General features: G+C 39.9%; 27 protein-coding genes and 1 pseudogene (1 of these 28 cut by a window edge). 15 read left to right on the top strand and 13 right to left on the bottom strand.

Translation table 11 applies throughout. The features are described from left to right. Positions 1-108: pseudogene (locus tag H6G74_RS31910) on the top strand (IS982 family transposase); the annotation flags it as partial. Between the two features lie 205 nt (positions 109-313). Here H6G74_RS31910 and H6G74_RS15255 read toward each other — a convergent pair. Beyond that, positions 314-1,132 carry a DUF928 domain-containing protein gene (locus H6G74_RS15255; protein ID WP_190968479.1) on the bottom strand — a complete coding sequence of 273 codons (819 nt, stop codon included), beginning with the start codon at positions 1,130-1,132 and terminating at the stop codon, positions 314-316. 383 nt (positions 1,133-1,515) lie between these two features. On the opposite strand from H6G74_RS15255, the gene H6G74_RS15250 reads away from it, so the two are divergent. The 3 genes from H6G74_RS15250 (at position 1,516) to H6G74_RS15240 (ending at position 4,616) form a co-directional block, all read left to right on the top strand. Continuing rightward, the gene (locus tag H6G74_RS15250; RefSeq protein WP_190968478.1) at positions 1,516-3,222 is read left to right on the top strand and encodes a CHASE2 domain-containing protein; all 1,707 of its coding nucleotides are present in this window, start codon (positions 1,516-1,518) and stop codon (positions 3,220-3,222) included. A gap of 5 nt (positions 3,223-3,227) precedes the next feature. Continuing rightward, the gene (locus tag H6G74_RS15245; RefSeq protein ID WP_190968477.1) at positions 3,228-3,524 is read left to right on the top strand and encodes an ArsR family transcriptional regulator; all 297 of its coding nucleotides are present in this window, start codon (positions 3,228-3,230) and stop codon (positions 3,522-3,524) included. 330 nt (positions 3,525-3,854) lie between these two features. Continuing rightward, positions 3,855-4,616, top strand: coding sequence for a MinD/ParA family ATP-binding protein (locus H6G74_RS15240; protein WP_190968476.1), 762 nt, complete (start codon positions 3,855-3,857; stop codon positions 4,614-4,616). A 163-nt stretch (positions 4,617-4,779) separates the two neighbouring features. Here H6G74_RS15240 and H6G74_RS15235 read toward each other — a convergent pair whose 3' ends face one another. Together H6G74_RS15235 and H6G74_RS15230 are read right to left on the bottom strand one after the other, a co-directional pair. Then, positions 4,780-8,259: a CHAT domain-containing protein gene (locus tag H6G74_RS15235; RefSeq protein ID WP_242051238.1), complete on the bottom strand. Its 3,480-nt coding sequence runs from the start codon at positions 8,257-8,259 to the stop codon at positions 4,780-4,782. Positions 8,260-8,728: 469 nt separating this feature from the next. After that, entirely contained in the window at positions 8,729-13,387 is a 4,659-nt protein-coding gene (locus H6G74_RS15230; protein WP_190968475.1) for a CHAT domain-containing protein, read from the bottom strand. A gap of 251 nt (positions 13,388-13,638) precedes the next feature. Between H6G74_RS15230 and H6G74_RS15225 the strand changes: the two genes are divergently transcribed. Continuing rightward, positions 13,639-15,399 (top strand): tetratricopeptide repeat protein, encoded by a 1,761-nt coding sequence (locus H6G74_RS15225; protein ID WP_190968474.1) that lies wholly within the window; start codon positions 13,639-13,641, stop codon positions 15,397-15,399. A 112-nt stretch (positions 15,400-15,511) separates the two neighbouring features. Here the strand turns inward: H6G74_RS15225 and H6G74_RS15220 are convergent, their stop codons facing one another. Together H6G74_RS15220 and H6G74_RS15215 are read right to left on the bottom strand one after the other, a co-directional pair. Further along, positions 15,512-15,832 carry an ArsR/SmtB family transcription factor gene (locus H6G74_RS15220; RefSeq protein WP_190968473.1) on the bottom strand — a complete coding sequence of 107 codons (321 nt, stop codon included), beginning with the start codon at positions 15,830-15,832 and terminating at the stop codon, positions 15,512-15,514. A 159-nt stretch (positions 15,833-15,991) separates the two neighbouring features. Further along, complete coding sequence (locus H6G74_RS15215) at positions 15,992-16,744, bottom strand: PAP/fibrillin family protein (RefSeq protein WP_190968472.1); 753 nt, start codon at positions 16,742-16,744, stop codon at positions 15,992-15,994. 138 nt (positions 16,745-16,882) lie between these two features. Here H6G74_RS15215 and H6G74_RS15210 point away from each other — a divergent pair, with 138 nt between their 5' ends. Further along, positions 16,883-18,286, top strand: coding sequence for an aromatic ring-hydroxylating dioxygenase subunit alpha (locus H6G74_RS15210; RefSeq protein WP_190968471.1), 1,404 nt, complete (start codon positions 16,883-16,885; stop codon positions 18,284-18,286). Positions 18,287-18,369: 83 nt separating this feature from the next. On the opposite strand, the gene H6G74_RS15205 is transcribed toward H6G74_RS15210, so the two are convergent. The 5 genes from H6G74_RS15205 to H6G74_RS15185 all read right to left on the bottom strand — a co-directional run bounded on the left by H6G74_RS15205 (position 18,370) and on the right by H6G74_RS15185 (position 34,822). Further along, complete coding sequence (locus tag H6G74_RS15205; protein ID WP_190968470.1) at positions 18,370-18,813, bottom strand: hypothetical protein; 444 nt, start codon at positions 18,811-18,813, stop codon at positions 18,370-18,372. A gap of 109 nt (positions 18,814-18,922) precedes the next feature. Continuing rightward, entirely contained in the window at positions 18,923-22,804 is a 3,882-nt protein-coding gene (locus tag H6G74_RS15200) for a response regulator (protein ID WP_190968469.1), read from the bottom strand. Next, positions 22,791-23,363 carry a heme NO-binding domain-containing protein gene (locus tag H6G74_RS15195; RefSeq protein WP_190968468.1) on the bottom strand — a complete coding sequence of 191 codons (573 nt, stop codon included), beginning with the start codon at positions 23,361-23,363 and terminating at the stop codon, positions 22,791-22,793. Before H6G74_RS15195 ends, H6G74_RS15200 begins: the two co-directional genes overlap by 14 nt. Before the next feature lie 231 nt (positions 23,364-23,594). Further along, positions 23,595-29,375, bottom strand: coding sequence for a trifunctional serine/threonine-protein kinase/ATP-binding protein/sensor histidine kinase (locus tag H6G74_RS15190; protein ID WP_190968467.1), 5,781 nt, complete (start codon positions 29,373-29,375; stop codon positions 23,595-23,597). 74 nt (positions 29,376-29,449) lie between these two features. Further along, positions 29,450-34,822 carry a trifunctional serine/threonine-protein kinase/ATP-binding protein/sensor histidine kinase gene (locus tag H6G74_RS15185; RefSeq protein WP_190968466.1) on the bottom strand — a complete coding sequence of 1,791 codons (5,373 nt, stop codon included), beginning with the start codon at positions 34,820-34,822 and terminating at the stop codon, positions 29,450-29,452. Positions 34,823-35,760: 938 nt separating this feature from the next. Here H6G74_RS15185 and H6G74_RS15175 point away from each other — a divergent pair. From H6G74_RS15175 to arsS, 5 genes are all read left to right on the top strand, one after another. After that, complete coding sequence (locus H6G74_RS15175; RefSeq protein WP_190968465.1) at positions 35,761-36,636, top strand: glycosyltransferase family 2 protein; 876 nt, start codon at positions 35,761-35,763, stop codon at positions 36,634-36,636. A gap of 213 nt (positions 36,637-36,849) precedes the next feature. Further along, positions 36,850-37,857, top strand: a complete 1,008-nt coding sequence (locus H6G74_RS15170) for a zinc-dependent alcohol dehydrogenase family protein (RefSeq protein ID WP_190968464.1) — start codon at positions 36,850-36,852, stop codon at positions 37,855-37,857. A 110-nt stretch (positions 37,858-37,967) separates the two neighbouring features. After that, positions 37,968-38,936 (top strand): arsenosugar biosynthesis arsenite methyltransferase ArsM, encoded by a 969-nt coding sequence (gene arsM, locus H6G74_RS15165; RefSeq protein ID WP_190968463.1) that lies wholly within the window; start codon positions 37,968-37,970, stop codon positions 38,934-38,936. A gap of 15 nt (positions 38,937-38,951) precedes the next feature. After that, on the top strand, positions 38,952-39,911 hold the full coding sequence (locus H6G74_RS15160) for an inorganic phosphate transporter (RefSeq protein WP_190968462.1): 960 nt from the start codon (positions 38,952-38,954) through the stop codon (positions 39,909-39,911). Positions 39,912-39,967: 56 nt separating this feature from the next. Next, on the top strand, positions 39,968-40,957 hold the full coding sequence (arsS, locus tag H6G74_RS15155) for an arsenosugar biosynthesis radical SAM (seleno)protein ArsS (protein WP_190968461.1): 990 nt from the start codon (positions 39,968-39,970) through the stop codon (positions 40,955-40,957). Between the two features lie 474 nt (positions 40,958-41,431). Here arsS and H6G74_RS15150 read toward each other — a convergent pair whose 3' ends face one another. Then, positions 41,432-43,645 carry a family 10 glycosylhydrolase gene (locus H6G74_RS15150; RefSeq protein ID WP_190968460.1) on the bottom strand — a complete coding sequence of 738 codons (2,214 nt, stop codon included), beginning with the start codon at positions 43,643-43,645 and terminating at the stop codon, positions 41,432-41,434. Positions 43,646-44,024: 379 nt separating this feature from the next. On the opposite strand from H6G74_RS15150, the gene H6G74_RS15145 reads away from it, so the two are divergent. Then, positions 44,025-45,257, top strand: coding sequence for a glycosyltransferase family 4 protein (locus H6G74_RS15145; protein WP_190968459.1), 1,233 nt, complete (start codon positions 44,025-44,027; stop codon positions 45,255-45,257). A gap of 209 nt (positions 45,258-45,466) precedes the next feature. Here the strand turns inward: H6G74_RS15145 and H6G74_RS15140 are convergent, their stop codons facing one another. After that, a complete protein-coding gene (locus H6G74_RS15140) occupies positions 45,467-45,790 on the bottom strand; it encodes a hypothetical protein (protein ID WP_190968458.1) in 324 nt (107 codons plus the stop codon). Between the two features lie 620 nt (positions 45,791-46,410). On the opposite strand from H6G74_RS15140, the gene H6G74_RS15135 reads away from it, so the two are divergent. The 3 genes from H6G74_RS15135 (at position 46,411) to glpK (ending at position 51,307) form a co-directional block, all read left to right on the top strand. After that, positions 46,411-47,688, top strand: coding sequence for a hypothetical protein (locus tag H6G74_RS15135; protein ID WP_190968457.1), 1,278 nt, complete (start codon positions 46,411-46,413; stop codon positions 47,686-47,688). 805 nt (positions 47,689-48,493) lie between these two features. Then, positions 48,494-49,672, top strand: a complete 1,179-nt coding sequence (locus H6G74_RS15130) for a PAS domain S-box protein (protein ID WP_190968456.1) — start codon at positions 48,494-48,496, stop codon at positions 49,670-49,672. A 123-nt stretch (positions 49,673-49,795) separates the two neighbouring features. Beyond that, positions 49,796-51,307, top strand: coding sequence for a glycerol kinase GlpK (gene glpK, locus H6G74_RS15125; RefSeq protein WP_190968455.1), 1,512 nt, complete (start codon positions 49,796-49,798; stop codon positions 51,305-51,307). Between the two features lie 104 nt (positions 51,308-51,411). Here glpK and H6G74_RS15120 read toward each other — a convergent pair whose 3' ends face one another. Beyond that, positions 51,412-52,113, bottom strand: the 3' portion of a protein-coding gene (locus H6G74_RS15120; RefSeq protein WP_190968454.1) for a hypothetical protein. It continues 303 nt past the right edge of the window; 702 of the gene's 1,005 nt are visible here — the last part of the coding sequence; the start codon falls outside the window, past its right edge; it ends in the stop codon at positions 51,412-51,414.

Genomic DNA, 52,113 nt, shown 5'->3' with positions numbered 1-52,113 from the left:
CATGTTGCCGCTAAAATCACCAGTCATACTCTACGCCTTTTTCTGCGTCAGCGTTTTGGTATTGATGTGCTTACTTTTGAACAGCATCCTCTGGCTTCATTCACATAAGGCGTAATTTCTGTTGTTCCTCATAAAAATATCCCCAATTTCTTGAAGAAGTCGGGGATTTGACATTTCATCTGTATTGAATAAGCAACTAGTACAGCTTGGCGTAAATAAACAGACCATAAGAAATTGCTGAAAGGCTTGTGGTATCAATATTTTTTCTTTTTCCTTTTGACCTTTTACTTTTGCCTTGTTGTACTAGCCTCTTTTATTGACTAGCTGCTGTTGTAGGATTGAGAGGAACTAAAGGCTGCTTAGACATTGCTTCTAATCCGACCGATCGCAAAATATCATCCCAATCTCGAACTAAAGTTAAATCATTGGGATGGGCAGTACGTAAATCAGCCAAGGTTTTTAGAGTGTCATGCCAATAACCATTTTCTGCATAGATAATGACACGCTGTTTAGGTGTTGCTGTTTGTAATTTACTCGCTACTGTTGATGATACTTCGACACGTTCAATCCAACCACTAGCAATTGGATCGCCACTGCGATCGCCATTGGTAGAATCACACAGTAAAGAAAAACGCCATTGATATTTCTTTCCGACTTCTAACCCCGCAAAATCGGTCGGTAAGGTGTAGTTCATAATACCACTACTGATTGTGATGGACAGAGTTTTGTCAAGTAATTCTTGTCCAGTTTCGTCCCTGAGTAAAAATCCTGCTTGCTGTGCAGAGGTTTGGGGAACATTCACAAAAAACGTCGGGCGATCGCTCAGTGTTAATTCTACAGGAATTTGATGAGCAGCACTCTTGGGCGGTTTGAGTGGTAAAACTCCACTGATATTTTGCGGACTGCATTTTCCCCTGGCTGCGCCGGCTTCGAGATTGCGAGAACCACGAATTCCTGGCACTTTAAATTTTAATAGAGAACGGCGACGCGGAAATAATCTGGGTGTGGAACGCGGAATACCGAATTGAGCGATGCTATTAGTAGGCGCTGCAATTGTGGGGATTGTCCCCAGCAGCAAATCGGGAATGAGAGTTAAGCCTAATGTAATTAATAGTAAGTTTTTGTTGAGCATATTTTTTACAATATGTATTTTTTTATAAATGACTATTTCCGAATATTTAAAGTTTCAGTTTGCGAATCTTTTCTGCTTAAATTTAGTTAATCTAGGCTTAAAATAGCCTCAGTGAAAACACTATAGCATTTCTCAATCATTCTGAAATAAACAGATAGCATGATTATTTGAGAAATCAGGCAGATCAATCTATTGTATTTCTCAAATCAATTTCATTGAGAAATATTAAATAACCAATGACAGAGTGAAGCAAAACAGGTAATTTGGACGCATATTAGCAAAATGTTAGTGACAGCAAACAAGTATTACATTCCAAATTTCTTCAAGAAACAAGCTATTTTTTAACATTTACACTTTAGCAAATCAAGAAAGAGGTAACGCCAATGGTCGGTCAAAATTCCCAACGTCGCAATTTCCGTCAAACAGTTATCACCATTGGCGGAACAGTGGTTGTCACCAGTGTAGCGATCGCGGGATTAATCTTGGGATTGCGAGAATTGGGAAGTTTGCAGGGGATGGAGTTAGCTGCATTTGATTGGTTAATGCGATCGCGTCCCGACGAAGGGGTAGACAATCGCTTTTTAATTGTGGGTGTGGATGATAACGATATTCAAACCCGCAAAGAATATCCCATTGAAGACGGCACAATGGCGCAGTTATTAACAAAACTCGCAGAACATGAACCGCGCGTCATTGGCATAGATATTTTGCGGGATGTGAAACAAGGTGCAGCCGCAGGTCGGGCAGATTTAATGCAAATCTTAGCAGAAAACGAGAATATAGCGGCTGTTTGCGTTCTGAGTAAAGCTGATTCTCCCGGTATCGCCGCCGCACCGGGGATTCCTGAAGATAGAGTCGGAGTTGCGGACTTTCCTGTAGATGCTGGTGGTACAGTCCGCCAAGGGATGATGATTTCTGTTCCCAAAGCTTCCAAACTACCCAAACCTAGCGAACATATCTGCAATATCGCTGATCCCGAAAACCAACTACCATCGCTGAGTTTTCAAATGGTGGTGCGTTACCTCGCCGCCCAAGGAATTGAGCCACAACAGACCAAATCTGGTGAATTACAGTTTAATTCTACCGTTCTCAAACGCCTAACACTAAAAGCTGGCGGCTATCACAACATTGATACATCAGACTACCAAATACTACTAAACTATCGTTCTGCCAAAAACGCTGTCAAGCAAGTTTCCCTCAGCGACATTCTTGCAGATAAAGTTGACCCAGCTTTAATTAAAGACAAAATTGTCATGATTGGCTATACTGCCCAAATTGTGAAAGATACCTTTTACACACCTTATAGTGCGGGTGCAGCCGATAGCCAAAAAATGCCAGGGGTAGTAGTTCACGCCCAAAATGCTAGTCAGATATTAAGTGCAGTTTTAGATAAACGACCTTTATTTTGGTATTGGAACGAGTGGCAAGAAGGGTTGTGGATCTTTGCTTGGTCATTAGTTGGGGGATTTTTAGCTTGGCAAATTCGCAAACCTTGGCTGTTGATATTGGGTGGTGGTGTAGCGATCGCTGTATTATTAGGTAGTACTTATATTATCTTTCTCCAAGCTGGTTGGATACCTTTAGTACCACCAGTTTTAGGTTTGTTAGGCAGTGCTGTTGCTGTGGTTTTAATAGACAGATATGCCGCCACAATTGTTAAAACCGTCAAAGGCTTTCTCAAAATTAATATTGACATTGACGAAGACAAAAAAAATCAAGAAATAGCAGCAATTACCGAAAGTGATTACTTTTTAGAATTACAACAAAAAGCCAAAGATTTGCGGGGGCGAGATAATATTGAAGACTTGCCACCCACAATTTTACCTACTGTAAATAACCTAGAAACTAATCATCTGTTAGCTGACACCATCATTTCTCAACCTACTAATTTTGAACCCACAGAAATAGATTACCTACAACAAGTCCGTGACAGACGCAACCAACTTAATTCCCAAGAAACCTTACTACCTCAAAACCCGAACAATAACTTAGAAATCACCACCACACCAACCACCATTGAAGAACCAGACGAACTAGAATACCTAGCAGATTTACAACGTCGTAGTAAAAAATTGAAAGAAAATAAATAATCATCATGAATTACCAAGAATCTAACCAAGCATTCCCCCAAAATAGTCAATTAGATATCCTCGATTTATCAGACGAACAGCGACAACTAATAAATTGGATAACTCGCCAGCAAAAAGTTACTTTAGCAGAAGTAGTAATTCATTTAAATACGACTGAAGAACTAGCACAACAGCAATTAAAAACTTTAATTACCCAAAGATTTATTCAAGAAGTAGATGATAGTGGATTAATCTACTATCAACCCTACTTTGGTGAAAAAAAGAAAAGTAAACTCAGTCAAAATATTTGGGATAAACTCTAAAATTATGTAAAAATTCTTACAACTATAGCAATTCTAAATGATTTCTGAAAAAATTAGTATGTGTACGGTGTGTTAAGCGTAAGCCGTAACGCACAGAAAGCTTTGAGGTAGATGCTGTACTCTTGCCGATAACACATCATACATACTACGTACTAATTGATTCTGACTCCTGAATTCTGACTTCTGAATTCTTTCTTCTTCAAAAATATTTCTCTCCCTTGTCTACCTTGTCCTCCTTGTCTCCCTTGTCTCTGTTATTCACATATCAACTAGGACTGCTATATATTACTCTGCTGTCTCTGTGGTTCGCCTACAAAAATCACTTTCATCATGTCAAAAATTGTATCTATCCATTCCTTTCGCGGCGGTACAGGTAAATCAAACTCCACCGCTAACCTAGCCGGAATTGTTGCACGTTATGGTTATCGGGTTGGCATTGTTGATACAGATATTCAATCACCGGGGATTCATGTTTTATTTGGTTTTGATGAACAGAAAATGAAATATGCCTTGAATGATTATCTTTGGGGGCGCTGTAATATTGAAGAATCAGCCTACGATGTTAGCTCAGTTTTAGGTCAAACAGCAGGAAAACAAGGACGAATTTATCTCATTCCTTCTAGTATTAAAGCCAGAGATATTACCAAAGTCTTACGGGAAGGATTTGATTTTAATTTACTTAACGAAGGCTTTCAAAAATTACTGACTGCTTTACAACTAGATTTCCTCTTCATTGATACTCACCCAGGACTCAACGAAGAAACCTTACTTTCAATTGCGATTTCTGATATTTTAGTTTTAATTTTGCGCCCCGATCGCCAAGATTTTCAAGGTACAGCCGTCACCGTAGAAGTAGCCCGCAAACTGGAAGTACCAAATATGTTGTTATTAATTAATAAAGCACTTCCAGCTTTAGATTTTGATACCCTCAAACAACAAGTCGAAAAAATCTACAACGCACCCGTAGCCGGAATTTTACCCCTAGCAGAAGAATTAATTCAACTAGCAAGTAGTGATTTATTCTGCTTACGTCATCCAGAACATCCCTTGAGTCAAGTTATGGATAAAGTCGCACGGATGATTATGCAGTAAATGGAATGGGTGAAAGGTGTGGGAGGGGTGGGAAGTGTGGGAAGTGTGGGAGGTGTGAAAGGTGTGGAAGGGGTGGGAGGTGTGGGAAGTGTGGGAGGTGTGGGAGGATAGTGAAGAAATCTTTCCCCCCTCTCTCCCCACACTCCCTACTCCCCACACTCCATTACCAAGGATTACCAATCATCGTAAAAGCCGCCCAAAAATAGGGATGGGTCAACTTTTTATCACCAAGTTCTAGTAAAACTGGTGGTAATGGTACATCACCACGCGCAGTCCGCAGCCTACCCATTTCTATTCGCACTTGGCCTTTTAGCATAGCAACTTGCGATCGCCGCAAGGCTTCAGCTTTAATAGGCGCTTGCTTCAACTTCTCATAAAACTGGGTCATTAATCCCAGTGTTCCTTCATCGGAAACATACCATAAACTCGCCAATGCCGATTTTGTACCAGCTTGCACCGCAAAGCCAGCAAAACCTAATTCTGCATCTTCATTACCCAAGGCTGTACGACAAGCACTCAGCACCACCAGTTCTACTGGTGGGTTATTCCAACCCAATTGGCGAATCTGATCCATTTTTAATTGAGTGTCCCACAATTGAATATAGGAGTTATTCGGCGCACCGGAATTAAATTCGCCGTGAGTAGCTAAGTGAACAATTCCAAAAGCTTTTTGCTGTCGTTGAGTTTTCAGATTTGTTAAGGTGAAAGCTTCGTTTAAAAAGGCTTTACCAGGCCAAAGCTTTTGTGTGATAGTAGTTAACTCTGAAGGTACAGATGGTAGGGGATCTTGGTTTATAAATTGAGATGCACCCATCCCTAAAACTTCTGCTGTTTTAATATCAACGTATGTGGTATCTGTTAGGCTCAAACTTGGCATTAAGCCAACACTATAGTTTTCTATAAGATACTGTTGACCATCATAAAGTGCGGCTATGGGCATAGTTCGTAAGCCTGCATCCATAATAAAAACTAAGTTATTGATTTGTCGTGCTTGCAGGTTAGATTTTAGAGGTGTAATTAGCCAGTTATAGAGTTGTTGAGCCGGAGTAAGATAGTTATTTGACAAACTTGGTTGGGTGATATTGTTGGTAAACTGTTTACTCACAGCTAAAACTTGCGATCGCGTCACATCAATTACTTTCCGAATCGGCTCACCCTTACCTGTAACTACGACTAACTCTAAAACATCATCGGCTTGAGGCGTGAGTTTTTGTTCTGATAAAACACTCTGCTTGAGTGTTTTCGGCACAAACGAAACGTAAATCAACGCAGGTTTTACACCTGTAGCAGCTTCAATGTTGACTAATATTTCACTAGCTTCTTTAATACCTTTAATTGGTGGTGTGCCTGTACCTAAATATTGGGCAAACTGGTTAGTAAATCTGGCATCAATTTTAGATATCTCTTTATCTATATCTACATTGAGCAAAGACTGATCTTTTTCCAAAATTGGAATACTAGCCGTTTTCTCTTCTTCTGTCTCCGAATCAACTACATCAGTTAGGTCTATATTTAGCGGATTATTTGTTTCGGGATTAAAAGAATTATTCGTATCTACAGGAGGAGGATTATTTGTTCCAGGATTAGGCGAGGGATTATCTGTTCCAGGATTAGGCGAGGGATTATCTGTTCCAGGATTATCGGGATTAGGCGGAGGGATAATTATTGGTTGTCGCGTGATATTAACATTGATTGATTGTGGTGCAGATTCAGAAATACCATCACTTGCTTTAATTGTAAAAGCTTGTATTCGACCAACAGAACCCCTTTGTGGTGTATAAACTAAAACTGTATCTGGATTTAAAATAGTTCCTGATGTCACGGGTGTTCCATCTTCCAAATTTAAAGAACCAGATAATATCCCATCTATAATTATTTGGCTGACATCATTATTAACATCATTAGTACTAATATTTAATGAACCAAAGGTAAATGTAACAGGACAATTTTGGCGAGTATTAATTATACTAGCATTACCTGTTAAAGTAGGTGGAGTATTAACAGAAATGATAGAAATTAAACCAGGCGTACCTTCCGCACGCCCGCCTAGTGGAAGTACAGGAAAAGTGTTAATTGGTGATGTCGGCGTAATTTGGGAATCGTCGCTATTTATGATGTTTGCAACAGTTGAGGTTTGATTAAAAAAACTAAGTTTACTGACATTAATAGCTGCTTTTGTCCCATTCAAATTAGCATCACCTACCACAAATGACACATTATTTACGCCGCCGTTATGTTGAATAGTGACAGAACCCGGTTGAGTAAATGCACTAGTCAAAATCGAATTCCCAGTAGGCTGATCATTATCAAGAATTTCTCCTACTACCCTGACAGTACCATTAGCTACAAGATTAACATTACCCCCTTGAGCAAGTGGGGGTGTATCAGGCAACGAAATACCAGCTTGAGGCGGAAGATTTGCATTGATAAACTCAATTTGCTCAACATCAATACTCATCGCACTTGTATTGATGCTACCCACAGTAACGTTACCACCAGCAATTAAATTCACTGCACCTGCATTAGCAGTCCCCAAAATTAAAGCTGCGGAAGTATCAATATTATTAGTTGTAATATTACCGCCTGCTGTTAAATTAACCGCGCCTGCTGTAGCACTTTCAAAACGACTGAAGGCTGAAGCATCAATATTATTAGTTGTAATATTACCTTCTGCTGTTATATTAACTGTGCCGGACTGACCATTGAATCTATCAGCAGTGATGATATTTTGAGTTACAACAACATCACCATTACTCACAGTCAAACCAGAACCAGTTAACTTCACCTCACCATTCTCTACAACTAAATTATTGGCATTGCCACCGCCACCACCAGTTAATAACGCCGCTAAATCATTCGATGGCAAATTATCATTAGTGGAATTTAACGGTTGAATTTCCAAACTCAAAGGGTTTCCCGCTAAACTGACTTTGAGTAGACTACTTCCCGGTACAGCCGCAATTGTCACATTCCCACCAGGGGCAGATAAACTGCCTGTACTTACCACTGTGCCACCAAATAAACTTAAATTATTACCATTCGGTACAGCTAAATTACCTTGGTTGAAAATCGCACTAGCAACACTGCTATCAAAGACGAAACTATTGGGTGTGCCGATAAGTTGACTGTAGTTGTTGCTGCCCACAGCATTTAACCAGTTATTATTGCCAAAACCAAGACGTGTGGCTGTAGTAGCTGTAAAAGATGCTGGCACATTTAAACTGGCATTTTGTCCAAAGATAATGCCTGCGGGGTTGATTAAATATAAGTTGGAATTGCCACCTGTGACGCGAATTATGCCGTTAATGATGGATGCGTCTCCACCTGTGACTCTGCCTAAGATGTTTTGAATGGATGGTTGGGATAAAAAGTTGGCTGTTTGGTTGGCATCTAGTCCAAATTTGCTGAAGCTGTGGAAGAGGTTGGCTTTGTCGCTGCTGAGGCTACCACCACCAATATTGATGTTGTTGCCTTGGGTGTTAACTGTTGTGCCTGTGCCATCGTTGGCAGGGGTAATGTTTTGGGCGATCGCTGTTTTAGGTGTTAGATATAATCCTGAAATGATGCTGGTAACTGTTAATATTGTGGCTTTACCTAAAGATAGTTGAAAAGCAGACTGATGTTGTTGAAAAATTGTTGACAATTTGATAGTAATTTTATTAAATTTCCTGTTCAAAAAAAAACTGATAACATATTTATTTTGAGTAATAACTCGATTTAAGTTTCTACTTTGGTGATTTAAATTATACACAGTTAAGTATATACTTATTCAGTTTGTTTAAGTCAAGAATTGCACAAAATCAATAAAATATTCAGATTTATGTGAAGTAATCTTACAATATAGCTATTTTCAGATTAGAGAGGGATTCAGAATTAATTAGTAGGGGATTGAGACCCACAACTACCGCTATAACTTTCAATGTTTATCACAGTATAAATGGGCGTTACTGATTAGCAGGATGTTTTTTGTTTCGCGCATAGGCGCGGTAGCGGCTACTCTTACGAGTTCTCCGAAGGAGTACCCGCAAGATAAGCGCAAAAAATCGATAATTAACTTTGCTAAAAAGGCTTAATTCATCCTGCATTTATGCAATGTCTCTCAATGCTGTGATCTACCAAGGATTACCAATCATGGTAAAAGCTGACCAGAAATAAGGATGAGTTAGGCTTTTATCACCAAGTTCTAGTAAGACTGGTGGTAGTGGTAAATCACCATGAGAAGTTTTGAGTTTACCGTTTTCTAGGCGTACTTCTCCTTTGAGCATGGCTATTTGTGCTTGTCGGAGGGCTTCAGCTTTGATTGGGGCTTGTTTTAACTTTTCGTAAAATTCAGTCATTAAGCTAAATGTGCCTTCATCAGAAACATACCATAAACTTGCCAATGCAGACTTAGCACCAGCTTGCACTGCAAAGCCAGCAAAACCTAATTCTGCATCTTCATCACCTAAAGCTGTACGACAAGCACTGAGTACTACTAGTTCTACAGGGGGGTTATTCCAACCAAGTTGACGCATTTGATCCATTCTCAGTTGGCTATCCCACAATTGAATATAAGAGTTACCGGGCGCACCTTTTCTAAATTCGCCGTGGGTAGCGAGGTGAACAATTCCGTAGGGTGTTTGTTGTCGTTGGGCTTTGAGATTCTTTAAAGTGAAGGCTTCGTTTAAAAAAGCTTTACCTTGCCAAACTTTCTGAGTGATAGTGTTTAATTCTGTGGGGACTGCTGGTAATGGGTCGAGGTTCATGAATTTCGATGCGCCCATACCTAAAACTTGCGCTTTTTTAATGTCAACATATTGGGTATTAGTTAAGCTGAGGCTGGGCATTAAACCAACACTATAGCGTTCAACTAAATATTGTTGACCATCATACAGTGCCGCTACGGGCAAAGCGCGTAATCCCGTATCCATAAGAAAAACTAAGTTATTAATTTCTCTGGTTTTAAGGCTAGATTCAATGGGTGCAATCAACCAGTTGTATAGTTGTTGCGCTGGTTTGATATAGGTACGACGCAGGGCGGGGTCTGTGACGGCGCTGGTTAATTGACGACTGGCTGCGAGAACTTGCGATCGCGTTACATTTGGTAATACTTGCCGAATGGGTTCACCCTTAGCCGTTACCACCACTAATTCTAGAATGTCGTTATCTTTAGAAAGAATGGGTAATTGAGCAGTTTCTTTAATGCTTGCAGGAACAAATGAAACATAAATTAAGGCAGGTTTAGCACCTGTAGAAGTTTCAATTTTAGTGAGAATCTGTTGCGCCTCAGCGATACTTTTAATTGCTGGTTTACCTTCTCCCAAATAACTCCCAACCTTATCCGTAAACTTTTCATCTGGAAGAAAATCGGGATCAATTGGTGGAGTTTTGGGAGGTTCTGGAGGTTGTGGAGGTGTTACACACAGAATAGTACATTGGGGTGGCGTAACAGTAATATTGACTTGTTGAGGTGCTGACTGAGAAACAACATCACTAGTTCTAACGGTAAAAGCCGGAATTTGACCACTAGCTCCTGATGGTGGTGTATATACTAACACGGTACTAGAAGTTAATACACTACCAGATGTAACTGGTGTACCATCTTGAAATGTCAACGTCCCAGATAAAATTGCATCAAAAATAATTGTCAAGTTGTCATTATTCACATCACTGGTAATCGGATTTAAAGACCCCAATGTAAAAGTTATCGGTTGATTTGCGGAAAACAGTGAATTGGCTGTGATAGTTGGTGGTGTGTTAATAGAAATAAAATTAGCGCCATTACCTGTATCTGTAACTGTGCCACCATTGGGTAAAACTGGAAATGAAGTACCAGTTGTTGGCGTATCATTTCTTACAATATTTCCAAATGTTCCATTAGTAGCGGAATTGCCAACAATAAATGGGACGTTATTTGGCCCGCCATCATGTTGAATTGTAATTGAGCCTGATTGAGTGGAACCAGTGGTATTAATTGTATCTGTACCAAAACCTTCTATCGCAATCACGCCTGTACCTCGAACTAACCCATAAGCCAAAACATTGACATTTCCGCCTTGGGCTATACCTTCTTCGCTAAAATCAAAACTTTGAGTATCTATGCTATTAAAAGTAATATTACGCCCAAATGTGCCGCTAGTTCCAGCTTGGAGTGTGACTGCACCTGCAATTACATTTCCAAAACCTGCGGCAGATGCGTCAATATCTCCTGTGGTAATACTATTTCCGGCTGTCAGATTTACTTGACCTGCTGTACCATCACCTTCGTTGTCAAATGATGTATCAATATCACCCGTGGTAATGCTACCTCCTGCGGTTAAAGTCACAGCACCACTGGTTCCAAAACTAGCAGTGGTAATATCGCTAGTGTTAATATCACCTCCGGCTGTCAGCTCGACTCTACCGCTAATGTTATTTTCATTGTCTGGGCTAGTAATATCTTGAGTCGTAATATTACCAGTAGCACTAATAATGACAGGGCCACCATAATTACTAAATGAAATATCACCTGTGACATTCACATTACCCGGTGAAGATATACTGCCTGATGATATGAATGAAGAGCCACTAGTAATAAAATCTGAGGGATTACCAGTGGTAACCTCTTGTAAACTGCTGACACCTGCCCGTAAAATCAATGCTGGCTGACTACTCAAAATTTGACCATCAGCAGTAGTACTAGAAAGGGCGGTATCTGCACCAGTAATTACAATTGCGCCAGTCGTAATACTACCACGGGATTCTACCTTTAAAGATGGCCCAGTATAGTTACCAAAGGTAACATCTTGGTTAGAACTAAAAATTGGGTCAACTAAACTAATAAAGTCTGCCCCTTGCTGCTGAGAATTGAGAATTGCAAATTTACCGCCACTAGCAAAATGCGCGTCTAAAGAAATTTTGCCATCACTAACTAAAGAGAGATTACCACCACTAACAAAAGGCGTTTGCTGTAAGTGATTAATCGCAAAAATATCAATACCTTGATTGCCTTGAATTGTGAGTTTATTCCCCGCAATTGCTGAGAAATTTTTAGCGACACTATCACGCACTCTGACTGTATCTTTCGCCAGTAAATTTAAGTTATTCGTGGCAGTAAGTTGACTTTCTGGTAGTGTTAAATTGTGGTTGGCAGCCAGGGTAACATTTTTCCCAGATGCTTGATTGACGACAACATCACCATTACTCACAGTCAAACCAGAACCAGTTAACTTCACCTCACCATTCTCTACAACTAAATTATTGGCATTGCCACCGCCACCACCAGTTAATAACGTCGCTAAATCATTCGATGGCAAATTATCATTAGTGGAATTTAACGGTTGAATTTCCAAACTCAAAGGGTTTCCCGCTAAACTGACTTTGAGTAGACTACTTCCCGGTACAGCCGCAATTGTGACGTTCCCACCAGGGGCAGATAAACTGCCTGTACTTACCACTGTGCCGCCAAATAAACTTAAATTATTACCATTTGGTACAGCTAAATTACCTTGGTTGAAAATCGCACTAGCAACACTGCTATCAAAGACGAAACTATTGGGTGTGCCGATAAGTTGACTGTAGTTGTTGCTGCCCACAGCATTTAACCAGTTATTATTGCCAAAACCAAGATGAGTGGCTGTGGTAGCTGTAAAAGATGCTGGTACATTTAAACTGGCATTTTGTCCAAAGATAATGCCTGCGGGGTTGATTAAATATAAGTTGGAATTGCCACCACTGACGCGAATTATGCCGTTAATGATGGATGCGTCTCCACCTGTGACTCTGCCTAAGATGTTTTGGATGGATGGTTGGGATAAAAAGTTGGCTGTTTGGTTGGCATCTAGTCCAAATTTGCTGAAGCTGTGGAAGAGGTTGGCTTTGTCGCTGCTGAGGCTACCACCACTAATATTGATGTTGTTGCCTTGGGTATTAACTATTGTGCCTGTGCCATCATTAGCGGGGGTAATGTTTTGGGCGATCGCTGTTGTGGGTATGAGGCATAGTAGCAAAGCGATGTTGCTGAGTGCTAATGTTTGCTTTTTAGCTTTGGTAATAGCGGGGAAATTTATCTTGCTACCAGGAATGAGGGCTTTCTTTTGTAAGCTAGGTTGGATTTGCTGTCGGCGTTTTTGTGCCTTGATAATTGCTAGTTGGGCTTTTTTGATTTGCTCTTGTCTGCGTTGCTGTGATAATGTTTCGGGATGGGTGCGATAGTAGTATAAGGGCTGATAGATATGCTCTACTTCCGCAACTTCTGACAGTCGCAGGCACAAATCATAATCTTCTACTGTTGCCAGTGTTTCGTCAATTCCTCCGGCCAATTCCAACACTTCACGGCGAATTAGCCGAAAATGAAATGTCATAAACCGATTTAACAGTTCTTCACGGCTATAAGGTACTAGACAACGATAGCCATAACTGAGAATTGTATTGTTTTCATCAATGTCTAAATAGTCGGTGTAAACCCAGCCGATATTGGGTTTAGCATCTAATACTGCTGCTGTTTGGGCTAGGGCAGTGGGGGCGAGTAAATCATCACTATCTAACCAACCGATATATTTACCACGAGATTGAGCGATCGCAGCTTTTAAAGCTTTGGCTACTCCCAGATTATCTTGGCTGGCTATTACCCGCACGCGGCGATCGCGCTGTTCATATTCACGGGCAATGGCTAGGCTATGATCTGTAGAACCATCATCCCAAATCAGCAGTTCAAAGTCTGGGCGAGTTTGCGATAAAACACTTTCTATGGCTAATTTGAGATAATTGGCGCGGTTGTAAACTGTGATGATGATAGAAATTACTGGCTGCATAAAAATTAGATTTTTTTAATTTATTTATTGAGAGTTTAAAATTTTAGTTATCTATTGGAACAATAGAATATAGATTAACTTATTAAGTTGCCAACAATTTATAAAAGTTTGCAGTTTCTCCTAGTTAAAGATGTTAATTTTTGCGAATGGTTGCAAAATTAATTTGTCCTAGATGTGTTTGCTAAAGTTGATGCGGACTGCAATTGATTATTGTCAGCAACGTTAAATATTATTGACAAACTTTAAAAAATATGAGACATTTTCATGCTAATACCCAGCCAGGACGCAGACAAGCTATTAATAACTGGTTAAGTAAAGCAGTCAAATCTAGCAGTATTGTCGGGGGACTAACGGCAGTTTTGGTATTAGCAAATTCGTTAGTACCAACAAGTTTGTTTGCTGAAGAAAAGTTAGAAATTAAAGACTTTGACTATTGGGCAAATTTTTGTAAGTTGTTGGGAGAGGAAAAGAAATATGATGAAGCGATCGCAGCTTGTAATCAAGGCATTGCGATCAAACCCGACGAACCAGAAATTTGGATTACCCGCACAGAAATTTTACTCAAGCAAGCCAAATATAGTGAAGCTTTGGTGTCAGCCGATCGCACCTTACGCCTACAACCAAAATATTCTTTAGCTTTAGCCCAAAGATGTGAAGCCTTATTAAATTTAAACAAAACGGCCGAAGCGATAGCCGCTTGTGATTTAGCCTTGCGTTCTGATGGTAACTGGGGCAATCATACCGCAGTTTCAGCCTTGTATAACCGGGCTTTAGGCGAAAGTAAATTAGGGCAATTAGACGCAGCAATTACTTCCTATAACCGCGCCTTAGAAATTAGTCCTGAGAATTCTTTAGCCTTAGTTGGTAACTGTCAAGCATTATCCAATTTAAGCAGATTTAGTGAAGCGATCGCCGCTTGTGACGCAGCCATTAAAGTTAACAAAAACTGGGGTGAAACTACACCTGCAATTGCTTGGTATACTAAAGGTTTGGCACAGAAAAAAAATGGTCAATTAGAAGAAGCGATCGCTTCCTTTGATCAAGCCGTGGCGATGAATCCCAAAGATGCAGATATTTGGTTAGAACATGGTAGAGCATTAGCAGCCATTAGTAAACCAGAACAAGCGGCAGTTTCTTATGAATTTGCTGTCAAACTAAGTCCTAATTATGCTTTGGCTTTAGCCAGCCAAAGTGCCAGCTTCAACAAATTAGGTAAATTTAAAGAAGCACAAGCAGCCGCCGAACAAGCACTCCAAGGTGATAGTCGTTGGGGTGATGTTAGCCCCGCCTTAGCTTGGCAAGAAAGAGGAATCGCCTTAGCTGGATTAGGAAGTTATGAAGAAGGATTAGCCTCAATCGAAAGAGCGATCGCCCTCAATCCCAACTATGCTGAAGCATGGAATAATCGTGCTGCAACTCAATGGTATTTAGGCAGATATTCTGATGCAACTGCTAGTAGCGATCGCGCCACCGAAATTAATCCGAAATATGCCCAAGCTTGGTTTAATAAAGGCAGAATTCTCAAAACCTTAGACCGCTATTCCGCATCCCTAGCAGCTTATAATAAAGCCTTAGAAAATGTGGGCAAATTCACAGATCAATCACTCATAGCCAATATTTGGGCTAACAGGAGTGTGGTTTTGTGGCATTTATCGAGAAATCAAGAAGCCTTAGTATCTGCGGATAGAGCGATCGGTATCAACCCTAATTTACCCCAAGGATGGTACAACCGAGGCATAGTTCTATTTAATTTAGCTCGATATGATGAGGCGATTAATGCTTATAACCAAGCTAGTACTTTAGCGCCTATGGATGCAAATATCTTAGCAGGTAAAGGCGTTGCTTTATTGAGATTGGGTAAATTAGAAGATGCTGTCAATACTTTTACCGCCACCTTACAACTTGATCCCAAAAATGCCTTAGCATTAGCTAATCAACCCATCGCCCAACAAAAATTACAAGCACAACAAAAACCTAAATTACCAGTTGTACCAGATACTAAAGTACGTTAGTCCTAATATTCAGTTTCAGTCTTCTAATTTGTACTAATTCGTAGTGTTCATATCCCCGACTTCTTCAATAAGTCGGGGGTTTTGCTTCTATACAAAAATAACAAGTCTTGATTTAATCACAACAAGAGCGTACAGGTGATATTAAACTATGCTGACGATAACCTGCTAAATACTGTTCTAAAACACTAAACTGCGGAATATTTAAACTGTAATAAATCCAACGTCCTTCTTGACGGGAATTAACTAAACCAGCGTCCTTCAAAGTTTTGAGGTGAAACGAGAGTTTTGATTGACTTACACTCAAAACATCACATAAATCACATACACAAAGTTCTTGCTGTCGCAATAGTTCTAGCACATTAATTCGTAACGGATCGGAAAGTGCATGAAAGCCCGCAGCAATTAAATTTGGAAAAGTAGAGGGAGTTTGCATGAGGATGAGTGGGAGTGGGGAATAGAAATATTGTAAGAATCCAGGAGCCAGAATGTTGGCAGATTACGTAAAATTATTCTGGCTCAACAAATAAATAGTTGTGAATTGCTGTTAAATTCTGACTTCTGACTCCTGAGTTCTGAATTCTTATAAAATATGCTATTGCCTTTCACATACTAAAATGGTTCCCTTTTCGCCATAAGTGATTCGCAACTCCTCATCAAGATAGAGAATTTCTAGCCGACCTTTAGGCGATCGCTCCATGATAAACTTAACTTCTCCAGTCTCAGAGTTGATTCCTTGTGGTGGAACCAGACCAAACATTAACTTCAAGAAACCCAACATCAAACTGTCTTTAAAACTGCGTTTGACATTTTGACTCTGCTGACCAAAAACTGTACGCCATTCATCCATTTTAGTTGGGTCTTGTGGTGCTAAAATGCCCCCAGTAAATTTGACTTGTAGCACGGTATCACTAATCGGTTCACACACACCCAAATTCCGCACAACCCCAGATATTTGCGGATAATTTTCATCAACTGTTGTAAATTCCACAACAATATCGTGACTGCGCTGTTCGCCATTCCCTAATAAAAAAACAGGTTGTGAAACTCGGTCAATTACTAATTTCAGTTTTGTCGGCTGAAACATATTAAAAGCCAGACGACCAAGAGTGTAAGCAAACTTACCATTTGCCAACCGTTCACCACCAGGAAAATTAGGCGCACTAATTAATAGCCAATTACTATCTAATAGCTTACCGTTACGAGCTGGCGCTGGATTTGGGTTAACAAGTCGCAGATTTTCAATCGCAGCAATTACAGTTTCATCCTTAGTATTGCCACCACAAGCAGCCAACGCCTGACGTAAAGCTAGTTTCACCTCTGCACATTCCCTTGTGTCTACTGCCATAGTGTTGAAATTGTTTTGTGCAACTGCTTGTTAATTTAGACCATTGGCTGATTTCATGCTGCTTGCCTGCCATCGTCGTTAAAAAATTGTTACATTTTTGGTGGGTAGACAATTATTACTTGACGCATCTCACTCATTATGTCCAACAGCCTGTTAGAGCCATTATCCCCAACAACCACAGAAAATTTACCTGCTGGTGGACTAGACCCAGAACGCTTTGATTGGTTAGAAGTTTGGTATCCAGTCCACTACGTCGCCGACTTAGATAAATCCCAGCTAACACGCTTCACTTTACTAGAGCGAGACTTAGTTTTGTGGTGGGACAAAAATGAACAAACGTGGCGAGCCTTTGAAGACCAATGTCCGCACCGTTTAGCCCCACTTTCCGAAGGCAGAGTTAACGAAGATGGCTGGCTAGAATGTCCCTATCACGGCTGGGCATTTTCGGGAACAGGCAAATGTGAAAGCATTCCTCAACAAGTACCAGGGACAAAAGCCGAAACATCTCCCCGCGCTTGTGTAAAATCATTACCAACCACAGTCAAACAAGGGTTATTGTTTGTTTATCCTGGTCAACCTGAGAATGCTGCCAAAACACAGGTTCCCATCGTTGATGTTTTAGAAGAAGATACAGATGGCTGGGTTTGCCTGAATACCTTTCGAGACTTACCTTACGATGCTTTGACACTAATGGAAAATGTTCTCGATTCCAGCCACATTCCTTATACTCATCATCGCACTGTTGGCAACCGTGCCAATGTATCGCCCGTAGAATTGGAAATTGTTGAATCCGGCAAATGGGGTTTTAAAGGCCTTTGGCAAGAAGGCCCCCGCAAAGGCACTTTAGGCAAACAAGATACCACTTTTATTGCGCCGGGGTTGATGTGGCATGATCTCACCTCCAAGCAATTTGGTAGAACATTAACAGTCGTTTATGCAACTCCTATACGTAAAGGAGAATGTCGCTTATTTGCCCGTTTTCCTTTCAAATTCTCATCAAAATTACCAGGATTATTTATTAAACTCACGCCTCGCTGGTATTCTCATTTAGGACAAAATGGCGTACTCGAAGATGACCAAATTTTTTTACATCACCAAGAACGTTATTTAGAACAAAAAGGTGGTACTGATAACTTTACCAAAGCGTTTTATTTACCAACTAAAGCGGATATTTTTGTATTTCAATTACGTTCTTGGGTCAAGCAATATTGTGCAGAATCATTTCCAGGAAAAACCTTACCGCCGCCACTACCCAAAGAAGCTTTATTAGATAGATACCATTCCCACACCAAACATTGCATTAGTTGTCGAACTGCCCTAAAAAACTTCCAAAGGTTGCGTGTAGGAGTAGTGATAGCAACAGCATTAGTTTGGAGTTTCTTGTCTTTATCAGTATTATTTCCTGGAGATATTTCTCATATCACTGTAATTATTGCTAACTTAGCTGTATTATTTGGTGGCGGAATTTGGTTTGGTTTAGGTAAGTTAGAAAAACAATTTCATCAAGGGCGAGAAATTCCACCGCGAAATATGGCCTCGTAATTCATCATTTGTAATTTCAAAAAAGCAAGGTAGGTTGGGTGAATCAGCAGCGAAACCCAACAAATTTTAATAATATTCACTGTCTAACTTTTGTGCCTAAGTTCTGATTCATTTGGGCTAGTTTCTCGCCACAACTGTTTGAGAATGATTGCTGACCAAAAAATAAATCCCAATATCGCCAAACCAGTTAAGCCATCAGTCCAGATTAACAAGTGCATTTTGGCTGAGAATTGGGATAATTTTCCATAAAAATAATGTCCTGGACTTGTTATGCCTGTGAAGGAGTAGATAAACAAAAAAGCATAAGCCAGCCAATACTTTTGATATTTATACAACCAATACCCAGTAATTCCTATGGCTGTAAGAATCAGCCATGTTTGATAAACTGCTGGGGCATTAATCCAAGTTGGTTGGGGATATTGCTCGATGAAGAAATAATTATCAGTGTAGTGAAAAAATGTAGAAATTATGCTGGCAATGAGTAGGATTTTCAACAACCTGTGAGGGGTAAATTTATGATTGATCATCAGTTACATTAAAATTATCTTGTAGGATAGGCTAGAAGCTCGTTCAGTATGGACAAGATGCCCACAAACCAAGAACTAATTTTTGCACTATTTTAGTCCGGTCACGCTACTACTTATTTTTTAAAGCTGTAATGACCTTGTTATATTCATTTTCTAATTGATTAACCAGGAGAGCAAGGGACTTTAATGATTGATATGGAGCAGAATTTTCTAAAGTTTCACAGATATTTCCTAAGTTAACAGCACCAATACTCACACTAGGCGATCGCAAAGCATGAGCCGCTTTTTGTAACTTAATTCTGTCTCCCACAGCAATAGCTGTTTGAATCATTTCTAGTCTCATCGGCGTATCTTCTAAGTAAACTTGGACAAGTTCAAAGACTAAATGCTCACCATCACTACCTGCCATATTTTTTAGCTCTTCTAGAAAACTGTGGTCAATGGCAGCTGCAACATCAGCATCGGGAGATATAGAAGGTAAAACATACTCAGTTTCTGCTACTGACTGAGGCGGCAGAGAGTCTTGATATTGTTGAATATTCAACTGTTTCAGAACTGCTTCTAGCGCCTCTAGACGAATTGGCTTACTGATATAATCATCCATCCCGACTCTTAAGCACTCCTGACGGTCTTCGGGACGAGCATGGGCAGTCATAGCAATTATCCAAGGTTGGACTTGCGGGGAGAATTCCTGACGAATCCGCATCGTAGTTTCCCAACCGTCCATTTCTGGCATTTGGATATCCATAAACACAACATCATAGAGTTGCCGTTGTAAAGCTTCTAGGGCTTCGCGCCCATTATTAGCCACATCAGCCCGGAAACCTAATCGATTCAGCATTTTCAGCGCAATTTTCTGATTTACTAACACATCTTCCACTAAGAGAATTTTGAGTGGTAAATTTTGGGCAAGTTGGTCATCAATTCTTGGTAAATGTGGCGCAGGTAAGCGGGAATAGGAAGGAATGGTAATTTGAGTATCGACACGGCGGGTAGACCAACTACCACGCACAATTTGTAAGAGCGTATTTTGTAATTGGTAGTGACGCACAGGCTTATGCAAAAAGGCAGTAAATTCAGCCGCTATTTGCTTCACCTCTAAAGTTTGCTTGCCTTTATAACTCAACATTACCAAAGGCAAATTTTGCTGTTGGGGTATGGCGCGAATTTGCGTTATTAATTCTAGGATATCTAGATGAGGGCTATCGACATCTAAAATCGCTAAGTCAAAGGTGGGATGTAGTTCTAAGCACTGTTGAATAGCCCTGAATTCGATTGTTTGGACATCAACTCCCAAGCTCTGAAGTTGCCAGGTTAAACATTTCTGTAAATTGCCATGATCTGTGATCAGCAGTAATCGCTTGCCCAGTAATTCTGGATAAATACTATAGGAATTATCAATTACTGAAGCATCAACTTGCAGTGTGAGGGTGAAATTGAAAGTTGAACCTTGACCAACTTCACTTTCTATCCACATTCTGCCCCCCATAATTTCGCTCAAGCACTTGCTAATAGCTAACCCTAAGCCTGTACCACCATAACGTCGCGTCATGGAAGCATCAACTTGACTAAAGGGCTTAAACAATCGATCCAAGCGATCGCGCGGAATCCCAATTCCGGTATCACTCACTGTAAACAAAAATTCGTAATACACATGATCAGTAATTGTGGCTTCTGGTTGCTGGAATTGCTGCTGCATGGTGATAGTGACCACAACTTCTCCCACCTTGGTGAATTTAACCGCATTGCTGACTAAATTCCAGAGAATCTGACGCACGCGGGTAATATCACCAATAATTAAAGTGGGTGTCTGGGGTTGGAATTGATATAACAGTTCGATACCTTTGAGGGCTGCTTGGGGAGCCAACAAATCCAGGGCTTCTTCCACACAAACTTGCAAGTCAAAAGGTTGGTCTTCTAACTCTAAATTGCCAGACTCAATTTTAGAAAAATCCAGAATGTCGTTGATAATTGTTAATAAAGCATCGCCACTGTTGCGGATAGTCTCTACATAGTCAATTTGCTCAGGTTTGAGAGGAGTATCCAAAAGTAATCCCGTCATCCCAATGATGGCGTTCATGGGTGTGCGGATTTCATGACTCATTGTAGCGAGGAAATTACTCTTGGCCAGATTAGCCGCTTCTGCTGATTGTTTGGCAAGATTCAATTCTTCGTTTTGCTGGGCGAGCAAATCTGCTTGGCGAGTTTCTTTGGCTAACAATTGGGCTTGGGTGAGAGCGATGCTCATTTGATCTGCTAGGTGTTTGAGCAGGTCTAATTCTAAATCTGTCCATTTTCTGGGGCGATCGCATTGATGTACCACTAATAAGCCCCATAAATGTTCCCGCACCAAAATCGGTACAACCAAATTAGCTTTCACCTGACAATCTTCAATTTCACAGGCATGAAATTCCACTTGACCTAAATCAGAAATCACACTTAATTGCCCGTCACTATACAAATTCAGATATTTATCTTGCAAACAAGCATCGCAAATGTCTTTATTAAAAACTACTGACCATTCCGGGACTACTGCTTCCTGAACAACTTTACCTGAACCATCAGGGTTAATTTGGAAGATTAACACCCGATCAGCCTGCAAAATGTGTTGTACTTCTGTAACTGTGGTCTGGAGAATTTTTTCTAGTTGTAGGGATTGACGAATTTCTTCTGTAATTTGCTTGAGTAAAAGAGCGCGTTGATATTGCTGCTGTAGTTCTTCTTCGGCTTTTTTGCGTCCGCTAATATCTGAATGAGTCCCCACCATTCTCAGAGATTTGCCTTGGAAATCGCGGTTGACCAACTTACCTCGATCCAAAATCCATTTCCAATTTCCTGATTTAGTCAAAAATCTAGCTTCAGCTTCATAAAAAGCTGTATGTCCTTTGAGATGAGCAATCAATCGTTGTCGCATCAACAGTCGGTCTTCGGGATGAACCAATTCATTGATAACTTTAATATCATCTGGGAGCTCATCGGGATGGTAGCCCAGCATTGTATACCAACGGGCGCTACGATAAACTTCTCCAGTGGCTAAATTCCAGTCCCAAAGCCCTTCTTCTACCGCATCCAGCGCCAAGGCTAACCGTTCTTCACTTAATCTCAGAGCATTTTCTGATTGTTTTCGTCGGGTAATGTCACGATATTTCCACAAATGACCATAGAATTTGCCATCAACCACAATAGGTACATAATCTTGTTCCAAAATTCGTCCATCTTGGAGTTGCCATTCTTGATTGATGACGATTTCGCCTTGGTACAGAATCTCATCTAGGCGCTGAATAAATTTTTCAGGCTCCACAAAAATTTGCTTGCTGGCTTTTGATGCTTGGCGACAATCCATGCCCTGTAAGGCTGCTGGAGTCAGGGGAAGACTGAATAAATTGCAGAATTCTTGATTAGCTAAAACAACATGTCGGTTTTCGTCTTCTAGCAAAACCCCAATTTGCAAACTTTCAATCAGTGTTGTTAACCTGGAAGCTGTGGCTCTTAATTCGGCGCGTTGTTCTGTGAGTTTTGTGGTGAGTTTTTTCGCATCTGTGAGTGCGGAATTTTTCGCTTGTAAGAGAAAGAGATAATCTGAAACTGAGTCATATAAAGGAAAGTCATCAATACTCAGTTCTAGGTTTTTGAGATTAGTAATATCTGTAATCCAAGGAGAGCCGAGAAATACCAATTGCTCACCATTTTCCATACATACCATCTGTCCTTTAAGCTGCATATCTTTGTGGAGCGATCGCAAAAGAAACAGCGATCGCGTTTGTTGACATATAGCTTCAAAGCTAACTGCACAGTTGGGACGATTGATGCAAAAATGCGCTTCTAGAGGACTATTGAGAATCTGAATCGGTGCAAGAATTCGCTGAAGTACTTCACCCACTTGGATGATCTGCATTTGTTGATCTATTACTAGATGGAAGGGAAATAATGCAGCAAATTGGTCAGCACTGAGGCTGAATTGTCTTAACCCGATTTCATCATTTTTGGTCATCGGACTGAGAATCTGTGTATTTAATAGTGAAGGTATCTTGAAAATCTCCTTGGTCACGAAAACTCGTTTGGGTAATATCCACTGTGGTGTGAAAGCGTTTTCCTAATCCGTGGAGTAAACCAATCACCATTGGCGCTAATCCGTGGCGAGTTGATTGGTAGTGGAGATCCAAGGATTGTTCACTGGTGTGTTCACATTCAAACGATGGCGGACGCAGTTGGGAGAAACTCAAACCTACCCTGGCATGGAGGTTATCTAGATTCTCGATAAATTGGGGTAAAGAGTTGCCAGCACTGTTTAACAAATCCCCATAGCCTTCTTCTGCGGTATAGTTAACCCAGTATTCACCAAAAGCTTGCAAAATCTCCGGTGCAGGCATCTTCAATACCTCACAAGCAGCTGCAACCAAACTATAGGTGACTTCATCGGGATAACCGTCCATACCGATAAAAAAGTCTATGTCTTCATATCCCGCCTTGCTTTTAATAATTTCCCATTTCTCCTCACCGTGGCGTTCACAAATCATGTCTTGAATTGCTTTGTTCACTAAACCGTACATACTCTTAACCTAGATGTATATTATTTTTTTGCAATTTACGTAATATTTTTGGTCTTACCAAAACTATGAGCGGAACAAAAATTTAGGATGCCTATAAAACAAAGTTGTTAAAATTTATAGCTTTAGAATTGATGTTTTGTCCACTTGAAAAAAGTTTGTATAAAAAAACATTCTTGATACTCAACCAAGAATTTGTACAAAAGCGCACTGTTTTGCGTTTTTGCACAAATTTTAGATAGGGAGGGAAATTAAAAACTCTGTACCTTCGCCCAGAACAGAGTTGACTGTGATTTTACCGCCGTGTTTTTCTTCGATAATTTGACGGGCGATCGCTAATCCTAAGCCCGTACCTTTACCGACTCCCTTAGTAGTAAATAAATGGTCAAAAATCTTATGTTTAACTTCTGTACTCATACCTTTACCATTATCAGCAATTGAAATGTTGACATTTTGTTCTACAATGGCAGTGGTAATTGTAATAGAGTTAGGATGAGCTTGAATTTCTGCAAAGCTTTTACCAATATTTGCTTCTTCTAACGCATCAATAGCATTGGCAAGAATATTCATAAATACCTGATTCAATTGTCCCGGAAAACAATTGACTAAAGGTAAATTACCATAATTAGTTATGACTTTAATAGCTGGGTGTTGTTCATTAGCTTTGAGGCGATGCTTGAGAATTAAAATTGTGCTGTCAATGCCTTCATGGAGATTAAACTGGACTTTGTAATCTTTGTCAGCGCGAGAAAATGTCCGCAGGCTAGTGCTAATATTTTTCAACCTATCGCACGCCATAACCATTGCATCGATTGTTTTAGGTAAGTCTGCTAACAGATACTCTAAGTCAATTTCTTCAGCATGGTCTTGAATCTCATCATCAGGATTTTCTAGAGATTCTTGATAGAGTTTGAGATGTTCGGTTAGGTCAGCTAAATTAGGTTTAGTTTGTTGGAGAGTAGCAGCAATAAAGCCCAATGGATTATTCATTTCATGGGCGACACCTGCAACTAAATTACCCAACGCAGACATTTTTTCACTTTGAATGATTTGTAATTGGGCTTGTTGTAGTTCTTGTTCTGCGCGTTTGTGATCACTAATATCTAACAACAGTCCATCCCACACTAACGTGCCATCAACAAGTTTTTCTATTCGGGCTTCCCCATGAATCCACTTAATAATTCCAGAGGGTGTAATAATTCGTCCATCCCATCGCCAGGGAGTTAAGCTTTGAGCTGAATATGCAATGGACTGATAATAAGCTTCAATATCCTCTGGATGCGCCATATCTATGAGGATCTGCACATTAGCGATCGCTTCATCGGCACTGATTTCATAGAGTTTATAACAGTCGTTACTAATGTATGACATTGACCCCGAACCATCGGTCGTCATCAGAAATTGATACACTACTCCAGGAACGTTATCTACTAGGTTATGGAAGCGGGATTGGGCAGTTTTTAACTCATCAAGCGATCGCTCTAGCTGTTGGGCATATTCCTGAGAACGTTGATAAAGTCGGGCATTTTCTAGAGAAATGGCGACTTGAGTGCAAATTAAATTGAGTATTTCGACGCGATCGCTCGTAAACGCTCCCTTTGTTAAATTATTTTCTAGATATAAAATGCCCATCAACTTACCTTGATGCAAAATCGGGCTGCACAAGATACTTTGAGGCTGTTGACGGATAATATAGGGGTCATTGGCTAAGGTGGTATCTGCGGTTGCATCCAACAAGACAACAGTTTGTTGACTGTGCTTGACTTTGTAAATCAGCTTGTGGGGAATATTTTGACTGCCTTCAATAGCAAGACTTTGCAACACAATCGGTTGTGTTCCTTGGATAATTGCACCTTGAATTAGCAGATGATTGTCTTGCAACAGCATTAATACACATTTATCAGCCCCAGCATTTTCAATTACGATTCTGAGTAAGGATGAAAGCAGTTTTTCTAGTTCGATTTCCCCAGATATCGTTTGAGATGCTTTGAGAATAGCAGCTAAATCTAAAGCCACAGAAGCACTATTGCTGGATGTAGCGGAACTGGTGGAGGTGATAGTTCCCAAAGTAAAGATAGTTTCGTTAGTGGAAACAACAGAACGGCTTGGCTGTAATATCGACGCAAGTAATTGGGGATAGCGTTTTTCCAAATCAGCGACTTTGGCTTTTGCACCCCAACGTACATAGCAATAATAGGCTTCTATCATATATTCTTGGGCTATGCGCTGTTTGCCCCAGTCCAGATAGAACTTAGCAGCTAGTTCGTTAGCTAGTGCTTCTTCTTGGATGTATTTATTCGCTTTTGCTAGGGAAATTGTCTGCTCATATAGATTAATAGCTTCTGCAATTCGTCCCAAAACTCGGCATTTTTCTGCTTCTACCAAACTGTATTTATGTTCAAAGTTTATATGTGCATGATCAACCCATAATTTCATAGTTTTTTGATTTATTTCTACTTGCTCTAGCAGGGATTGACACTTGTCGTTTATAAATGATGTGCATTTGTTTTCAGAAGCTTGTAAATCAAGACACTGCGATAACAACGAAAGAGAATAATAGAAGTTGTGGATCGCCACAGTAACACCAATAGCAGCATCAGCGTAATTTGCTGCCATGAGTGCTGATGTCGCTGCACTTGAATAATCTGCAAATAAATAGCTGAGAATAGACTTAGCTAAATATGCTGTAAACGGCAGTGAGCGATCGTTTCCAGCACAGTAAACAGATAAAAGCTCAGTTTCATCAAAATATTCACCTGACAATTGCCTTAGCTCAGTGACATCTCCCAACAAATTAGAGACAAGTTGTTGCCAAATTTGAGCATTGCCAAGAGAGTGATCTTGTTTAATTGGCTGTAAAACCTCAAGTGCAATCCTTTGTTTTTGTTGTAAATCTGTTAAAGTTTTTCCAGCAAAAAAGCGATAGGTACAGCCATGAGCAGTTGCATAACTAGCATACTCAATATCGCCCATCTCAAAACCAACTTGACTAGCTTTCTCTAATGCTTCTAGAGTATCAATTAGAGGTTCTTTCCAAGGTCGAATAAAAACATTAAATAAATTCTTGACCTTACATTCCAATTCTCTAGCAGAAAATCTATCTAACACTTCTAATGCAAGTAAACCAGAGTAATATCCTTTATCTAAATCCTTCTCAAATCCACACAGTAATATGCCATAAAATACATAGGCAAATGCAGTCAGAGATGTGTGTCCTTGTTTTAAGCTCAAATCAATCATTGTCAAGACAATTGAAGATAGCAGCTCTGGTTTCGTTGTGTAGGCTGGAGGAAAAATTGCCATAAGTATACGCATAACAGCAATTTGATGGGCATCCTGCATAACTGGTAGTGATTCTATTGAGGTCAATTTTGGTAGGTGAATTACTGAAGATTCAGGAGCATCATTTAAATTGACTCCTAGAAATTGCAACGCCGAAATTCCTACATCCAGTGCTTTTGGCATTTCTGACTGAGCCGTATACATTTGAATTTGCAACTCATAAATTTTTACGCGATCAATTAGGCTAGTTGCACGCTCTAAAACAAAATTAGCTAAAGTTTGGGCATGGGCAAAATTGATGTTAAGATACTCTGCCTTGATTGCAGATTCATAAAGAGATAAAGTTAGTCTATAATCACTTTGCCAGCTATCAAAATTTAGAGCTTTAATTCCATTGTGGAAATATTTAGCAGCAGCACTATAAGCCGTTGCCGCGAGAGCCTTTTCTCCAGCCATGAGATTCAATTGTGCTAATTCATGTCTTTGCTCTTTTGTAGTAATTAACTCTCTGGCTATATTCAAATGATTAACTATATCAAAAATATTTTCTTTCTGTTTTTCTGGTGATGTATGATGTAATAATAACTCTCCAATTTGGTAATGTTTTTCCTGCTTTTTATCTTCTGGAATTAGTAAATATGCAGCTTGTTGGACGCGATCATGTAAAAATTTATATCTAACGTTATTTTGGGTTTTCTTTTCTAAATTTTGAATTTCTTGCCCAATATAAAACTTATACAAATCACTAATGGGTAAAACTAAACCTTCTTGCAATGCTTGCCACAAAGCATCCGATGTTTCGATAACTGTTTGCGCTGAAACCATAGCTAAAGTATTTAAATCAAAAGAGTTACCAATACAAGCAGCTAACTGCAAAATCTGTTGAGTTGATGGTGGTAGTTTTTGCAATTGTGAACTCATAAAAGCTACAACATCATCTGTAACTGTTTGCGCTTTTACTTCAACTATGTCATATTGCCAACACCTTAGTTCAAAATCAAAATGAATCAGCCCATCTTGATGTAATGCTTTGAGAAACTGTGTAGCAAAAAATGGATTACCTTCTGTTCTTTGATAAATCAATACAGAAAGATTCCCTACGAGTTCTTCTGGAAATTTGAGTGTGTCAGCAACTAATTGATTTAATTTTACTTGACTCAGTGGTGCTAAAGTAATTGTGTTAATTGTTGCTTGTGATTTAGCAATCTCACTCAAATTCAGCATTAATGGATGTCCTGGATGGACTTCGTTATCACGGTAGGCACCAATAATGAATAGATACCCGGTATCAGCCATTAATAGCTGCATTAATTTTAGTGATGCAGAATCAGCCCATTGTAAATCATCTAAAAATATGACTAAAGGATGTTCTTTAGTTGTAAAGACCTGGGTGAATTTTTGAAATAATAAATTAAAGCGATTTTCGGCGGCTGTTCCTGATAATTCTACTGCTGATGATTGTTTACCAATAATGTTTTCTAATTCGGGAATGACTTCAATAATTACTTGACCATTATCGCCAACAGCCTCTAAGACTTTATTTCTCCATTGCTGAATTTGGGTATCGCTTTCAGTTATTAACTGTCCCATCAAATCACGAAATGCTTGGACAAATGCACTAAAGGGAATATTCCGTTGAAATTGGTCATATTTACCTTTAATAAAGTAGCCGCGTTGTCTGACAATTGGTTTATGTACTTCGTTGACAACGGCTGTTTTCCCAATTCCAGAAAACCCAGCGACAAGCATCATTTCTGTTGCACCAAGGCTGACTCGCTCAAATGCTTCTAATAAAATTGAAACCTCCGCTTCTCTGCCATATAATTTATCAGGAATAATGAAGCGATCGCACACATCCCGATTAGCAATTTTAAAGCTGTCAATTTTACCAGTTTCTCTTAGTTGAGTTAAACAATTCATTAAATCAGATTTCAATCCCAAGGCACTTTGATATCTATCTTCGGTATTTTTCGCCATCAATTTGCTGACAATTTCTGACAGTACTAATGGAATTTGGGGATTAATTTCTGTGATTAATGGTGCTGTTTTCGCTAGATGACAATGTACTAATTCCATCGCATCATTAGATGAAAATGGTAACTCACCTGTCAGTAATTCATAAAATGTCACACCCAGGGAATAAAAATCTGTACGATAATCAATCCCGCGATTCATTCTGCCTGTTTGTTCAGGAGATAGATAAGCAAGTGTTCCTTCTAATACTTTGGGATTAACTAGGGTTTGGGTTTCTCGTGGCAAAAGTGACGCAATACTAAAGTCAATTAATTTAATTTGTTTGGTTTCGGGATTTATTAATATATTGCTGGGTTTGATATCTTTATGAATAATGCGCTCATGGTAGAGTAAATCTAAGATGTCGCAGAGTGCGATCGCGATCACTAAAAATTCTTCTAAAGATTGTTGGGTTTCTCTAGTTCTCCACTCCTTGAGAGAAATCCCCCCAAAGTCTTCCATAACTAGTGCATAACCATTTTGACAAGGTTCTAGACTGTAGGTTTGGACTATCAGGGGGGAGTTGAGATTTTTAGCAATTGTATACTGATTGCGAAACAACAAAAGTTCGTTAAAGCTGGGATAAGGACTTTTCAGTAATTTAACGACTACTGGTTGTTGATCAACTTCTCGATAACCTCGATAAACTTGGGTTCGGGAGCCATTATAGAGTTGTTCGCTGATGCTATATCCGGGAATCTTCACAATAGTGTCAATCATAATACCCAAATCTTGAAAATGTCTTGATTTAGTATTCCCAAATGATCAACTGTACTCTATAATGACGTAAAAATTTACACTGGCAGTTGAATGACAAACTCTGTTCCCTCACTCAGAACAGAGTTGACTGTGATTTTACCGCCGTGTTTTTCTTCGATAATTTGCCGCGCGATCGCTAATCCTAAGCCCGTACCTTTACCGACTCCCTTGGTAGTAAATAAATGGTCAAAGATGCGACTTGTTACATCTGCACTCATACCTTTGCCGTTATCTCGAATATGGATATAAACTTGATTGGCAGTTACATAAGTACGGATCGTAATTTCTTGGGGATGAGTTTGTAATTCGGCAAATGTGCGGGTTTGCGCCATTTCATCAAACATATCAATGGCATTAGCCAAGATATTCATAAATACTTGGTTTAACTGCCCTGGAAAGCATTCAATTTCTGGGATGTGGCCATATTCTTGCTGAATATTGATGGCGGGGCGCTGTTCATTGGCTTTCAGGCGGTATTTTAAAATCATTAAAGTGCTATCAATACCATCATGGATGTTAGCTATGACTTTATTGACTGTATCGGCACGGGAGAAAGTACGCAGACTGTTGCTAATCGATTTAATGCGTTCAGTGGCTTCCGTCATCGAATGCAGTAACTTGGGTAAATCTTCGATTAAAAATTCCAAGTCAATATTTTGAGCATTCTTGTGAATTGGGTCAGCAGGTTCAGAATAATATTGTTGATACAGTTCTAGATGGCCGATTAAATCTTGGGTATATTCTTGGGCGTTGCGGATACTGCCGTAAAGAAAGCCAATGGGGTTATTAACTTCATGGGCAACCCCGGCGACTAAGTTACCCAAAGATGCCATTTTTTCATTTTGTACAATCTGGAGTTGGGATTGTTCCAACTGTTGGGCATATTCTTGGGCTTGGTGATAGAGGCGGGCATTTTCTAGGGAAATGGCGGCTTGAGTACACAGAAAGTTGAGAATCAAGATGCGATCGCCCGTAAACACTCCACTGCTAGACTGATTCTTTAAGTACAAAATCCCAATTAAATTACCTTGATTGAGAATTGGCAAGCACAATACACTTTTTGGTTGATGCTGAGTTAAATATTCACCAATTACAGGCAAATCAGTTTTGAGATTGTCAACCACCACGACTTCTTGAGTGTTTTTGACGTACTGTATCAGCTTGATTGGCAAATTAGGATTGTTTTCCAACGGTTCCGCACAAAGTTCTGTGGTTTCGGTTGTGGCGATCGCCCTGACTTGCCAGATTCCCTCACGATTGGGTAGCATTAAGGCGCAGTGATCAGCACCAGAGTTTTGCAGAATAATTTGTGTTAATTGAGACAGCAAATCATCTAATTGAATAGTGCTGGAGAGACTTTGCGAGGCTTTGATAATAGCGGCAAAATCTAAGGCTAGATTCAAACTGGTGTTAGAAGAGGCAGTAGTAGCACTATGAAATGAAACATTAGAACTCGTCACAGCCGCCAGGGTTTCTAAGGGGTTGAGAGTTGCTGTAGCTTGCTGAAAAATGGGACGCAGTAAATTAGGGTAGCGACTTTCTAAATCTTTGGTTTTGGCTTCTGCACCCCAGTGGGCATAACAGTAGTAAGCTTCCTGCATATAAGTTGTGGCGATTTTTTCTTTACCCCAAGCAAGATAAAACTTCGCTGCTAGTTCATAGGCGAGGGCTTGTTCTTGGAGGTAGCCATTGGCTTGGGCGAGGGCGATCGCGCGATCATACAAATCCCCGGCTTGATAATATTTTCCTAATACCCGATAAGTTTCTGCTTCTATCAGTTGAAACTTATGCAGATAATTCGCAGGAGCATGTTCAGCCCATATCTGCATTGATTGTTGATTCTTGGCAACTTTCTCTAAATCAACAGTTGTTGTGAGAGTATCTGGGCTAGAATATTCTGACAATAAACTCAAAGATTGATAAAAGTTCTTCAGGGGAGTAATTAATAAACCCGCCGCCCCTTGTTCATATTCTTCAAATTTGCTGGCATATTCTTTGGCGTTGGCAATATCACCAAATAAATAACAAAGTAAGAGTTTGGCGAGATAAACATAACAAACACCGTTGACATTACGACTTTGAATTAAGGCAGGTAAAGTCACAGTTTCGTCAAAACTTGTACCAACAAGCATCATGACATTTTCAGCTTTACCACGCAGATTAATCACTGTTTGTCGCCAAGTATTTGCCCAAATTAACGAAGCTTCTTGTTTGATATTTTCAATGAGCAGACAATATTTATCAGCTTCTGCTTCGGCAATTTCTAGATGTTCACCTGTCCAAAACAAAAATTGGCAATAGCAATTGGCACAATAACCAACATATTCTAAATCACCATGTTCTAAACCACTGGTTAAACCAGATAAGAATACAGGTAATGTGGAACGTAAAGAATCTCGCCAATGTTTAATAAATAAAGCAAAAGTCAGATTGACTTTACTAGTTAATTCTTTGGCTTGCAATTGATCTAAGATAGTAGTTGCTAGTTGCCCAAATTGATAGCCGCGTTCAATTTCACCAGTTGCACATAAAAATAAGCCATACAAACTATAAGCGATTGCGGCTTGGGGAGAGTTACCACATTGAATACAGATTTTCACCATTGTGAATATCTTTAAAGGTAACAATTGTGGTTTGGCTAAATACACAGATGCAAATAAACCCACCAAGATTCGCATTGCAGCCAATTGATCAGGTGCTTGGAGAATTGGTAAATCTGCGAGAGATTCGATGGGGCGATCGCCTAAAATAATTTTGAGTTGTTGATGTTCGGCAATCATCGTCTCAAAATCACAATCTTCTGGGAAATCAACACCCAGTAAATTCAAAGCCTCCCTACCTGTATTGATAGCTTCTAGCAGTTGATTTTGGGCGGTATAAGCTAAGATTTGAATTTCATAAACTTTAATTTTATCGAGTGGTTGACGCGCTGATAACAAAGTTTGATCAATGAAATATTTAGATTGGGCAAAATTAGTATTTAAATATTCTGATTCTGCTAAAGATTCATACATTTGCAGAGTCAGTGCATACTGATTTTGCCAGCAATTTTCGGTTAACAGTTTTAAGCCTGTGTTTAAATAACTCACAGCCGCCGCGTAGGCGGTAGCTACTTTGGCTTTATGTCCCGCCCGTAAGTTTAACTCGGCTAATTGTTGTCTTGGGGATGGTTCTGTAATTAATTCGATGCCAATATTGAGTTGATTGACAATATCAAAAATCCGGTTGTCTAACTCTGATTCTAGGGTATTATTTAAAAGTAATTCCCCAATTTTGTGGTGAGTCGCTTGTTTTTGCCAGTCAGGAATTAAAGAGTAAGCAGCTTGTTGGACGCGATCGTGTAAAAATTTATAAGTTAAATTCTCAATTTTGTGATTGTTCTGATTGGCTTGTTCAGAGCTGAGATAAAATTTATAAACTTCACTTTGGGGCAGAATTAATCCTTCTTGTAAAGCTTTCCACAAGGCTGTTGCCGCTTCCATTTGTAATTGTTCGGAAACAATTGCTAAGGTAGCTAAATCAAAAGAATTACCAATACAAGCAGCTAACTTGAGAACATTTTGAGTTTCATCAGGCAACTTTTGTAATTGCTGTGCCATAAACTCAACCACATCATCTGTGAGAGATAAGGCATTAATTTGAGCAATATCACATTCCCAATAGCCTTGTTCACGGTTAAATTTAATTTCTCCATCTTCGTGTAAGGCTTTGAGAAATTGGGTAATGAAAAAGGGATTACCTTTGGTTTTACGGATAATTAATTCTGTCAGGGGGAGCGATCGCTCAGTTGTACAATGCAGTGTATCAGCAATTAACTGATTGGTATCACTCAAAGTCAAAGGCGCAAGGGTAATTGTATTCACGGTTCTGCCAACTTGCTGGAGTTCCGCAACTGTTAAGATTAACGGGTGGGTGGGCGAAACTTCGTTATCTCGATAAGCCCCCAACAATAACAGATAATTTTTATCTGCCATCAGCAGTTTAATTAATTGCAAAGATGCGGCATCTGCCCATTGCAAATCATCAATAAACATCACTAATGGATGTTCGGCAGTGGTAAAGACGGCAATAAATTTCTGAAATAATAAGTTAAATCTGTTTTGGGCGGCTGTTCCCGATAATTCTGGTGTAGGTGGTTGTTTACCAATGACTCTTTCGAGTTCTGGCATCACTTCAATTAAAACTTGTCCATTGTCGCCCAACGCAGCTAGAATCTGACTGCGCCATTGATTTAATTGGGTATCTGATTCTGATAATAATTGCCCAATCAAATCGCGCAAAGCTTGGACAAACGCTAATAGGGGAATATTTCGGTTAAACTGATCAAATTTACCTTTGATGAAATAGCCTTGCTGGCGGGTAATGGGTTTATGCACTTCGTTGACGACGGCGGTTTTCCCAATTCCCGAAAATCCTGCAACTAGCATCATTTCAGATGTGCCGTTAGCAACACGTTCAAAGGCTTGCAAGAGGCTGATAACTTCGGCTTCACGTCCGTAGAGTTTTTCGGGGATGAGAAAGCGATCGCAAATATCTCGTTGTCCAATGGCAAAATTAGTAATGGTACCAGTATCTTGTAATTGCTGAGTGCAAGTTTCTAAATCATGCTTTAATCCCAAAGCACTTTGATATCTATCTTCGGCGTTTTTCGCCATTAATTTCAGCACAATATCTGCAAGTACCTGGGGGATATCTGCATTATTAGCCAAAATCAGTGTTCTGGCGATGTGACAATGCACTAACTCCATTGGATCTTCGCAGATAAACGGTAAAGTCCCCGTCAAAAGTTCATAAAAAGTCACACCCAAAGAATAAAAATCACTACGGTAATCAATACCCCGGTTCATTCTCCCGGTTTGTTCTGGAGAAATATAAGCAAGTGTTCCTTCTAAAACATTGGGACTTTTGATTTCTTGAGTTTCTCGCGGTAACAGGGAAGCAATGCTAAAGTCAATTAATTGTACCTGCTTGCTGTAGGGATGAATCAGAATATTAGCAGGTTTAATATCCTTGTGGATAACACGGTGTTGATGTAAATCGTGAAGAATATTACTGAGTTGAATAGCGATCGCTAAAAATTCCGCTAAAGAAAGAGTCGTGGTTTTGATATATTCCCGCAGAGCGATCGCCCCCGTATCCGGCATCACTAATATATAACCATGTCCATAGGTTTCTAATGACAACGGATGAATAATACCCGGAATTTGCAGATTTTTGCTAATCGTGTATTGGTTACGAAATTGCAATAACTCGTGAAAACTCGGATATTCGGAGGTGAGAAGTTTGATGACTACTGGCAGTTGATCAACTTGACGGATAGCGCGATATACTCTGGTTCTAGAACCTGCATACAATTGAGAGCTAATTTGATATCCAGGAATGACGGGTGTCTGAAACTCAGTAGTCATTGATATATACCTCTAGTTTCTTTTGGTGGTTGCTTCTCTACATGGATGAAACCACGCGCAGCAAGTTTAGATAAGCTTAGTATTCCCATTTGTTAGAGTTAGAATAACTAATACTTAGCTAAAGAGATCATTAACTACTGAATTGAGTAATCAGGCAATATAGCATTCCTATTTGATATGTGAGCAACACAGACAAGGGAAACAAGGAGGAGAGATGTTTTTTAACAATTGACAATGAACAATTACCTCTACCTGAAAAATTGTAAAGTTTATCTAGAACTTAGTGCTATGATTCCGCAGATTAAAAATATATTTTTACGGCAAATGGCCTCTGGCGATCGCAGGGGGCATGATTCAATCGAAAATCGCATTAGGTAGTGTCGTTAAAGCCGGAGATAGACTTTACAATTTTTCAGTTTTAACAAAGCAGGTGGATTGCCCAAATTAATTGATATCTATGCTGAACACGATGGATTGATTTTTGATGTGGCGACCAATCAAGCTGTAAATCAAGGAGAATTTGTCTTAGGAATTATTTATTAATTTGTTGCAGAAGTCCGAATCAATTAGTGGGTAATTCAAAGCCGCCACTGTCTTGAAAAGTTTGCTCAAGTCGGCAAAGCCGCCCACGCAACTTTTCGCTAATTGAAGACTACTAAATCAAAGATTTAATGAGTGTCTTAAACCCACTTATTCATTAGCAATTTGGACAGAATTAAATTCTGAATTCTGGCTACTGACTCCTGAGAGGCTGTCTCTAAAGAAATGTAAAAAGAGCGAAGTCAGACAGCCAATATCGTCGCCTGAGTAAAGATTATGAACTTTTACCCGAAATGAGCAAATCTATAATTAACACAGTCATGATTCGTTTAATGTTAAAACGACTGGTGAAGTCTTATTTGCTCACTTCATAATCATTTACAAACAGGCTCTAAAGAATGCCAAAAGTTAGCGTCATTATTCCCACCTATCAGCGATCGCATCTGGTTGGTCAAGCAATTGAAAGCGTTTTAGCTCAGACCTACTGCAATTACGAAATCATCGTAGTCAATGATGGCTCTACTGACAACACTGGAGAAATTCTGGCTCAGTATGCGGATCAAGTTATTGCCATTCATCAAGACAATTGGGGAATAGCAGCAGCGAGAAATGCCGGGATACGAGTTTCTCAAGGGCAGTATCTTGCTTTTTTAGATGATGATGATCTTTGGGAACCGCAAAAACTGGAAAAGCAAATTCCTCTATTGGAAACTGATTCCAGTATAGGTCTAGTCTACACCGATATGGTGATCTTTAATGAAGCAGGAATACTGCCAGGAACCTATCTCAATGGTTTTGTTCCGCCTCAAACTGTTACTCCTTGGACTCTACTGCATGGCAACTTTTTTCCCATGCCCACGATTATCATCCGTCGGGTATGTTGGGAGCAGCTCGGTGGTTTTGATGAAAGTTTGCGTTCCTCAGAAGATTATGACCTTTGGCTAAGGATTGTCGAGGAATGGGCAGTAGGCTATGTAAATGAACCACTGGCACGCTATTGTCGTCATTCTGAAAACAGCAAACAGTTAAGTCAAAATACAGAAACGATGCTACTAACAACTCTCTGCGTTAAAGAGGCAGCATTTCAGCGCAATCCATATCTGCAACGCTTGCAACCGAAGTACCGTGATTCTTGTCTGCGTCCAGAATACTTAGAACTAGCAAACTTCTACACCCAAAATGGTGATTTGGCAAAGGCAAAGGCGGTGTTAGACCGCTATCAGCCAGATAAATCGGTAAAAGAACTCAATACCTTAACCAAAAAAAGAGTATGAAGAGAGAGGGCTGACGTAGTAGAGTTATTGGACGTACTTGGTATTAGATGGTCATTTTGGTAACAACAATGGTTTGCAGATGGCACGTCTTGTCAACTTGCACATAATTTCTAAGTTACGGCATGATTCAGCATGAGTGACTGTCTGACTTTGCTCTTTTTAAATTTCTTTAGAGACAGCCTCTGAATCCTATTTTGATGATGGTAAAAGTTTATGAAAGCTTACGAAATCCAAAGTAATGCCGGCATTGATGCTTTAAAATTAGTTGATCGCCCGCAACCCGAACCCGCAGCCGGACAAGTTCTCATTAAGGTAAGAGCCACATCTTTAAATTATCGTGATTTGCTAGTAGCTGCGGGAAACTACGGTTCTAAATTGACATATCCACTGATTCCGATGTCTGATGGTGCGGGGGAAGTTGTCGCTGTGGGTGAAGGTGTGACAAGGGTAAAAAAAGGCGATCGCGTCGCCGGGATTTTCTTCCAAACTTGGATTGACGACTCCCCAACTAGACAGAAAATGAAGTCTGATTTAGGTGGTAGCATTGACGGGATGCTGGCTGAATACGTTGTGCTAGACCAAGATGGGCTAGTAATTTTACCTGATCACCTCTCCTACACCCAGGCAGCCACTTTACCCTGCGCTGCTGTCACCGCTTGGCACGCTTTGGTTACAAAAGGTAACATCTGCGCCAATCACACTATATTATTGCTGGGTACTGGCGGAGTTTCGATATTTGCCCTTCAGTTTGCCAAACTCCACAATGCAAAAGTCATCATTACTTCTAGTAGCGATGAAAAATTAGCCCAAGCCAAACAACTAGGTGCTGATGAAATTATCAACTACAAAACCACACCAAATTGGGAACAGCAAGTTTATGAGTTAACAAATCGCGTTGGTGTAGATCACGTCATCGAAGTCGGTGGTGCAGGTACTTTACCACAATCACTCCAAGCCACCAGAATTGGCGGGCGTGTGAGCTTAATCGGTGTGCTGACAAAAGGTAGTGACATTGATCCCATGCCCATATTAGCTAAAAGTCTTACCCTACAGGGCATTTATGTAGGCAGTCGGGAAATGTTTGAAACTATGAATCAAGCAATATCTCACCATCAAATCTTCCCCATAATTGATTCTGTGTTTCCATTCACCGCCGCCCCAGAAGCTTATCGCTATCTCAAAACTGCCGCCCACTTTGGTAAAGTCGTGATTGAAGTTTAAATTCACACTTAATACTTTCTCTCTCAGGAGAAATTCATTTAGGCGATACTTAGTTATATTAGGATGCTCAGAGCTGAGTATTCCCGAAAACACCTAATATCCAGACTGTTATGACTTATTTAGAAACAGCCGCAGAATTTTACCGTGAAGTTGCAGAAACACCCGAAGTTGGACTTTGTTGTGTCCAAAGTTCACCCTTGCAATTCCCTGGCTTAAAAATTCCCTTGCCGATGCAAGAAATGAACTATGGTTGTGGTACAACGGTTCACCCAACAGAACTGATCAACCAACCCACTGTGCTGTATGTTGGTGTGGGTGGTGGATTAGAAGCGTTGCAATTTGCTTATTTTTCTCGTCGTGCTGGTGCGGTAATTGCTGTTGAACCCGTGGCTGCTATGCGAGAAGCTGCTACACGCAACCTGGAAATTGCTGCCACCGAAAACTCTTGGTTTCATCCTAATTTCGTCGAAATTCGCCCAGGTGATGCTTTTAATTTGCCTGTGGCTGATGCTTCGGTGGATATTGTCGCCCAGAATTGCCTGTTCAACATTTTTGAACCAGAAGATTTAACCAGAGCTTTAAAAGAAGCATATCGTGTGCTGAAACCTGGTGGACGTTTGCAAATGAGTGATCCCATTGCAACCCGTTCAATTCCTACCCATCTTCAACAAGATGAGCAACTACGCGCTATGTGTTTGTCAGGCGCACTTACCTACGAAGAGTATACCCAGCGCATAATTGATGCTGGCTTCGGACAAATTGAAATTCGCGCCCGTCGCCCTTATCGCTTACTGGATGCTCAGACTTACAACTTAGAAGCAAACTTACTACTAGAAAGTCTTGATTCGGTGGCTTTTAAAGTTGCAATTCCAGAAGATGGCGCTTGTATTTTTACTGGCAAGACAGCCATTTACTGTGGTGCAGCAGCTTTATTTGATGATGGCGCAGGACATCTGCTTCAGCGCGGGATTCCCGCAGCAGTCTGTGACAAAACGGCTGCTAAATTGGCGGCTTTAGAGCCGCAGCAAATCATAATTACTGATTCAACCTGGCACTATAACGGTGGTGGTTGCTGTTAAAATATAAACCCCAAAATGTTAATTATTAGTTTGTTTTTGGCTACGTTATTTCTGGCTTATGCTCATGGAGCAAATGATAACTTTAAGGGTGTAGCAACGCTGTTTGGTAGTGGGACAACTAGCTACCAGACGGCGATTTTATGGGCAACTATTATGACCTTTGCGGGTGCAGTTGCTGCGATATTTATGGCTGGTACATTAGTCCAAAACTTTTCGGGACAAGGGATTTTTCCCGATGAAATTGCTAATGTGCCAGAAATTCATTTAGCTGTGGCGATCGCAACTGGTGTGACAGTGTTAATGGCTGCTTTGACAGGGTTTCCGATTTCGACAACTCACAGTTTAACAGGTGGTTTATTAGGGGCGGGATTAGTAGCGATCGGTCTCAAGGTTAATTTTAGTGTATTACTCAAATATTTTGTTTTACCTTTAGTATTGAGTCCCCTAATAGCAATTTTATTAGCAGCAGGTATTTATAAATTATTTGCATATACTAATTCTAAGTTTAACTTGTTAGCTAATCAAAAACTATTAGATATCCTGCATTTTATCAGTGCAGCAGTTGTCAGTTTTGCCAGAGGCTTCAGTCAAACTCCCAAGTTAGTTTCGATTATTCTGATTATTGAATATTTTTCCATTCAAGGTGGAATGTTAACCATTGCAATGGCGATGGGGTTAGGTGGGCTACTCAACTCTCAGAGAATTGCTGACACTATGAGTACAAGACTTGCTACTGTAGATTCTACACAAGGTTTGTCTGCAAATTTAGTGACCGGATTTTTAGCGATCGCAGCAACTTGTTTTGGTTTACCCATTTCTACAACTCATGTTGCCGTTAGTTCCATTGTTGGTGCTGGCTTAACCGCAAAACAAGTAAATTTACGTGTTTTCTGGCAGATAATTATTGCTTGGATTTTCACTGTACCCGCCACAGCCATTATTAGTGGTATAGCTTATAGATTATTACAAGGCTAAAGATATTAAGAAGTCAGGAGTCAGAATTCAGCAGTTTAAATCAGGAAGATCAAATCATGCAAGCTACTTCAAAATTTACTAACTTTAACCATAAACTCAATACACCATTAACTAAAAAGCAAATTACTGTTTTACAAATTAACTTGGGTAAACGTTGCAACCTTGCTTGTAATCATTGTCATGTTGAAGCCAGCCCAAAACGCACAGAAGAACTGTCTCCAGAAATCTGCACACAGTTAATTGAATTAATCCATAAATTTCCTGAAATTGAAATTGTTGATTTGACTGGTGGCGCACCAGAAATGAATTATGGATTTAAATTATTAGTAGAAGCTGCTAGAGCAACTCATAAACAAGTAATTGTCCGCTCTAACTTGACTATTTACTTTGTCGATGGCTTTGGTGATTTACCAGAATATTTTGCCCAAAATCAAGTGAGAATAGTTGCGTCTCTGCCTTGTTACTTAGCCGATAATGTCGATAAAATGCGCGGTGCTGGTGTTTTTGATGATTCTATCAAAGCTTTGCAGTGGCTGAACAGTGTTGGCTATAGTCACGAAGCTAATTTAATTTTAGATTTAGTTTATAATCCCCAATTACCCACAGGTGAAAAATTTGCTTTAGCGCCTGAACAAAAGCAGTTAGAGCAAGATTATAAAAGATTTTTAAAAGATAATTTTGATATTCAATTTAACAATTTATTTACCATCACCAATCTACCAGTCGGTAGAACTAAGCTGTATTTAGAGCGCAAAAAACTCTACATTCCCTATCTCCAATTTTTAGAATCCCATTTTAACGCCAGTACCATCGAGCATTTAATGTGTCGTAATGAACTTTCGATTGATTATTTAGGAAATGTTTATGATTGTGATTTCAGCCAAATGATGAATCTACCCGCAAAAAATACCAACGGGGAAAACTTAACAGTAGCTCACTTGTTAGCAGCTAGTAATTTAGACTTAATTTCTGAAGTTCAAACAGCCGCCTATTGCTATGGTTGTACAGCAGGGAGTGGTTCTAGCTGTGGTGGAGCTTTAGTTTAAAATTAACTACAGAAAGCCCAAAAAACCTAAGAATTTAGGTTTATGTCATCAAACGATAATCTAGCTGCAAATTTTATTAAGTATGGGTCAATAATCTTCTAATGGGTTATATGATGAGATCAGTTAAGTCTCCTCACACCACACTATAAAACCGTAGAAAAATATAATTTCTACGGTTTTTATTTTGTCTCAAAAGAGTATGTATGTGAATTTATACTAAGTTGCTTGCAGAAATAGTATTCCTACTCCCACCCAAGGTAGAGACGTTGTATACAATGTTTCTAAAATTTGCTATCAGTCTGTACTGTCCGAAAATTTCTGTTACCAAAATTGTTACGAGCGTACAGCAAACTAGTTAGTTACCGTATCATGAGATTTAGTTAAGCTCCTCATACCACACCAAAAGCCGTGCAACTCTAAGTTGCATCGGCTTTTTTCTTTTCGTTACACCCTTACACCTCTATGTAAGTCTTGTTAACGACGAACACGAAACCCCTGTTGTCCATTAATTGCGTCAAAAAGGACATCGTATCGATCAAAAAATCCAATACCACTGTTCACAAATACAGGCTGTTCAGCTTGGGTAGAAATCGCAATATTCCACAAATTAAACCCATCACGGTTGCCTGGAACTAAACTGTAATCCAAAACTTGAGGGATAGCTATTTTAACAGTATTTTCCGGGCGTAACCTTCCGGGTTTAAGTTTGCCTGCAAGGTTTGGGGACTTCAACTCAACAAAACCACTTGTATTTCTAGAGTCAGTAACCATTCTGCTGTTACAGCTATTTTTCATCGCACTACCAGAGATATTTAAACAGACGGCGTTAAGTCGAGAGTCCCATCTATTGCCAGGTATACCATCAATTGCAGGTTGCGCCTTCAGGGAAACCATTTTAAAACCTGCGCGATTTTTTGCGGTCAAGCCAAGGGTGAGACTACCATTATTATTAGTACCACCATTACCTGTGACGATCGCTCCATTACTCAAATTTCCTGGTAATTTTCTCAACGGGTTATAAGGAAGTGACCGTTCAAAATAATTGACACCGATAATACCGGAAAACGCTGTACTACTTTTCGCCGAACAATTTGGTTTTTGGGTAGTACATTTGCGGCTAGTCACAACCTGTACCGGAACAGGTTCTTCAGTAGTCAGGAAACCAATTCGGAAATTGGTATAAACTAATTCTCCTTCTAAGATTGTCCCATCACTCAATACTTCCTTGATAACTTGACCTGTTTTGCGGATGGGCGCATTCCCAAAAAATTCTGGAGGTACTCTTAAACCAGCTGAACCTGTATCTAACAAAACACGTCTCGGCCGACCATTGGCTACAGATATTTCTAAAAAATAGCCTCGACTTGCTTGGCTAACAGAACCCTTGGTATATAAAGGGACTGATATTGTATCAAAAGTAGGCTTGCGGCGTGTAATTTGTGAAGTATCCCGCAACGCAGGGGTGGCAAAAACTTCTAAAAATCCAGCTTGTCGCTGCGCCACAGGTTCAGGTGCAATATCCCACAGACTTTCATAATAGAAAAACACAGCACCTAAACCGCGTTGTTGAGCCGCCCGGACTTGAGACTGAATTTGTTGCAGAGAAACTGGGCGATTTCGCAACCCTGTCATAATACCTATGCCAGTAGGTATATATTGTTGGGTTTCGATAATTTCTGGGCGAGTAATTTGGCTGAGAAAAGCTTCTAATTCGTTACGGTAAACTTGCATCACCAACTCGTCTACAATACCCAATCTCACCCAATTCAACCAGTCTTGCAGTTGAAATTTATAAGCATAATCATAGTAATTAGGCGAAACAGAAATAATCGCATTAGGCTTGATTTGTTTCACCGCTTGATAAAGTTGAAGCATGAATGCTGTAATTTTATCCGCCCGCCATTGCACCCATGCTTGGGCTTGAGGGTTGGGGGGAGGTGGATTGCCAGTTTCTTCGGTATATAGTTTGATGGTGTAAGGGTCGTAACCAAAATCCACAGGCAAACTCATGTGGTCATCAAATTGAATACCATCAGCGTTGTATTTGGTAATGATTTCAACTACAAGGTCAGTAATAAATTTTTGGACTTCGGGATGGAAAGGATTAAACCAAGCTACTTCACCCGCCGCAGTAATTGAAGTTTGAGTTCCATCTTGCTTTTGTGTTAGCCAAGTTGGGTGGGCGGATGCTAATTCTGAGGTTAAGGGAACCATAAAACCAAATTCAAACCAAGGTATAGTGACTAATCCTTGGCGACGACCTTGGTTAATAATGTCAGCAATAATATCTTGTCCTTCTGCACCTTTGAAGAAAAAGGGAATACCTTGCTGTTGTGCTACTGCACTGGGATATTTTGTATAACCATCATTCCAGACGACGGGATAGACTGTGTTAAAGTTCAACCGCCGCAATTGAGCCATTGTATCCTGCACTTTGGCTTGATACTTCATAATATCGAAGTCGTTATTAGTCAGCCAAACCCCGCGAATTTGTTGGCGGGACTCAGATATTTGAGCAGATGTCGGTGTTAAATTGCCTAAAAATACTACGATGCTGAATGAGGAGATAAACAAAACTGGTAGAAGACGCTGAATTGACCGCCAATTTAAAAATTGCCTCAATGTAGTCAATAATTTAGTGACCCAAGCATAAATTTGTAGGCTTTTATACTGTAAAAATTTCAACATTACTCAGCAGTTGTACTTAAGTTATGAAAGTTATTTATAACATTTAACTTTGATGCAAAAGTCAAATGACTGCACCAGTCAAACTAATGCACATTTGACGTAGTTAACAGTTTTTTTGTTCACGACTTATCTGGAATTGCTGTAGCGGTAAAAAATCGTTAAACCCAACAACTTAATTCTTATTAGAAGTAATATTAAAAATCGGCAGTTTATTATTCATATTTTTAGCTGCTAAATTTACCGGGGACGGACTGAATAAAATGATGATTATTACCAGAATATAATCAGCTTACATTTTACAAAATAAGAGTTAAAGTATTATCGATTAACGCCATAACTGCATCAAAATTACTATTCAAAAAAGGAGCAGCAAAATTATATGCGGATATTAATGCTATCGTCTACATTTCCCTACCCGCCCAGTCGTGGAGGCACAGAAATTAGAACTTTTAATTTACTGCGATATCTTCAATATAACCACGACATAACGTTAATTACACAGAGTAACAAGGAAACAACATCAGCCGAGATAGAGGAATTACGGAAATATGTGAGTGAATTGATTGTTTTTCCTTTACCGCCGGAACCCCAAGAAAAAAATGCGATCGCTCGTTTAGTCGGTAAAACAGCCCGGTTTTTAGAGTCGGTACTCAAAGCGATACCGCCAAATGTACTCCATCGCTATTCTCCAGAGATTCAAGCTTGGGTCGATGAATATGTCCGCGCCAGGAAGTGCGATGTGATTACTTGTGAACATAGTGTCAATGAAATTTATATTCAGCCAGACTACCGTCATCTAGTAAATACGGTGGTTGATGTTCACAGTTCTGTTTACGGCTGGATTCGTGATCATTTAGAAATGGGTGCGGCGCAAAATGCACTGCGCGATCGCCTTTATTTGTCTCTGATTCTCAAACGCTACGAACAGCGTTATTGTAATAAGTTTTCTAACATTGTGGTGACAACCCAAGACGATCGCCAAGAATTTCTGAAACTGCGTCCTGATCTGGAAATTAAAGTGATTCCCAACGGCGTAGATTTAGAATTGTTTCCCTGTCGTCAACAAGACCCAGGGGGACATAAATTAATTTTTGTGGGAGCTATGGATGCTTCACATAATATCGATGCAGCACGTTTTTTTGCTGTTGAGGTTTTACCACAATTACAAAAACATTATCCAGACACCACCTTTAGTATTGTTGGTGCTAGACCAACTCCAGAAGTTTTAGAGTTGAACAAGCTTCCTGGTGTGATTGTGACTGGCCGCGTAGCTTCAATGGCAGAATATTTACACCAGTCTACAGTTTGTGTAGTCCCGCTCCGCACTGGTTTTGGCATTAAAAATAAAACTTTGGAAGCAATGGCCGCTGGTGTACCTGTTGTCGCAAGCGATCGCGGTTTGGAAGGATTAGCTGTAGATATTGCAGATCAACCATTACGCGCCTTGAGAGCTAATACGCCAGCAGAATATGTCACAGCTATTAGTCGATTATTTGATCATCCCCAACTGCGTTCAGAATTATCTGAACAAGGTAGACAATTAGTAGAAACAGAATTCACCTGGGATATTGCTGGAAAACGTTATGAACAAGTTCTGCTACAGCAGTCTTAATACAGCGTTTTTCGATTGAGTGCAGGTGTAGGTTGGGTGGAGGAACGGAACCCAACATTTTCAAGGCTTTGTTGGGTTACGCTATCGCTACACCCAACCTACTATTCTCTTAACTGAACCGTATTGTATTATAAATTATGTACGAATAAATAAATCCCCGACTTGATCACAAAGTCGGGGATTTGAGTTAATTAAATTGCGGCTTGATTCTACTGCCGCATCGAAGGGGCCGCAAAAATTCGACTGTTGATGGGAACGCGAAATGTCGGTTGAGGCTTGGTAGGATTGTTAGTTACCGCAACTGTATTCTCCGCAGTTTCAGATACAGTTGTTGACTTAACACTTGCAGAATTATCTGCATTGTCAACTAGCGATCGCTCATCATTCGTCAATGATGTATTCTCAGATGAAATATTGCTATCTAGTTCAGTTGCTTTAGCTTCTGTAGTAACTTGAGCGCGACAAGGAATGCAAATAAAACTAGAGACTACACTTAAAAGTAGTGCTAGTAAAGGACAAGTATATTGTTTCATTGCAGTGGTGTAGTGTTGGTTAGACTTCTGGTTAATGTTGCGTTGTGCTATGAGCTTAAATTTCTGAGTTTTATCTTCATAAACAAGACAAAATAAGTGCTGCTATCTAAAAGCAATCTTTGAAATAAAACTCATCTAAAAAACAATTAGAAAATCAACTGATAGATGCACATTGATATAATAAATATGAGATTGATTCACAACATGGAGCAACGCAACTATCAGCACTATAGAAGAATAGTTACTCATCTCTGAAGAGAAAAATTACGTATTTTACTACGTCTATTAATATTTATCAGTCGGCAATTTATTCGCATATTTAAGGATTGACAGGGTATCAATATATAAAGTTTTTATCAATAATTATGTTGATTATGTTGTCTACATCAAGTTTTTACTAACTTTAAACAAATAGACGCATATCAGCTTGATCAAGTTTGATTAAAAGCAGAAACTTTAAAATTAGATATAAAGTCTTTATATTGAATAAATACTGAGCAAAATTTCCATTTGGCGATCGCACCTGTATTTGAGTTATAAACGTAACATCTGAATCTACTGATTTAGACTCACAAAATAGATTTCTTTTAGTACTACAATTTCTATTTATCTAGGAATATATGACATTGAAAAACTTCACAAAAGCCTTTGTTCTGAGTTTGGTGATTGTAAATTTTTGGTCAACAGCCCAAGCACAAACATCCACTAGTGAAACTTCTGCACTGTCTCAAGAAGTGGCTGTGCTACGAAAACAGGGAAATCAAGGATTGCAAAAATTCCTCAATACTCACAAAACTGTACTCAATACACGTTCTTCCGGTGCAGCTGTGCCAAATCCGCAAATCCGCGCCGCCTTAGATCAACTTTGTCAACAGCGAGATTGCTATGCTTCGCGGTTGTATTGGTACACAGACTTAGAAGCAGCGAAAGCAGCAGCCAAAGCTAGTGGTAAACCTATTTTATCTCTGCGGTTGCTAGGCAGGCTAGATCAAGATTTAAGCTGTGCGAATAGTCGGTTTTTTCGTGTAGCACTATATCCCAATGCGGCGATTTCTCAAGTTTTGCAAAATCGCTTTATTTTACACTGGCAATCAGTTAGGCCTGTACCCAAAGTGACCATTGATTTTGGGGATGGTCGCAAACTAGAGCGAACCATTACAGGTAACAGCATTCACTATATATTAGATGCTTCTGGTCGTCCGATTGATGCCATTCCTGGATTGTACGGCCCCAAAGCTTTTTTACGCCAGCTACAACAAGCTGAAGTTGCAGCCAAGGAATACAGTAAACTTCCTGCTGCTCAACGTCAGGCTTTTTTAAAGGAATACCATAGTGATCGCCTAAATGCAATCCAAACTCAATGGAGTGCTGATTTATCCCGCTTGGGGATTCAATCTCCTCCAAGGTTGGTAGAGAACTCATCACCAACAGCCGAAACAGCAGGTTCTTTGGCGGTAACTAAAATGGCCGTCGAAACCCCGATGCTGAGTGCTTTACGTCCTGGTGCGGCAGCAAATCGCAATAACTTAGCAGCAATTACCGACCAAGAAGCTTGGAATAAAATTGCTCAACTTTATGCCACTGATGCCAAACTCGATCAAAATAGCATTGCTTTGATCAGCGCCAAAAAATTCTCATCAGCCAAAACTGAAGCTGAAAACTTACGAAAAATAGTCAATCAATTTGAAAATTTGATGGCTTTAGATTCCGTTAGAAATGAATATATGTTGCATAGCCAAATTCATCAATGGTTTACCCAAGAAGCCCAAACTAGTGATGTAGCCGAATTGAACGAGAAAGTTTACGCGCAACTTTTTTTGACTCCTAGTTCTGACCCCTGGTTGGGACTTTTAGCCAACGATAGCTATAGTGCTATTGATAATGATGGTTTACGGTAGTATAAACTTGGCTATCGGTAAAGCTATACCTGCGGTAGTAGTGTGTTTATTCTTTTGATAGAAGTTAGCAATAAGATTCACACATATCGTTAAGCTATTGCAGTTCTACACCATTTGTAAATCACAATATCCCCGATTTCTGAAAAGTCGGGGAGTTAAAATTCTCAATTTAGGGCTTTTCAAGAAATAAATTATTCTGGATAATAACAAATTATCTCACAAATAGTTGTGCGATCGCAGTCTCGGTTTAGCCATTTTGTTACAGATTTTTGAGCCAATTCTAAACTTTTGTCACAAAGGCAAAAGCAATAACTACTAGTAGGCTGTAAGATAACTTCAGACTGAATCTATGTTCATAGATTCTTCTAAATAGTGAATAATGCTCAATATTAAATATACAGAAGTTCTATCTGATAAAAAGCATCATTATGCAGTTTATCAGACCAACTATTTTGGTTAATAGAATCCTTAAATTTTGATGTTCTTTATATATGCAAGCAGATATAGCATTTCTCATTCTAGTGAAGTACAAGCAAGAATAATTAACCGCCGATGGACGCGGATGGACGCAGATAAATTTGTACCTCAGCAGACTAGGAAAAGCTATAGCACAATACGGTTCAGATAAGAAAATTAAATCACCACAAAACCAAAAAATAATGACTCAACAAAAAACGAAAGAATAATTTTGGAGGGGGTTTGGGGGATTCTCCCCCAAATCTTGCTCAAATAGGTATAGCAGAAATTGAAAAATCAAATCTCATCACATTAACTGAACCTTATTGGCAGATAGCAGGACGATAAGATGAATATAAAATTATTTATCAAACGTTTAGAAGCTTTGCACAAACCTCTAGCAGATTTGTATCAAACTGCTAGTATTTTACCTTGGATTCCTGCCGATATGCTACCCCAGGCTTATCAAGAACTTTATAGTAATTCCAAAATGTTACAGTTAGCAGCAGAAGAACTGTATCAGCAAAATGAAGCACTGAAAGAAACACAAAATCTACTAGAAACAGAACGCCAACATTACCAAGATTTATTTGAGTATGCACCAGATGGCTATTTAGTTACTGATAAAGAAGGTATTATTCAAAACGCTAACGTAGCCGCAGAGGAATTATTGAATATTTCCAAACAATTTCTCATCGGCAAAGCCATGATTAACTTTGTTTGTTTAGAAGAACGGCAGCACTTTCGCCAAGAACTCAATCAGCTATATCAAGCAGATAAAACCAAAGAGTTAGTCATCCGATTGCAACAACGTCATGGCGAATATTTTGACGCAGCTTTCACAGTCAGAGTCATCCGCAACCCAGAAGGTAACGCGATTAATTTACTCTGGTTACTGCGGAATATTGGTGATCGCCAGCAAACAGAATTAATATCAGCCGAGAGTTACAGCGATTTCATCCAAAATCGCCCCCGATACAAATATTCTAAAGGGGAAACCATTCCTCTCAATAACTCAGTGGTTTGGTATATTTTCCAAGGTTTAGTCAAACTCAGTACATTTTGTGAAACTGGCGAAGAAGTCTTGTTAGGATTGGCAAAAACGCAAATGGTGTTTGGTTCTGGGATGACTTCTCTATCCATTTACCAAGCCACTGCTTTATCTGATGTGGAGTTAGTACCAATTTATGTGTCAGAAATATTAGTGACACCAGCATTGAGTCATAGTTTGTTACCTAAAATCAATCAACGGTTACAACAGACAGAATCCTTTTTAGTCATCTCCAAAAAGCAATTAGTCGAAGACCGATTACAACATTTATTAGAACTTCTCAAACAGGAAATTGGTAAACCAGTAGAAGAAGGGACTCGCTTAAGCGTCCGCTTGACTCATGAAGATATAGCAAGTGCTTGCGGTACTACCAGAGTCACCATTACAAGATTGTTAGGAAAATTACAACAACAAGGTTTAATTAGTATTGATGCTAAAAAACATATTATTTTGAAGAATTCAGCAGCCAGAATTTAGCCTTTGAACTAAGTCGGGAAGAGTGGGCAAAAATGTAGAAATATCATCGGACTGATCTCAAGCCCATACTTTGTGATATTCTTACCCAAAAATAACTCCTGACTTCAGACTTCATCAGTAACCTTGGACAGTAAATCTCCATCATCAGGCTATATTTTGGCTTTGGACTTGGGTACAACAGGCAACCGTGCTTTTGTGTTTAACAACGCAGGTCAAATTGTTGGGCAAGCATATAAAGAACTTACCCAGTATTATCCGCAGCCTGGTTGGTTAGAACATGACCCGGAAGAAATTTGGCAAGATACCTGCTGGGTAATGCAAAATGCGATCGCCAATGCTGAAATTGCGCCATTAGATATCGTCGCCTTGGGATTAACTGTACAACGGGAAACCTGCTTAATTTGGGATAAAACCACTGGTAAACCGCTACATAAAGCCATTGTTTGGCAAGACCGCCGCACAGCACCTCTTTGCAATCAATTACAAGCCCAAGGTTACGCCGCAGAAATTTATAACCGCACTGGCTTGGTGATTGATGCTTATTTTTCGGCAACCAAGTTGAGATGGTTATTAGAAAACGTTGTAGACATTGACTTAAACAATGTTTTGGCAGGCACAATTGATACTTGGGTGTTGTGGAAATTAACAGGCGGCAAAGTCCACGCGACCGACCACAGCAACGCCAGCCGCACAATGTTAATGAACCTCAAAACCTGCATTTGGGATGAAACATTACTGGAAATCTTACAAATTCCGGCTCAGATTCTGCCCCAGATTCAACCCAGTTTAGGTAAATTTGGTGTGACTGATCAAACTTTGCTGGGTGTGGAAATTCCGATCACAGCGATTTTAGGCGACCAACAAGCAGCATTATTTGGTCATGGCTGCGATCGCCCTGGGTTAATGAAATGTACTTATGGCACTGGTAGCTTTTTGGTAGCTCATACAGGTGCAGAAATTGTGCGATCGCAAAATCAACTCATTTCCACCTTGGCTTGGACACAAACTCAAGACGGCAGTAATTTACAAATTGGTTATGCCTTAGAAGGCAGTATGTTTACTAGTGGCGCTTGTATCCAATGGTTGCGCGATGGCATCAAAGTCATTAAAACTGCCGCCGAAACCGAAGCAATGGCTAACCAAGTTTCAGATAACGGCGGCGTGTATTTTGTCCCTGCCTTTAGTGGACTGGGTGCGCCGTACTGGGATATGAATGCTAGAGGAGCCTTTTTTGGGATTACCGCCAGCGTCCAACCCCAACATTTAGTGCGGGCTGTCCTAGAAGCGATCGCTTACCAAGTTGTGGAAGTTGTTCAAGCCATCAATGCTTGTTCTCCTACACCAATGAAGCGGTTAATTGTCGATGGCGGCGCTTGTGAAAATAACTTCCTGATGCAATTTCAAGCCGATGTCTTGGGCATACCTGTAGAACGCCCAAAAATGCGCGATACCACCGTACAAGGAGTAGCATTTGCCGCCGGTTTAGCAGTTGGATTTTGGGACAGCTACACCACATTAGTTAATCAACGGCAAATAGACCACATCTTTGAGCCTGATCCATCCAGGAATAACGCCTTGGCTAACTTTAGCACTTGGCAAAAAGCAGTTCAGCGTAGTTTAGCCTGGATAGATTAAGTACGTAGAGAGTGCTGAGTGCTGAGTGCTGAGTAAAAAAATTTTCCCCTACTCCCTACTCCCCACTCCCTACTCCCCACTCCCCACTCCCTACTCCCTACTCCCTACCCCTTACGAACTAACTTTGTATCCCAAGTATAAAAGCCAACTGTATCGGGCATTCTAGAAAAGCGTCCTATGCGATAACCGCGTGAGAGTTCATTTAGTACCTTACTTTTCACTTCTCGCACTTCTTCCGCATTCAGGTTGCCATAAATTCCTGTGATGACTTCAGCCACACTAAAAACTTTCCCTGGATGTTGCCTAAAGAAAATGGTTAAAGCATCAATCAAAAATTGTCCTTCATAGGCTTTGAGCATTGGAACAACTTTTGCTTGTGGTACGACAACAGGTTTCTTCTTAGTTTTCCCAGTCTTAGAGTTACTGCTGCTTTGATTAGTGGTGACTAAACTCAAATCTAGGGTGTAACAACCGGGTTCATTCGGTATACCAAACCAAGCTTGTCTTTCTCTACCTTGGGTAAGTGAAGATTGCACTCTACCTTTGACCACTTTAAAAACATGGGGTTCTAAGTCACCATAAAGCGATCGCACAATGAAATCTATGTGACAGACAGTACCCAAATGTTGTTCTAATAGCTGTTTGATAGCTTCCATCCGAGTTAAAGAGTTATACTCACTCAACATTGGGATATCTACATTGTTTAGCGAGAAATCTCTGTTTGAGAAAGTTATTTCTGTAACTGGGGACTCGTTGATGTTGGTTGTTGCAGCAGAACTATCTGTTTCTAATGCTTCTGTGTTTGG

The organism is Nostoc spongiaeforme FACHB-130 (assembly GCF_014698475.1).
Classification (GTDB): domain Bacteria; phylum Cyanobacteriota; class Cyanobacteriia; order Cyanobacteriales; family Nostocaceae; genus Nostoc_B; species Nostoc_B spongiaeforme.
The sequence above is the reverse complement of the archived record's forward strand: the minus strand, read 5'-3'. Positions and strand labels throughout refer to the sequence as shown.

What these genes read in the sequence shown, in the direction of transcription:
- H6G74_RS15185 (WP_190968466.1), bottom strand. Translation starts at nt 34,822, where the DNA reads ATGACTACTGAGTTTCAGACACCCGTCATTCCTGGATATCAAATTAGC.
- H6G74_RS15190 (WP_190968467.1), bottom strand. Translation starts at nt 29,375, where the DNA reads ATGATTGACACTATTGTGAAGATTCCCGGATATAGCATCAGCGAACAA.
- H6G74_RS15225 (WP_190968474.1), top strand. Translation starts at nt 13,639, where the DNA reads ATGAGACATTTTCATGCTAATACCCAGCCAGGACGCAGACAAGCTATT.
- H6G74_RS15140 (WP_190968458.1), bottom strand. Translation starts at nt 45,790, where the DNA reads ATGAAACAATATACTTGTCCTTTACTAGCACTACTTTTAAGTGTAGTC.
- H6G74_RS15175 (WP_190968465.1), top strand. Translation starts at nt 35,761, where the DNA reads ATGCCAAAAGTTAGCGTCATTATTCCCACCTATCAGCGATCGCATCTG.
- H6G74_RS15215 (WP_190968472.1), bottom strand. Translation starts at nt 16,744, where the DNA reads ATGGCAGTAGACACAAGGGAATGTGCAGAGGTGAAACTAGCTTTACGT.
- H6G74_RS15135 (WP_190968457.1), top strand. Translation starts at nt 46,411, where the DNA reads ATGACATTGAAAAACTTCACAAAAGCCTTTGTTCTGAGTTTGGTGATT.
- H6G74_RS15230 (WP_190968475.1), bottom strand. Translation starts at nt 13,387, where the DNA reads ATGCAGCCAGTAATTTCTATCATCATCACAGTTTACAACCGCGCCAAT.
- H6G74_RS15145 (WP_190968459.1), top strand. Translation starts at nt 44,025, where the DNA reads ATGCGGATATTAATGCTATCGTCTACATTTCCCTACCCGCCCAGTCGT.
- arsS (WP_190968461.1), top strand. Translation starts at nt 39,968, where the DNA reads ATGCAAGCTACTTCAAAATTTACTAACTTTAACCATAAACTCAATACA.
- H6G74_RS15240 (WP_190968476.1), top strand. Translation starts at nt 3,855, where the DNA reads ATGTCAAAAATTGTATCTATCCATTCCTTTCGCGGCGGTACAGGTAAA.
- H6G74_RS15250 (WP_190968478.1), top strand. Translation starts at nt 1,516, where the DNA reads ATGGTCGGTCAAAATTCCCAACGTCGCAATTTCCGTCAAACAGTTATC.
- H6G74_RS15210 (WP_190968471.1), top strand. Translation starts at nt 16,883, where the DNA reads ATGTCCAACAGCCTGTTAGAGCCATTATCCCCAACAACCACAGAAAAT.
- H6G74_RS15200 (WP_190968469.1), bottom strand. Translation starts at nt 22,804, where the DNA reads ATGACCAAAAATGATGAAATCGGGTTAAGACAATTCAGCCTCAGTGCT.
- H6G74_RS15195 (WP_190968468.1), bottom strand. Translation starts at nt 23,363, where the DNA reads ATGTACGGTTTAGTGAACAAAGCAATTCAAGACATGATTTGTGAACGC.
- H6G74_RS15150 (WP_190968460.1), bottom strand. Translation starts at nt 43,645, where the DNA reads ATGTTGAAATTTTTACAGTATAAAAGCCTACAAATTTATGCTTGGGTC.
- H6G74_RS15245 (WP_190968477.1), top strand. Translation starts at nt 3,228, where the DNA reads ATGAATTACCAAGAATCTAACCAAGCATTCCCCCAAAATAGTCAATTA.
- H6G74_RS15130 (WP_190968456.1), top strand. Translation starts at nt 48,494, where the DNA reads ATGAATATAAAATTATTTATCAAACGTTTAGAAGCTTTGCACAAACCT.
- H6G74_RS15220 (WP_190968473.1), bottom strand. Translation starts at nt 15,832, where the DNA reads ATGCAAACTCCCTCTACTTTTCCAAATTTAATTGCTGCGGGCTTTCAT.
- H6G74_RS15160 (WP_190968462.1), top strand. Translation starts at nt 38,952, where the DNA reads ATGTTAATTATTAGTTTGTTTTTGGCTACGTTATTTCTGGCTTATGCT.
- H6G74_RS15205 (WP_190968470.1), bottom strand. Translation starts at nt 18,813, where the DNA reads ATGATCAATCATAAATTTACCCCTCACAGGTTGTTGAAAATCCTACTC.
- H6G74_RS15170 (WP_190968464.1), top strand. Translation starts at nt 36,850, where the DNA reads ATGAAAGCTTACGAAATCCAAAGTAATGCCGGCATTGATGCTTTAAAA.
- H6G74_RS15255 (WP_190968479.1), bottom strand. Translation starts at nt 1,132, where the DNA reads ATGCTCAACAAAAACTTACTATTAATTACATTAGGCTTAACTCTCATT.
- arsM (WP_190968463.1), top strand. Translation starts at nt 37,968, where the DNA reads ATGACTTATTTAGAAACAGCCGCAGAATTTTACCGTGAAGTTGCAGAA.